The sequence below is a fragment of the Rhodococcus sp. 05-2255-3B1 genome, assembly GCF_002258545.1.
Lineage (GTDB): Bacteria > Actinomycetota > Actinomycetes > Mycobacteriales > Mycobacteriaceae > Rhodococcoides.
Window position 1 is genome coordinate 1 of sequence record NZ_NOZC01000043.1, and the last position, 52348, is coordinate 52348.

At 64.4% G+C, this 52348-nt stretch carries 54 protein-coding genes, 1 rRNA gene and 1 riboswitch; of the genes, 22 read left to right on the forward strand and 33 right to left on the reverse strand.

Annotated elements, in window-relative coordinates:
* The coding region (locus CH249_RS26170; protein ID WP_256988490.1) for a hypothetical protein at positions 1-888 on the forward strand (888 nt) is incomplete at its 5' end.
* Here the strand turns inward: CH249_RS26170 and CH249_RS26175 are convergent.
* The 7 genes from CH249_RS26175 to CH249_RS26205 all read right to left on the reverse strand — a co-directional run bounded on the left by CH249_RS26175 (position 851) and on the right by CH249_RS26205 (position 9903).
* Positions 851-1627: an enoyl-CoA hydratase gene (locus tag CH249_RS26175; RefSeq protein ID WP_094682022.1), complete on the reverse strand. Its 777-nt coding sequence runs from the start codon at positions 1625-1627 to the stop codon at positions 851-853. The two genes, CH249_RS26170 and CH249_RS26175, sit on opposite strands and share 38 nt — an antisense overlap.
* Positions 1624-2532 (reverse strand): 3-hydroxyisobutyrate dehydrogenase, encoded by a 909-nt coding sequence (gene mmsB / locus CH249_RS26180; protein WP_094682023.1) that lies wholly within the window; start codon positions 2530-2532, stop codon positions 1624-1626. Before mmsB ends, CH249_RS26175 begins: the two co-directional genes overlap by 4 nt.
* Complete coding sequence (locus CH249_RS26185) at positions 2529-3587, reverse strand: enoyl-CoA hydratase/isomerase family protein (protein WP_094682024.1); 1059 nt, start codon at positions 3585-3587, stop codon at positions 2529-2531. Before CH249_RS26185 ends, mmsB begins: the two co-directional genes overlap by 4 nt.
* Positions 3584-4723: an isobutyryl-CoA dehydrogenase gene (locus tag CH249_RS26190; protein WP_032393500.1), complete on the reverse strand. Its 1140-nt coding sequence runs from the start codon at positions 4721-4723 to the stop codon at positions 3584-3586. The genes CH249_RS26185 and CH249_RS26190 overlap by 4 nt, the downstream gene beginning before the upstream one ends.
* A gap of 7 nt (positions 4724-4730) precedes the next feature.
* Positions 4731-6239: a CoA-acylating methylmalonate-semialdehyde dehydrogenase gene (locus tag CH249_RS26195; protein ID WP_032393499.1), complete on the reverse strand. Its 1509-nt coding sequence runs from the start codon at positions 6237-6239 to the stop codon at positions 4731-4733.
* 77 nt (positions 6240-6316) lie between these two features.
* Positions 6317-7069: an SWIM zinc finger family protein gene (locus tag CH249_RS26200; protein WP_094632260.1), complete on the reverse strand. Its 753-nt coding sequence runs from the start codon at positions 7067-7069 to the stop codon at positions 6317-6319.
* Entirely contained in the window at positions 7069-9903 is a 2835-nt protein-coding gene (locus CH249_RS26205) for a DEAD/DEAH box helicase (protein WP_094682025.1), read from the reverse strand. The genes CH249_RS26200 and CH249_RS26205 overlap by 1 nt, the downstream gene beginning before the upstream one ends.
* An 81-nt stretch (positions 9904-9984) precedes the next feature.
* Here CH249_RS26205 and CH249_RS26210 point away from each other — a divergent pair, with 81 nt between their 5' ends.
* From CH249_RS26210 to CH249_RS26220, 3 genes are all read left to right on the forward strand, one after another.
* The gene (locus CH249_RS26210; RefSeq protein WP_094682026.1) at positions 9985-10890 is read left to right on the forward strand and encodes an NADP-dependent oxidoreductase; all 906 of its coding nucleotides are present in this window, start codon (positions 9985-9987) and stop codon (positions 10888-10890) included.
* Between the two features lie 96 nt (positions 10891-10986).
* Positions 10987-11709 carry an HNH endonuclease family protein gene (locus CH249_RS26215; protein ID WP_254924453.1) on the forward strand — a complete coding sequence of 241 codons (723 nt, stop codon included), beginning with the start codon at positions 10987-10989 and terminating at the stop codon, positions 11707-11709.
* A gap of 10 nt (positions 11710-11719) precedes the next feature.
* Positions 11720-12547 carry a shikimate 5-dehydrogenase gene (locus CH249_RS26220; protein ID WP_032393494.1) on the forward strand — a complete coding sequence of 276 codons (828 nt, stop codon included), beginning with the start codon at positions 11720-11722 and terminating at the stop codon, positions 12545-12547.
* A gap of 1 nt (position 12548) precedes the next feature.
* Here CH249_RS26220 and nagB read toward each other — a convergent pair whose 3' ends face one another.
* From nagB to CH249_RS26235, 3 genes are read right to left on the reverse strand one after another with little or no spacing between them, the layout of a single operon-like run.
* Positions 12549-13331 carry a glucosamine-6-phosphate deaminase gene (gene nagB, locus CH249_RS26225; protein WP_094682027.1) on the reverse strand — a complete coding sequence of 261 codons (783 nt, stop codon included), beginning with the start codon at positions 13329-13331 and terminating at the stop codon, positions 12549-12551.
* A complete protein-coding gene (locus tag CH249_RS26230) occupies positions 13332-14516 on the reverse strand; it encodes an N-acetylglucosamine-6-phosphate deacetylase (RefSeq protein ID WP_179273050.1) in 1185 nt (394 codons plus the stop codon).
* Complete coding sequence (locus tag CH249_RS26235; protein WP_045194431.1) at positions 14513-15760, reverse strand: PTS transporter subunit EIIC; 1248 nt, start codon at positions 15758-15760, stop codon at positions 14513-14515. Before CH249_RS26235 ends, CH249_RS26230 begins: the two co-directional genes overlap by 4 nt.
* Before the next feature lie 175 nt (positions 15761-15935).
* On the opposite strand from CH249_RS26235, the gene CH249_RS26240 reads away from it, so the two are divergent.
* Together CH249_RS26240 and CH249_RS26245 are read left to right on the forward strand one after the other, a co-directional pair.
* Positions 15936-16166, forward strand: coding sequence for a glucose PTS transporter subunit EIIB (locus tag CH249_RS26240; RefSeq protein ID WP_032393491.1), 231 nt, complete (start codon positions 15936-15938; stop codon positions 16164-16166).
* Positions 16163-16627, forward strand: coding sequence for a PTS glucose transporter subunit IIA (locus CH249_RS26245; protein WP_094632266.1), 465 nt, complete (start codon positions 16163-16165; stop codon positions 16625-16627). The genes CH249_RS26240 and CH249_RS26245 overlap by 4 nt, the downstream gene beginning before the upstream one ends.
* Before the next feature lie 2 nt (positions 16628-16629).
* On the opposite strand, the gene CH249_RS26250 is transcribed toward CH249_RS26245, so the two are convergent.
* Positions 16630-17376, reverse strand: a complete 747-nt coding sequence (locus tag CH249_RS26250; protein ID WP_032393533.1) for a GntR family transcriptional regulator — start codon at positions 17374-17376, stop codon at positions 16630-16632.
* Positions 17377-17555: 179 nt separating this feature from the next.
* Here CH249_RS26250 and CH249_RS26255 point away from each other — a divergent pair, with 179 nt between their 5' ends.
* Both CH249_RS26255 and CH249_RS26260 read left to right on the forward strand, forming a co-directional pair.
* On the forward strand, positions 17556-18773 hold the full coding sequence (locus CH249_RS26255) for a benzoate/H(+) symporter BenE family transporter (RefSeq protein WP_094682028.1): 1218 nt from the start codon (positions 17556-17558) through the stop codon (positions 18771-18773).
* Positions 18774-18783: 10 nt separating this feature from the next.
* Entirely contained in the window at positions 18784-19257 is a 474-nt protein-coding gene (locus tag CH249_RS26260) for a thioesterase family protein (protein WP_045194423.1), read from the forward strand.
* Between the two features lie 4 nt (positions 19258-19261).
* Here CH249_RS26260 and CH249_RS26265 read toward each other — a convergent pair whose 3' ends face one another.
* Entirely contained in the window at positions 19262-20287 is a 1026-nt protein-coding gene (locus CH249_RS26265) for a phosphotransferase family protein (RefSeq protein WP_094647080.1), read from the reverse strand.
* 111 nt (positions 20288-20398) lie between these two features.
* Positions 20399-20725: a hypothetical protein gene (locus CH249_RS26270; protein WP_052049157.1), complete on the reverse strand. Its 327-nt coding sequence runs from the start codon at positions 20723-20725 to the stop codon at positions 20399-20401.
* A 589-nt stretch (positions 20726-21314) separates the two neighbouring features.
* On the opposite strand from CH249_RS26270, the gene CH249_RS26275 reads away from it, so the two are divergent.
* A complete protein-coding gene (locus tag CH249_RS26275) occupies positions 21315-22040 on the forward strand; it encodes a hypothetical protein (protein ID WP_094682029.1) in 726 nt (241 codons plus the stop codon).
* Between the two features lie 43 nt (positions 22041-22083).
* Here CH249_RS26275 and CH249_RS26280 read toward each other — a convergent pair whose 3' ends face one another.
* From CH249_RS26280 to CH249_RS26290, 3 genes are read right to left on the reverse strand one after another with little or no spacing between them, the layout of a single operon-like run.
* Entirely contained in the window at positions 22084-23505 is a 1422-nt protein-coding gene (locus CH249_RS26280) for an NAD(P)(+) transhydrogenase (Re/Si-specific) subunit beta (RefSeq protein ID WP_032393486.1), read from the reverse strand.
* Positions 23505-23828 (reverse strand): NAD(P) transhydrogenase subunit alpha, encoded by a 324-nt coding sequence (locus CH249_RS26285; RefSeq protein ID WP_032393485.1) that lies wholly within the window; start codon positions 23826-23828, stop codon positions 23505-23507. Before CH249_RS26285 ends, CH249_RS26280 begins: the two co-directional genes overlap by 1 nt.
* Positions 23828-24946 carry a Re/Si-specific NAD(P)(+) transhydrogenase subunit alpha gene (locus CH249_RS26290; protein ID WP_045194417.1) on the reverse strand — a complete coding sequence of 373 codons (1119 nt, stop codon included), beginning with the start codon at positions 24944-24946 and terminating at the stop codon, positions 23828-23830. Before CH249_RS26290 ends, CH249_RS26285 begins: the two co-directional genes overlap by 1 nt.
* Before the next feature lie 254 nt (positions 24947-25200).
* On the opposite strand from CH249_RS26290, the gene CH249_RS26295 reads away from it, so the two are divergent.
* Both CH249_RS26295 and CH249_RS26300 read left to right on the forward strand, forming a co-directional pair.
* Positions 25201-25641: an HIT family protein gene (locus CH249_RS26295; RefSeq protein ID WP_032393483.1), complete on the forward strand. Its 441-nt coding sequence runs from the start codon at positions 25201-25203 to the stop codon at positions 25639-25641.
* Positions 25638-26282, forward strand: coding sequence for a Type 1 glutamine amidotransferase-like domain-containing protein (locus CH249_RS26300; RefSeq protein WP_094682030.1), 645 nt, complete (start codon positions 25638-25640; stop codon positions 26280-26282). Before CH249_RS26295 ends, CH249_RS26300 begins: the two co-directional genes overlap by 4 nt.
* Before the next feature lie 7 nt (positions 26283-26289).
* Here CH249_RS26300 and CH249_RS26305 read toward each other — a convergent pair whose 3' ends face one another.
* Entirely contained in the window at positions 26290-26601 is a 312-nt protein-coding gene (locus CH249_RS26305) for a hypothetical protein (protein WP_032393481.1), read from the reverse strand.
* A 191-nt stretch (positions 26602-26792) separates the two neighbouring features.
* Here CH249_RS26305 and CH249_RS26310 point away from each other — a divergent pair, with 191 nt between their 5' ends.
* The 3 genes from CH249_RS26310 to CH249_RS26320 all read left to right on the forward strand — a co-directional run bounded on the left by CH249_RS26310 (position 26793) and on the right by CH249_RS26320 (position 29322).
* Entirely contained in the window at positions 26793-27308 is a 516-nt protein-coding gene (locus CH249_RS26310; protein ID WP_094647078.1) for a DUF3558 domain-containing protein, read from the forward strand.
* A gap of 4 nt (positions 27309-27312) precedes the next feature.
* Entirely contained in the window at positions 27313-27849 is a 537-nt protein-coding gene (locus tag CH249_RS26315) for a DUF3558 domain-containing protein (protein WP_094682031.1), read from the forward strand.
* 90 nt (positions 27850-27939) lie between these two features.
* Positions 27940-29322 (forward strand): FAD-binding oxidoreductase, encoded by a 1383-nt coding sequence (locus tag CH249_RS26320; protein ID WP_032393479.1) that lies wholly within the window; start codon positions 27940-27942, stop codon positions 29320-29322.
* Here CH249_RS26320 and CH249_RS26325 read toward each other — a convergent pair whose 3' ends face one another.
* The 10 genes from CH249_RS26325 to CH249_RS26370 form a co-directional block, all read right to left on the reverse strand.
* Positions 29323-30633 carry an aspartate aminotransferase family protein gene (locus tag CH249_RS26325; RefSeq protein ID WP_094682032.1) on the reverse strand — a complete coding sequence of 437 codons (1311 nt, stop codon included), beginning with the start codon at positions 30631-30633 and terminating at the stop codon, positions 29323-29325.
* Positions 30634-31770, reverse strand: coding sequence for an ABC transporter substrate-binding protein (locus CH249_RS26330; RefSeq protein ID WP_094637960.1), 1137 nt, complete (start codon positions 31768-31770; stop codon positions 30634-30636).
* Positions 31771-31779: 9 nt separating this feature from the next.
* Entirely contained in the window at positions 31780-32523 is a 744-nt protein-coding gene (locus CH249_RS26335) for an ABC transporter permease (protein ID WP_045194405.1), read from the reverse strand.
* Positions 32520-33299 (reverse strand): ABC transporter ATP-binding protein, encoded by a 780-nt coding sequence (locus CH249_RS26340; protein ID WP_094682033.1) that lies wholly within the window; start codon positions 33297-33299, stop codon positions 32520-32522. Before CH249_RS26340 ends, CH249_RS26335 begins: the two co-directional genes overlap by 4 nt.
* Entirely contained in the window at positions 33296-34231 is a 936-nt protein-coding gene (locus tag CH249_RS26345; protein ID WP_094682034.1) for an ABC transporter permease, read from the reverse strand. The genes CH249_RS26340 and CH249_RS26345 overlap by 4 nt, the downstream gene beginning before the upstream one ends.
* Positions 34228-35259, reverse strand: coding sequence for a TIGR03842 family LLM class F420-dependent oxidoreductase (locus CH249_RS26350; protein ID WP_032393473.1), 1032 nt, complete (start codon positions 35257-35259; stop codon positions 34228-34230). The genes CH249_RS26345 and CH249_RS26350 overlap by 4 nt, the downstream gene beginning before the upstream one ends.
* A gap of 3 nt (positions 35260-35262) precedes the next feature.
* Positions 35263-36684, reverse strand: a complete 1422-nt coding sequence (gene hydA, locus CH249_RS26355) for a dihydropyrimidinase (protein WP_094682035.1) — start codon at positions 36682-36684, stop codon at positions 35263-35265.
* The gene (locus CH249_RS26360; protein WP_197914655.1) at positions 36684-37523 is read right to left on the reverse strand and encodes a nitrilase-related carbon-nitrogen hydrolase; all 840 of its coding nucleotides are present in this window, start codon (positions 37521-37523) and stop codon (positions 36684-36686) included. Before CH249_RS26360 ends, hydA begins: the two co-directional genes overlap by 1 nt.
* 101 nt (positions 37524-37624) lie before the next feature.
* Positions 37625-39139, reverse strand: a complete 1515-nt coding sequence (locus CH249_RS26365) for an ATP-dependent DNA ligase (protein ID WP_094682036.1) — start codon at positions 39137-39139, stop codon at positions 37625-37627.
* Between the two features lie 137 nt (positions 39140-39276).
* Positions 39277-40854, reverse strand: a complete 1578-nt coding sequence (locus CH249_RS26370) for a carboxylesterase/lipase family protein (protein WP_094682037.1) — start codon at positions 40852-40854, stop codon at positions 39277-39279.
* Positions 40855-40952: 98 nt separating this feature from the next.
* Here CH249_RS26370 and CH249_RS28585 point away from each other — a divergent pair, with 98 nt between their 5' ends.
* The 6 genes from CH249_RS28585 (at position 40953) to CH249_RS26400 (ending at position 46549) form a co-directional block, all read left to right on the forward strand.
* Positions 40953-41600 carry a hypothetical protein gene (locus tag CH249_RS28585; RefSeq protein WP_045194396.1) on the forward strand — a complete coding sequence of 216 codons (648 nt, stop codon included), beginning with the start codon at positions 40953-40955 and terminating at the stop codon, positions 41598-41600.
* Positions 41601-41718: 118 nt separating this feature from the next.
* Positions 41719-43116 (forward strand): sugar porter family MFS transporter, encoded by a 1398-nt coding sequence (locus CH249_RS26380; RefSeq protein ID WP_094682038.1) that lies wholly within the window; start codon positions 41719-41721, stop codon positions 43114-43116.
* 63 nt (positions 43117-43179) lie between these two features.
* Positions 43180-43279: riboswitch (TPP riboswitch) on the forward strand.
* Positions 43273-43995 (forward strand): TenA family protein, encoded by a 723-nt coding sequence (locus tag CH249_RS26385; RefSeq protein ID WP_094647088.1) that lies wholly within the window; start codon positions 43273-43275, stop codon positions 43993-43995. Its footprint overlaps the riboswitch before it by 7 nt.
* Positions 43992-45005, forward strand: coding sequence for an ABC transporter substrate-binding protein (locus CH249_RS26390; RefSeq protein WP_094647070.1), 1014 nt, complete (start codon positions 43992-43994; stop codon positions 45003-45005). The genes CH249_RS26385 and CH249_RS26390 overlap by 4 nt, the downstream gene beginning before the upstream one ends.
* On the forward strand, positions 44983-45819 hold the full coding sequence (locus CH249_RS26395) for an ABC transporter permease (RefSeq protein WP_094632293.1): 837 nt from the start codon (positions 44983-44985) through the stop codon (positions 45817-45819). The genes CH249_RS26390 and CH249_RS26395 overlap by 23 nt, the downstream gene beginning before the upstream one ends.
* The gene (locus tag CH249_RS26400; protein ID WP_094647069.1) at positions 45812-46549 is read left to right on the forward strand and encodes an ABC transporter ATP-binding protein; all 738 of its coding nucleotides are present in this window, start codon (positions 45812-45814) and stop codon (positions 46547-46549) included. Before CH249_RS26395 ends, CH249_RS26400 begins: the two co-directional genes overlap by 8 nt.
* A 35-nt stretch (positions 46550-46584) precedes the next feature.
* Here CH249_RS26400 and CH249_RS26405 read toward each other — a convergent pair whose 3' ends face one another.
* The gene (locus tag CH249_RS26405) at positions 46585-47862 is read right to left on the reverse strand and encodes an LCP family protein (protein ID WP_094647068.1); all 1278 of its coding nucleotides are present in this window, start codon (positions 47860-47862) and stop codon (positions 46585-46587) included.
* Positions 47863-47882: 20 nt separating this feature from the next.
* Positions 47883-48539, reverse strand: coding sequence for an FMN-dependent NADH-azoreductase (locus tag CH249_RS26410; RefSeq protein ID WP_094682039.1), 657 nt, complete (start codon positions 48537-48539; stop codon positions 47883-47885).
* 74 nt (positions 48540-48613) lie between these two features.
* On the opposite strand from CH249_RS26410, the gene CH249_RS26415 reads away from it, so the two are divergent.
* Positions 48614-48976, forward strand: coding sequence for a helix-turn-helix domain-containing protein (locus CH249_RS26415; RefSeq protein ID WP_032393460.1), 363 nt, complete (start codon positions 48614-48616; stop codon positions 48974-48976).
* A gap of 15 nt (positions 48977-48991) precedes the next feature.
* Here the strand turns inward: CH249_RS26415 and CH249_RS26420 are convergent, their stop codons facing one another.
* Positions 48992-49312 carry a hypothetical protein gene (locus CH249_RS26420; protein ID WP_032393530.1) on the reverse strand — a complete coding sequence of 107 codons (321 nt, stop codon included), beginning with the start codon at positions 49310-49312 and terminating at the stop codon, positions 48992-48994.
* A gap of 230 nt (positions 49313-49542) precedes the next feature.
* Positions 49543-50313, reverse strand: a complete 771-nt coding sequence (locus CH249_RS26425; RefSeq protein WP_045194378.1) for a hypothetical protein — start codon at positions 50311-50313, stop codon at positions 49543-49545.
* Between the two features lie 186 nt (positions 50314-50499).
* On the opposite strand from CH249_RS26425, the gene CH249_RS26430 reads away from it, so the two are divergent.
* The gene (locus tag CH249_RS26430) at positions 50500-50784 is read left to right on the forward strand and encodes a GNAT family N-acetyltransferase (RefSeq protein ID WP_094647067.1); all 285 of its coding nucleotides are present in this window, start codon (positions 50500-50502) and stop codon (positions 50782-50784) included.
* 3 nt (positions 50785-50787) lie between these two features.
* Here the strand turns inward: CH249_RS26430 and CH249_RS27685 are convergent, their stop codons facing one another.
* Together CH249_RS27685 and rrf are read right to left on the reverse strand one after the other, a co-directional pair.
* Positions 50788-51087: a hypothetical protein gene (locus CH249_RS27685; RefSeq protein WP_143544596.1), complete on the reverse strand. Its 300-nt coding sequence runs from the start codon at positions 51085-51087 to the stop codon at positions 50788-50790.
* Positions 51088-52251: 1164 nt separating this feature from the next.
* Positions 52252-52348: ribosomal RNA gene (gene rrf / locus CH249_RS26435) — 5S ribosomal RNA — on the reverse strand; the annotation flags it as partial.

Here is a 52348-nt window from a genome sequence, read left to right on the forward strand (position 1 = left end):
GTGCTGGTGTTGGGGGTCGGGGCGGGTGCGCACGGTGCACGCGCAATTCTGACGTATCTGGACAGTCCCCATCGAACCCCCATCGTGTCGCGGACGGTGCGCCGCACGCCCGGGCAGTCGCTGTCCGCCACGATCGCCACCGGTGTCGACGCCATCCACTCGATCGCAGCGACGATGTCGCTGCCGGTGCAGTTCTCGGCCATCGCCTATCGAGTTGCCACCGATCCAGGCGCAGTCGCCACCCGAGGTACGGCCCGCACCGCGTCGCTCGTGCCGGAAACTGCTGCGCAAGTGCGGTATCTGCGTTTCATCGGGCTGGTGCCCAATCACGGCGTCACCGTGTTGTGCGATATCGGTAGCACCGGCACCACGGTCACCGTCATCGATCTCGCGTCCACTCGCACCCTCATGACGCGGCGCACTGCCACGTTCTGCGGCGACGATCTCGATCACTCGGTTCGCAGGCTGCTCTCGTCCAACGGCGTTCGCGTCGGAATCGACGCCAGCCGGTCCATCAAGGAGCAGTTGAGCGTGGACTCCGTCGTCAGCACCACCGATCCGTCCGGTACTGCGCGGCATGTGCTCACTCGGCGCGACTTCGACGATCTGATCGCAGGACCGGTGCGGTATGCGGGCATGCTGGTGGAGCAGACCATCCAATTGTCCGGTGCCAGACCGCAGTCCATCGTCGTGGTGGGCGGCGGTGCGAACATCACCTCGATTGCGCGTTCTCTCGAGCTGCGTACCGGTCTGACGACGCTGGTGCCGTCGATGCCGGAGCTGGTCTCGGCCCGCGGGGCCGCCCTCCTGTCCCCGACAGGTAGGACGGCACCGAGAGTGGAGCCCGCCGCTACCGGTGCTGGAAGTTCGGCGTCCGCTTCTCGATGAAGGCCGACATACCTTCCTTCTGATCCTCGGTGGCGAAAGTCGAGTGAAACACGCGGCGCTCGAACAGAACACCCTCGCGCAGACTGGACTCGAACGATCGGTTCACCGCTTCCTTCGCCATCTGGGCAACCGGTAGCGACATCTCGGCGATGGTGGTCGCGGTCGCGACGGCGTCGTCGAGCAGATCGGCAACCGGCACGATGCGCGAGACCAGTCCGGCTCGCTCGGCTTCCTCGACCTTCATGTTGCGACCGGTCAAGCACATCTCCATGGCCTTGGCCTTGCCCACCGCTCGCGTCAGGCGCTGCGACCCGCCGATTCCCGGGATGACGCCGAGCTTGATCTCGGGTTGTCCGAATACCGCGGTGTCCGAGGCGATCAGGACATCGCACAGCATCGCGAGTTCACACCCGCCGCCGAGCGCGTAACCGGAGACCGCTGCGATCAACGGCGTCCGAGCCGACGCAAGTCGATCCCACGCCGCGAAGAAGTCGTCGAGGTACACGTCCATGTAGGACTTGGGCTGCATCTCCTTGATGTCGGCTCCGGCCGCGAAGGCTCGCTCGGAGCCGGTGATCAGGATGGCACCGATGCCGGAGTCGGCGTCGAGTTCTTCGACCACCGAAACCACTTCGCGCATCAGCTCGGAGTTGAGCGCGTTCAGCGCCTTGGGACGATTGAGTGTGATGATGCCGACGCGTCCCCGACGCTCGAGCAGAATCGTCTCGTAGTCACTCACTGGCCTGCTCCGTTCGAGCGCTCGCGGATGTCGTTGATGATGCCGGAGAAGTCGACATCGGTGCCGCCCCCGGATGTTTCCTTGAACCGAGAGTACAACTCGGCCGCCCGTAGGCCGAGGACACCCTCGACACCGTTGTCGCGCAGTGCATTGGCAGCCAGACCCAGGTCCTTGTCCATGAGAGCCGCCGCGAAGCCGGGCTTGTACTCGTTGTTGGCAGGGCTCGTCGGGACCGGTCCTGGCACCGGGCAATTCGTCGTCAGTGCCCAACATTGACCCGACGCAGTCGACGCCACGTCGAACAGTGCCTGATTGCTCAGCCCCAGCTTCTCCCCCAGCACGAAGGCCTCACTGATGGCGATCATCGACACTCCGAGAATCATGTTGTTGCAGATCTTTGCGGCCTGGCCGTTGCCTGCTGCACCGCAGTGCACCACCTTGCGACCCATGACGTCGAGAACCTCTGCAGCAGAGGCGAAATCCTCCTCGGAACCGCCGACCATGAAGGTCAGTGTTCCTGCGGCCGCTCCCCCGACTCCGCCGGAAACCGGCGCGTCCAGACTGCGGTGTCCTGCCTCGTGCACCAGCTTGTGGGCGGTGTGCGCATCGGCGACGTCGATGGTCGAGGAATCGATGAACAACGTACCCGGCGCGGCAGCGGGCAGCAGGTCCGCGTACAACCCCAGTACCAGTCTGCCGTTGGGCAGCATCGTGATGACGATCTCGGCATCGGCGACGGCGGCCACGGCCGATTCCATCACGGTGACGCCGTCCTTCGTGGCTTGCTCGAGCGCGGCGGGAACCAGGTCGAAGCCCTGCACCGTGTAGCCGGCCGCAACCAGATTGGCGGCCATCGGTCCACCCATGTGGCCGAGGCCGATGAAGCCGATCGTCTTCTCGCTCATGACTGCTCACCTTCTGTGTGTGCGTTCGACAGGCCCAGCTCCGCGTCCCCGAGGGGCGCGAAGTACCGGTCGACGTCCTCGGGTGTGACGTCTGCCAACGTACGCGGTTGCCATTGCGGGTTGCGGTCCTTCTCGACCACCTGTGCTCGGATTCCCTCGACGAGGTCGTGGCTGCTCAGCGACGCGACCGACACGCGGTATTCCTCGTCGAGTACCGACTCCAGCGTCGGCAGCGTCGCGGCACGACGCAGCGATCTCAGTGTCACAGCCAGCGACACAGGTGATTTGGACGCGATGTCCTGCGCCGACTTCTGCGCCTCGGGCACTGGGCTGGCGGCAAGAGCGTCCACGATGCCCTGAACGTCGTCGCCGGCGTAGCACTCGTCGATCCACCCCTGCTGACCGACAATCGTGGACTCCGGTGCCGGCTCGCTGAACGTCGCGACGGCCTCTCCGACGCTGACCGTCTCGAGTGCCGAGTAGAAGTCCTCGAGCTTGTCGGAGGGGATGTAGTGATCGGCGAAGCCGACCGCGATGGCGTCGGCAGCATTCATCCGCGCCGTGGTGAGCGCGAAGTGAGTGCCGATCTCGCCCGGCGCACGCGAGAGCAGGTACGTGCCACCCACATCGGGAACGAATCCGATTCCCACCTCGGGCATCGCGATCTTCGATCGTTCGGTGACGATGCGAGTGTTGGCATGTGCCGAGAGTCCGACGCCTCCGCCCATGACGATGCCGTCCATGATGGCCACGAACGGCTTGGGGAACCGAGCGATCGCGGCGTTGAGGATGTACTCCTCGCGCCAGAAGTCCTTGCTACCGCTGCCGCCGTCCTTGGCGTCGTGGTAGATGGAGACGATGTCGCCGCCTGCACACAGTCCGCGCTCACCTGCTCCGGTCAGCAGGACGACGTCCACAGCGTCGTCGGTTGCCCACTGCGCCAACGCCGGTGCGATCTCGCGAACCATCGCATGGTCGAGCGCATTGATGGCTTTGGGGCGGTTCAAGGTGATTCGACCTATACCGCGGGAGACCTCGAGGATCACGTCGCTCATGCGGCACCCACGATCGACCGAGCGACGACCACCCGCATGATTTCGTTGGTCCCTTCCAGAATCTGGTGCACCCGAAGGTCACGAACGATCTTCTCGACGCCGTACTCGCTGAGATAGCCGTAGCCGCCGAGCAGTTGCAGCGCTCCGTTGGCGACCTCGAATCCGGTGTCGGTTCCGAAACGCTTTGCCATAGCGCACATTTCGACCTTGTCCGGCGCGTCGTTCTGCAGCGCGTCCGCGGCCCGCCACAGCAACGTGCGGGCGGCTTCGAGTTCGGTCTTGAAATCGGCGAGTCGGAACTGGAGCGCCTGCGCATCGAGCAACCGCGCCCCGAACGCCTTGCGCTCGGCGAGGTAGGCAACGGCCTTGTCGAGAGCGGACTGCGCGCCGCCGATCGAACATGCCGCGATGTTGATGCGCCCTCCGTTGAGTCCGTTCATCGCGATACGGAACCCGTCGCCCTCGTTGCCGAGCAGGTTCTCGGCCGGGATGCGGACTCCTTCGAGAACGACCTGCCGGGTGGGCTGGGCATTCCAGCCCATCTTCTTCTCGTTGGCTCCGAACGAGAGTCCCGCGGAGTCCTTCGGCACGATGAACGCCGAGATGCCGCGCGGCCCTGGTGCACCGGTGCGCGCCATCACGACGTACACCTCGGATGTGCCCGCGCCGGAGATGAATTGCTTGACGCCGTCCAGCACATATTCGTCACCGTCACGCACAGCTTTGGTGCCGAGCATCGCGGCGTCGGATCCCGCGCCCGGCTCGGTGAGGCAGTAGCTCCCCAGCTGATCCATCGCGCACAGGCCCGGGAGCCAACGCTGCCGTTGCTCGTCGTTGCCGTACGTGTCGATCATCCACGCGACCATGTTGTGAATGGAGATGTACGCCGCGATGGACGGGTCACCGGTGGCCAACTGCTCGAAGATCCGCACCGAATCGACTCTGGTCAGACCCGATCCACCCACATCCTCGCGAATGTAGATGCCGCCCATTCCCAGTCCCGCTGCCTTGCGCAGCACGTCCACCGGAAAGTGTTTCTGCTGATCCCATTCGATGGCATTCGGTGCCAGGAACTCGTCGGCGAATTCGCGAGCGGTGTCGTTGATCGCTCGCTCGTCCTCGTTCAAGGTGAACATCGCCGGATCAGTCCATGTTCGGAATGACGAAGTGATTCTGTGCAACTGCTTCTTTGGTGCCCGACGGCCAGCGCTGGGTGACCGTCTTGGTCTTGGTGTAGAAGCGAATCGAATCGGGCCCGTGCTGGTTCAGATCACCGAATCCCGAACGCTTCCAACCACCGAAGGTGTGGTAGGCGATCGGCACCGGAATCGGTACGTTGACGCCGACCATGCCCACCTGGACACGGGAGCAGAAGTCGCGAGCAGTATCGCCGTCACGGGTGAAGATCGAGACCCCGTTGCCGTATTCGTGCTCGGTGGGCAAGCGCAGAGCATCCTCGTAGTCCTTGGCGCGGACGACGATAAGGACGGGTCCGAAGATCTCCTCCTTGTAGATCCGCATGTCGGTGGTCACCTTGTCGAACAGCGTTGCGCCGGCGAAGAATCCGTTCTCATGGCCTTCGAGGCTGAAACCGCGTCCGTCGACGACGAGCTCGGCACCCTCGTCCACACCGATCTGGGTGTAGTCGTTGACCCTCTTCAGCGCATCGCTGCCCACGAGCGGCCCGAAGTCCGCGCTCTCGTCGTCGCTGCGGCCGATCTTCAGCTTCGCCACTCGCTCGGTCAGTTTGGCGACCAACGCGTCGGCAGTCTCCTCCCCGACCGGTACCGCGACGGAGATCGCCATGCAACGCTCACCTGCCGAACCGTAGGCGGCACCGAGCAGTGCGTCGGCGACCTCGTCGAGATCGGCGTCGGGCATCACCAGGGCGTGGTTCTTGGCTCCACCGAAGCACTGCGCTCGCTTGCCGTGTTGGGCTGCCGTCTCGTAGATGTACTGCGCGATGGGGGTCGAACCGACGAAGCCGATCGCCTTGACGCGGTCGTCGGTGAGGAGCACGTCGACGGCATCCTTGCCGCCGTTGACGACGTTGAACACACCCGGCGGAAGTCCTGCCTCGAGGAAGAGTTCGGCGAGCTTGAGCGGAACGGACGGGTCACGCTCGGAGGGCTTGAGAATGAACGCGTTTCCGCAGGCGATGGCCGGGCCGGCCTTCCACAGGGGAATCATCGCGGGAAAATTGAACGGGGTGATTCCGGCTACGACGCCGAGTGGCTGACGCATCGAGTAGACGTCGATTCCGCCGCCCGCACCCTCGGTGTACTCACCCTTGAGCAGGTGTGGGACACCGACGGCGAACTCGACGACCTCGACGCCGCGCTGAATGTCGCCCTTGGCGTCGGCGATGGTCTTACCGTGCTCGGAGGAGAGCAGACGAGCGAGCTCTTCGGTGTCGCGCGTGACCAGCGCGAGGAATTTCATCAACACTCGGGCGCGACGCTGCGGGTTCCAGGTTGCCCATTCACGCTGCGCCTGTTCGGCGTCGGCTATCGCGGCCTCGACCTCGGATACGTCGGCCAGGGGAACCCGGGCCTGAACCTCGCCGGTGTTGGGATCGAAGACATCCCCGAATTTTCCGGAGGTGCCTGCGACATGCTTGCCGCCGATGAAGTGCGTGAGTTCGCGAGCCATGGAATTTGTCCGTCCTCGAGCGTGGAAGTGAAGTACGCCCATCCTATAGTCGGATGTCCACGTAAGTCCAGGAGTGGTCACATCCGGTCGTAGAACTGCCTCAGATCGGCGACGGCACGACTGACCTCGGCCTCGGTGGAGCCGTCGGCGCGGAAGATTCGGCGCAGGATCAACGGATCGAGATCGTCGACCGCCGGAGCGAACGACACCTGGGGAAGTTCCGAGAACGATGCGCGATCGGCGAACCAGTCGTCGGGGTCGAACTCGTCGTCCCCGTCACCGACACCCTCGATCAGTTGATCGAGATCGACGCCACGCAGCGTCAGGATGGTGGCGGCGGACGCGTCGATGTGCTCGGCAGCGATGTACATCAGAGCCGCCGCATGTTTGCAGGGCCAGCCGTCGTCGGGGCAGGTGCAGTCGAAATCGAGCTGCCCCTTGTCGTGCGGCAGCAATACCGACGCCAGTGCCTGCGGAATGGCATTGGAGGCCAGCTCGGCCAGCATGCCGGGGTTCGATCGCACCCTGCCGACGAGCGCGGCAACCTCACCCTGCGTGAGCGGGTCGACGGTGACCGAGGCCGAGAACGGCTCGAGCTGACTGCCCTGCACCTCGCCGTATATCTGCCCGCGCTCGACACCGAGAGTGAGCACCTGCCCTTGGCGCGCATACGTTCTGCCACGCGCTATCCGACCCGGATCCGCGAGGTCTTCCATGGCCGACACGAAATGCCTGCCCCACCACGTCTGCCCGAATGCACCGCGTTTGTTCCTGGACTCGATGCCGCCCTTGGCTTTTCGCCGTTTCCCGTATTGCGAGAAGTCGACCATCACTCCCCCACCGCGTCCTCGCTGAGGCGGAACAGTTCCTGCAGCTCCGCGGTGTCCATCTCGGTCACCCAGTTCTCGCCGGTGCCCACCGCCAGATTCGCCAGATCCTGCTTGGAGACGAGCATCGAATCGATCCGTTCCTCGACGGTGCCCACGCACAGCAGTTTTCGCACCTCGACGTTCTTGCGCTGCCCGATGCGAAAGGCCCGGTCCGTCGCCTGGTTCTCCACCGCCGGGTTCCACCAACGATCAAGATGAACGACATGATTGGCGGCTGTGAGGTTCAAGCCGGTACCGCCGGCCTTGAGCGAGAGCATCATGATCGGCGGACCGTTCCCGCTCTGGAACTTCTCCACCATCTCGTCGCGCTTGGACTTGCTCACGCCGCCGTGCAGGAACGGCAGGTCGGTCCCGAATCGTTCGGCGAAGTACGGTGCCATGAGCTCACCGAACTCCCGGAACTGGGTGAACAGCAACGCTTTCTCGTTGTCGCCCAGAATCGAGTCGAGCATGTCCTCCACCAGACCGATCTTGCCCGAGCGATGCTGCCCCCTCTTGAGCACCGGTGAGCCGTCGGACAGGAAGTGGGCGGGATGGTTGCACACCTGCTTGAGACGAGTGAGCGCGGACAGCACCGCACCTTTGCGCTTCATGCCCTTCGCGTCGGCGATCTGCGCCATCATCTCGTCGACGACCGCCTTGTACAGCGCGGCCTGCTCGGCTGTCAGGTTGGCGCGCACGGTCATCTCGTTCTTCTCGGGCAGATCCGAGATGACCGTCGGATCGGTCTTGACACGACGCAGAATGAACGGCGAGGTGATGGCGCGCAGACGCGAGACCGCGCTCTCGTCGTTCTCGCGCTCGATCGGAACCGAGAATCGCTTCCGAAAGTCCGACGGCCTACCGAGCATGCCCGGATTGGCGAAGTCGAGAATGGACCTCAGCTCGTCCAGACGATTCTCGACCGGTGTTCCGGTGAGTGCCAACTTGTGATCCGCAGGGATCGCGAGCGCCGCCTTGGCCTGAACGGTGCCCGAGTTCTTGATGTGCTGCGCCTCGTCGAGGACCACCCGACGCCACGTCTGCTCGGACAGCTGCGCGCGATCCTTCGCCATCAGCGCGTAGGTGGTGACGATCAGATCGTGCTCTGCGATCGCCCGGTCCAGCTCGTCGCCCTTGGACCGAGCCGGGCCGTGGTGCACCAGAACTCGCAGTGCCGGGGTGAATTTCGCCGCCTCACGTTGCCAGTTGCCGACCACCGACATCGGTGCCACCAGCAGCGTCGGCGTCGAACTCTTCTCGTGCGCGAGCAGTGTCAACACCTGCAACGTCTTGCCGAGCCCCATGTCGTCGGCGAGTACAGCCCCGAGACCGAGCCGACTCATGAACGCGAGCCAATCGAGCCCACGCTGCTGATACGGCCGCAGGGTTGCGTTCACACCGGCCGGTACGGGGATCGTCTCGGGCACCGCACCGGGCTCGAGCAACGTCGCTGCCCATCCGGTGGCTCTGATGTCCTGGACCGGAGCCGGCGGCGGGTCGGCCAGCGTCATCTCGCGCATCAGCGTGCTCAGGGCAGTCCCGTCGCCGTGATGCTCGGCGACGTACTTGGCGGCTCGTGCGAGCTGACCGCCGTCGGCCAGTACCCACTGCCCGCGGAGTCGAACGAGATCGCCCTTCGAGACGGCGAGTCTGTTCATCTCCGCCTCGGTGAGCACCATGTCGCCGAGTTGGAGTTGCCAGTCGTACGACACCAGTTCGTCCATGCCGACCGCCCGATCGGCGGCCGCTTTCGTCACCGCAGGCGAATCGACGCGCAGCCTCATCGACGGATCCAACCTCGTCCAGGCCCGAGGAAGCAGAACCGTCGTTCCGGTGGCCTGCAGCGCCGTCGCACCGTGTTCGACGAGGTCGATGACCACCGACGTCGGAAGCAACAGATCGAGGGTGCCTTCTTGAGACGGCAGATCACGCAGTCTCGGGTACGCCGCCACGGCCTCACCGAGCTTGCGCACGGCGATCGAGAGCAGGGTTGCATCGACCTTACGGCTCATCGGGACCGGCCGCGGCGCTTCACCATCCGCTCGCAGACACACCTGCAGCGTCCAGAACGACTCCGCTGATTCCTCGGAGGAACTGTCGACGACGCCATCGTCGTCATCGGGTTCGAGCAGGCGTAGCACCAGGGACGGCTCGTCGACGGTGAGGCTTGCGCGCCAGTTGTCGAGCAACGTCGACATCTGTTGGGTGCCATCCAAGTACGGGTGGTCGCGAATCAGAGCGGACAACAGCGGATGCTCCGAGTCGGGCCTACCCAGAACCGATCTGACGATCGGATCGGTGAGCTCCTCCACCATGTCGTCGAGGATCTTCTTGGGCCGCTCTCCCGCACGCTGCACCGACGGCATCGCGACGGCGAGTTCGCTCAGCCAGGCCCGTTGACGTTCACCCCCGACCAGACGCCACCGTGGCCACCACTGCCCGTCCATCAACTTCAGAGCAGGAACCACACGACCGCCGCGAACCCAGCGTTCGATTCCGCGGGCGACGTGCGCCAGGTACCGGAGATCGCCGGAAATCGAAGCGTGCTCGGACGGCGTCCGCAACAGCAGATCGGCACCGTCGTGCGGGGCGAGCGCAATGGCCGGAACCTGCACCGGGGCCTGCGCGGTGGCACTGCGCCCGGGTGCCGGAAACGACACCGCAGCACGGTGCCGGAACGGTCGGGTGAGGACGTGCGCGTGTGTCGGCGGCAGATCGGGTTCGTCGCCGATGGAGATCTCGTCGTCCCACAGCATCAGCCCGGCACCGGGAGACCAGAGACCGTGCAGCATCGGTCCATCCAACCAGCAAGCACCGACACACCTCGGGTGAGGCACTCCCGAGCACGTCGCTCGGTGAGGCACAGTGGATGCATGATCGCGTACGGCTTCAGCGAATACGGCGGACCCGACACCGAGTACCTTCTCGACCTACCCGTCCCCGAGCCGGGACCGGGGCAGATTCTCGTGGCGGTCCACGCCGCCGGGGTCAATCCTGCGGATTGGAAGGTGCGGGCGGGCAATCGCAAAGACACCGTGCAGATCACCTTGCCCGCGGTTCTGGGTCGGGAAGTATCGGGCACCGTCGTGACGGCCGGCGCGGGTGTGGCCGATTTCTCGGTGGGTGACCATGTGTTCGGGGCCACCGCCTCGGGACACGGAGGGTACGCGCAGTACACGGTGCTCAACGCATCGAGCACTGCCCACAAGCCGGAGACCGTCTCGTGGGCAGCGGCGGCCACCCTGCCGGTGGCTGCCGGGACCGCGTACGACGCGCTGCGCCGACTGGCCGTCGGTGCGGGCGATTCCATCCTGGTGCTCGGTGCGGGTGGCGGCGTGGGTTCGGCCGTTCTGCAACTCGCGCGAGCCGACGGTATCGACGTTCTCGCAGTTGCGAGTACTGGCAAACAGGAGTGGATCGAGAGCCTCGGAGCCGAATTCGTCGCCTCCGGCGGAGACTTCGTCGATTCGATCTCGCGAAAGGTGAACGGCATCGTCGATCTCGTCGGAGGCGAGACCTTGCGCGCCGCGGCGACCGCACTGACGGCGGGGGTATCGATCGTCAGCGTCGCAGACCCGATGCTCGCGGCGCAGTGGGACGGATCCGGAGTCGATCGCGACCGCACCACCGCAGCATTCGCGCGGCTGGCGGACCTGACCGCGTCGGGCGTCATTCGTCCACGTATCGACCATGCCTTCCCCCTCGAGCGTGCGGGCGAGGCTCTCGCCCTCGTGGAGAACGGACACGTGCTCGGCAAGGTCGTCGTCGAAGTTCGCTGACACCGAGACGGGTGCGGGGATCACTGTCGGTACCTTCCGGCACACTGCTGTCGCGAGGACCGATGACCGAGTACGGAGATCGACGATGGGGCGTGCGTGAGAAAACTGTGGGTCGCGGTACTGCTTGTGCTCGCTGCGGCAGTGATGGCCGTGTTCGGCTCGTGCGAGCGGTCCGTCATCCCCGGCTTCACACCCGCCCAACCCGCTCCCGGCAGTCCCACGCGTACTCAGATCGAGCAGTTGCTCGCCCAGGTTCGCGTGGTCGCGGCCAGGCCCGATGCCCTCGGCTACGAGCGCGGGTGCAAGAGCGGCGAAGGGTGTGTGTTCGGCCCGGCGTGGACCGACGACTACGACGGGCCGGGTGGTCACGACGGCTGCGGTACCCGCGACAACGTCCTGGCGCTGTCGATGACCGAGGTCGAGTTCCGCGCAGGCACCCGCGACTGCGTCGTGCTGTCGGGTTCGCTCGCAGATCCGTACTCCGGTGAGCCGATCCAGTTCACCAAGTCGGACGCCGGAAAGATTCAGATCGATCACGTCTACCCGCTGTCCGCTGCATGGGACATGGGCGCGAACACGTGGTTGCCCGACAAGCGCGTTCGGTTCGCCAACGACGTGGCGTTCAATCTGCTCGCGGTCAACGGAGCGGACAATCAGAGCAAGAGTGACAAGACACCCTCGCAATGGCTGCCACCGAACGCGGCCTACCACTGCTTCTATGCGGGTAAGTATCTGTCGGTCGCTGCGCAGTACGAGTTACCGATCACCCAGGCCGATCAGGGTGTTCTCGCTTCGGTCGCCTCGACGTGCGCGGCGTAACGTCTGAGCGATGGCAACAGCACACCCGCGCAGCGTCCTCGACCGTGAGACGCAGCTCTGCATGTCCTTGTCCGGCCGACCGAGCAACATCGGAACTCGCTTCCACAACTATCTCTACGACGAGTTGGGCCTGAACTTCGTCTACAAGGCGTTCACCACCACCGATCTCGCCGCCGCAGTGGGGGGCGTTCGCGCCCTGGGCATCCGAGGCTGCGCCGTCTCCATGCCGTTCAAGGAAGACGTGATCGAACTGGTCGACGTGATGCACGAGTCGGCAAGCGCCATCGAATCCGTCAACACGATCGTCAACGAGAACGGCGTCCTCCACGCCTACAACACCGACTACCAGGCCGTCGCGAATCTGCTCGCCGCGAGTGGCTTCTCGACCGACTACTCGGTGGCCGTCACCGGCAGCGGCGGGATGGCCAAGGCCGTCGTTGCCGCACTTCGGGATTCGGGCTACACCCGGGGCACCGTCGTCGCCCGCAACGCGAACACCGGCCCTGCCCTCGCCGAGACCTACGGCTACGACTGGTCGGCCGAAGCGGTGGGCGCAGACCTGCTCGTGAACGTGACCCCGGTGGGTATGGCCGGAGGGCCGGATGCCGATTCGGCACCGTTCACCGAGCAGCAGATCGATGCAGCGAATGCCGTGTTCGACGTCGTCGCCATGCCGTCGGAAACGCCGCTGATCGTTGCCGCTCGGGCGGCGAACAAGCCCGTGATCACCGGCGCTCAGGTCATCGCGCTCCAGGCTGCAGAACAGTTCGTTCTCTACACCGGAGTTCGGCCGTCGGACGAACAGATCGCGCGCGCATCGGAGTTCTCGCGCAGCTGACTCACAGGTGCTGCCACCGGGGCTTGTTGGCATAGGCGTACCGGTAGTACTCCGCGAGTGCGAGCGACGACGCCGCGGCCTCGTCCAGCAGCACCGTTGCGTGCGGGTGCCATTGGATCGCCGACGCCGGGCAGTGCGCCGACAACGGTCCTTCCACGGCCGCCGCCACCGCGTCCGCTTTCGACTGCCCTGTTGCGATCAACAGCAGGTGACGCGCCTCGTCGATGGTGCCCAGCCCCTGGGTCAGTACGTGATGCGGCACGTCCTCGGGCGAATCGAAGAATCGGGCGTTGTCGACGCGAGTCTGTTCGGTCAGCGTCTTCACCCGCGTTCGAGATCTCAGCGACGATCCGGGCTCGTTGAAACCGATGTGCCCGTCTGTGCCGATTCCGAGTATCTGAACATCGATGCCGCCTGCGGCGGTGATCGCCGCGTCGTACCGCTGCGCCTCCACAGCTATGTCGTCCGCTTCGCCGTCGGGCGAGAAGACCGCGGTGTCGTCCAGATCGACGTGGTCGACGAAGTTCTCGCGAATGAACGAGAAATAGGACTGCTCTGCTGTTTTCGCCAGTCCGATGTACTCGTCGAGCAGGAAGGCGCGGCATCGCGCGAACGACAGGCCGTCGTCCCGATGCCGTCGCGCCAATTCGCGATATGTGCCCACCGGGGTGGACCCGGTTGCCAGTCCCAGTACAGGAGTGGAGCCGACTCGTGCGACTCGTTCGACGACGTCGGCGGCTGTTCGGTCCACCGCGTCGGCCCCGTCGAGGATCACGACCTCCATCTAGCTGTCCTCTCCGATTGCAGTTCCGCCTCTGATCACCCGCAGTGGTTCGAAGGCCGGGTCGACCACCAATACGTCGGCTCGCATGCCTGGTTCGAGGTGACCGACGTCGGAGTCGAGGCCGATCGACGCGGCAGGAGTCGACGACGCGGCCAGTACCGCCTCGACCAATGGCACGCCGGCGTTCAGCACGGCGCGGCGTAGCAGGTCCAGGACGGTTGCGGTCCCGCCCGCGATCGGAGCGGTCTCGCTGTCGGTGTCGCGGGACAACCGCGCTACCGAGTGTCGGACGGTCACATCCAGTGGTCCGAGTCGATAGCGACCGTCCGACATTCCGGCCGCGGCCATCGCGTCGGAGGCCAGCGCGATGTGTGCACCACCGACGAGATCGAACACCGCGCGGACGGTCTCGTCGGCGAGATGCACTCCGTCGCCTATCAATTCGAGCACCATCGCGTTGCGCGCCGCAGCGGCCAGACACTCGCTCACCGGGCCCGGCGCCCGATGATGCCAGGTAGGCATTCCGTTGAACAGGTGTGTGGCCGTGATCGGACCGTCCCCCAGCGACTCGATTCCGCGTCGGGTGGTGAGCGCATCGGCGTCCGTGTGGCCGATGCTGGGCAGTATCCCGTTCTCTCGCAACATCTCTGCGACGGCGGTGAAGCCGTCGATCTCGGGTGCAAGGGTCATCGACCGCACCGCGCCCCGGCCCGCGCTCAAAATGTCGCGGAGAAGTCCGGGATCGCCGCTGCGCAGCGACGCGGGGTCTTGCGCGCCGCAGCGGTCGACCGACAGGAACGGCCCCTCGAGATGGACTCCGGCGACATCACCGGTCTCGTACAGATCGGCCAAAAGCGATGTCTGCATGATCAGCCGTTCCGGCGGTGCCGACACCAGTGATGCGAGCATCGTCGTGGTCCCGCGTGAGCGATGATGCCGTACCGCCGTCATGAGATCGACGGCAGGTGAATCCGGGAAAGATGCCCCCGCCCCGCCGTGGCAGTGCAGATCGACCAAACCAGGGAGGATCGTCGAATCCGTCTGCGGTACAGCCTGACCGGGCCATGCCGATGCCGGTCCGACCCACGAGATCCGGTCTCCCGTCCACGCGACCACGCCGTCCTCGATCACCTGGTCGCGCGTGACGACCCGCCCGCGGTGAGTGGTCGTGGTGGATGCGGTCATGCCCGATCGGGTTCGAGCACTGCGTCGTCCTCACGTCCAGGGGTGCGCAGGTTCCATTTCTTGATGACGAAGCTGAACAAGAAGTAGTAGATCACCGCGTACACCAGGCCGATCGGGATGAGCAGCCACGCTTTGGTTGCGATTCCGTAGTTGAGCAGATAGTCGATGCCGCCGGCGGAGAAGAAGAAACCGTCGTGGATCCCGAGGGCATTGCACAGGGCCATCGACGTTCCGGTCAACACCGCGTGGATGATGTAGAGCGGCCAGGCGACGAACATGAACGAGTATTCGAGCGGCTCGGTGATACCGGTGACGAACGCAGTCAGGCCCGTGGACAACATGATTCCGCCGACGAGCTTCTTCTGTGACGGCTTCGCGTTGCGATAGATCGCGAATGCCGCAGCGGGAAGAGCGAACATCATGATCGGGAAGAATCCGGTCATGAACACTCCCGCGGACGGGTCACCGGCGAAGAACCGATTCAGATCGCCGCGGACCAGTTGACCACCTGCATCCTGGTAGTCACCCACCAGAAACCAGACGACGGAGTTCAGAATGTGGTGCAGCCCAGTGGGAATGAGCATGCGATTGGCGAAGCCGTAGATGCCGCTGCCCACCACACTGTGGTCGGCGACGGTGTTGCCCACCCACTGGAGTGCACTGTAGAAGAGCGGATAGACGAACGACATGATCACGGCGACAACGAGACCGGTGATTGCCGTCATGATCGGTACCAGACGACGGCCACTGAAGAAGCCGAGATAGTCCGGCAGCTTCTGGCGATAGAAACGCTGCCAGAGAATCGCCGAGAGCAATCCGATGACGATGCCTGCCAGGACGCCGTAGTCGATCACGGCGGGGTCACCGTTGGCGTCGACCTCTCCGTCGAGCACGACCGGCGACATGGCCGTGAAGACTCCGTTCATCACCATGTAGCCGACCACAGCTGCGAGCGCGGTCGAACCGTCGGACTTCTTGGCCCAGCCGATGGCGATACCGACTGCGAAGATGAGGGGAAGCCAGGTGAAAACTGCCTGACCTGCAGCGGAGATGACCGCGGCGGTGGTCTCCAGTGCGCTGAATCGACCCAGCAGGTCGTCCTGCCCGAGTCTCAGGAGAATTCCGGCGGCGGGCAGAACAGCGATCGGGAGCATGAGGCTGCGACCGAAGCGCTGCAGCCCGGCCAATGATCGAGATTCCTTCTTCGGCTCGGTGTCGACCGAGTCAGTCTTCTTCGGGGTCATGGCGACCTTCTCTTCGAGGGCTGGTCCTTCGGGGGCTTTTCGCTGTTGTGACCGGGTGCCATCAGGGGTACTGTCCGGTCATTACCAGTTGTAGTTTGGCCAGGTGGCAAGCACATGTCAACCCGGACATGTGATCCACCCGACAGATGTACGCCCACAGAAAGCGAGAACCCACATGTCCAAAGCGGACGCGATCGTCGAAGGCCTCGGCGGTGCCGACAACATCGTCGAGATCGAAGCGTGCATCACCCGGCTGCGCACCGAGGTCAAGGATGGGTCGTTGGTGAACGAGGCAGCACTCAAAGCAGCAGGTGCCCACGGCGTCTTCCACAAGGGAACCGCAGTTCAGGTCATCGTCGGCCCCGAAGCGGACACGCTCGCAGAAGACATCGGCGACATCCTGTGAGCGACGCCGGTGCGATCCTCAGCCCTGTTGCCGGCCAGGTGATTTCGCTTGCAGACGTGCCGGACCCGGTGTTCTCGGCGCAGATGGTCGGCTCCGGTGTCGCACTGCGCCCGGCCCCGAACGACGGGTCGGTCGAGGTTCGTTCACCGGTCGCGGGCACGATCCTCAAACTCCATCCACACGCATTCGTCGTCTTCACCGAGAACAAGGCAGGCGTATTGGTGCACATCGGTATCGACACCGTGAAGATGAAGGGCGAAGGCTTCGAACTCTTCGCAGCAGAGGGTGATCGAGTCGAGGCCGGCGATCTCGTCGTCACCTACGATCCGGCGGCGATCGCGGCGGCAGGCTACTCGGATGTCGTTCCCGTGGTTCTGATGGACTCGAAGCCGGATTCGGTGACGAGTGCCAGCATCGACAACACCGTGGCGGTGGGCGACCTGTTGTTCGAGCTGCCCTGATCTCACCGACGCTGCGAGGTGCGTCGCCCGCCTTCGACTTCCATCGACAGTTGATACCGATCGCAGCGGTACCAACTCTCGGTGTGTTCGAGCGGCTCGTCGCCGCTGAAGGAGACGCGGTCGAAGTACAGCACGGGGGCACCGCGCTTGGTGCCGAGCAGGGTGGCGGTATCACTGTCGGCCGCAGTGGCTTTGACGGTCTGCTCGGCCCGGTCGATGGTCAACCCGTAGTGAATCTGAACGGCCTCGTACACGGACTTGCTCAGGTCGTGCTCGATCAGACCGGGCAGCAAGGAAGCCCGGTACCACGCGTCGTCGACGCTGACCGGTTCGGCATCGGCCAACCGAAGACGCTTGACGTGGTAGGTCTGTTCCTCGTCGGCCAGTCCGAGAGCGCGAGTCGTTGCCGCCGAGGGGCTTTCGAGCCGCGCGAACAGCACAACCGTCGTCGGCGTCAATCCTTGCGCCCGCATCTCCTCCGAGAACGACGCCAGGTGCAAACGAGACTGCACGGTGCGACTGGCCACGAACGTGCCCTTGCCACGGACCCGCACCAGGTGTCCGTCGTTGACGAGTTGACCGATGGCCTCGCGAACGGTGATGCGGCTGACGCCGTAGTCCTCCATCAGCTTTCGCTCGCTGGGCATGAGATCGCCGGGTTGCAACTCCTTCGTGCAACGGTGCAACAGAATTGCGCGAAGCTGTTCGTGCTTGGGGACCTGACTGTCCCTCAGATGTACGGGCATCACCACTGCGCAGGCCTTTCCGTCACTCGCCGAACCAGCGGTACGGACTGGTCCGGTCCAACCAAGAGACTACGTCACATCGGCGGTGCCCCGACAGCATTCGACCACCGACCCCTGGTGGCGACTCGGCTCGACGGGAAACGACGCGACAGGCGACGGCCCACAGTGCATCATCGTCAGTCGTGACCACCGCCGACGCTGCCGACAGACCGACGCCACTCTCCACCCCCGTCAGCGCTGGAATCGTGGCCTCACTGGTCGGCTTCACCAGCTCGTTCGCCGTTGTACTGACGGGCCTGCGGGCGGTAGGTGCCAGCCCGACCGAGGCGGCATCCGGTTTGCTGGCACTGTGCGTCACCCAGGCCGTGGGAATGATGTGGCTCGCGCGCAGATACAGACAGCCCATCACTCTGGCGTGGTCGACACCGGGCGCGGCGCTGCTCGCCGGAACCGGCATGGTGGTCGGAGGGTGGCCCGCGGCGGTGGGTGCGTTCGTCACCGTCGGAGTCCTGATCGTCCTGACGGGCCTGTGGCCGAGACTCGGCGCACTCGTGTCGACAATTCCGGTGCCACTCGCGCAGGCGATGCTGGCCGGAGTTCTCCTTCCTCTCTGCGCAGCACCGGTGGTCGCCTTCGCCGACTCCCCCGCCCAGGTGGCTCCGGTGGTCCTGGTCTGGCTCGTGGTCCTGCGGTTCAGTGCACGTTGGGCAGTTCCGGCAGCATTCGCCGCGGCGGCGGTGGTGATCGCGGCCGGTCTGGTCGGCGGCGGCATTCCGATCGCGCCGAACGATCTGGTCCCCCGAATCGACTGGACGGTTCCGCACTGGAGCTGGCAGGCCACAATAGGTATCGCGGTGCCGCTGTACATCGTCACGATGGCGTCCCAGAACATCCCCGGCGTCACGGTCATGGCGTCGTTCGGGTTCCGCATTCCCTGGCGTGCGTCGATGACCGTCACCGGAACCGGAACCGTCCTGGGCGCATTCGCCGGCGGTCACACGATCAACCTCGCCGCGATCAGCGCTGCGCTGTCGGCGAATCCCAGTGCCCATCCTGACCCGAAGCGGCGATGGATCGCCGCCTTCTCGGCCGGATCGTCCTACCTGGTGCTGGCGCTTCTCTCCACCGCCCTGGCCACCCTGGTCGCTGCCGCTCCCGCAGGTGTGGTGGAAACAGTTGCCGGGCTTGCCCTGTTGGGGACCCTCGCGGCGTCGTTGTTCGGCGCGCTGGAACATGCAGCGGACAGAGAAGCAACGGTTCTGACATTCCTCGTCGCTGCGTCCGGCCTGACATTCGCAGGAATCGGCTCCGCGTTCTGGGCCTTGGTCGTCGGTCTGATGGTCCGAGCGATCCTGCGTCGGCAGTCCCCGGCGACGCCAGCTACCGACGCCACTGGTTAGGGTCACGTTCATGACCGATCGAGTGAGCCCCGCGTCGGACTTGTCACACGCATCGGATTTTCCGGCACTGTGGCCGGTGACGACGAGATGGGACGACAACGACCACTACGGCCACGTCAACAACGTCACCTACTACGCCTATTTCGACACCGCCGTCAACGGTTGGCTGATGGAGACGACCGGTCTCGATATCAGGACACTGCCTGCGATCGGTGTCGTTGCCGAAACCTCGTGCCGATACCTGTCCGAATTGAGCTTTCCGGATCGCCTTCAGGTGGGCCTGGCAGTCGAGAAGCTGGGCACCCGCAGCATCGTGTACTCGCTCGGGTTGTTCCGCGAAGCCGACGACGATGCGTTGGAGCTGGCGGCCAGGGGTCGATTCGTACACGTGTACGTCGATGGGGTCACCCGTAGGCCGGTGGCGATTCCGCCCGAAATCGAGACTGCAGCTCGCACTTTGGTGATCGGGACGGCGTCGGCCTGACCGACTACAGCCCGATCTCGTCGGCCGTACGCAGAGCCCTGCTGACGATGTCGTCGATGAGCGTCGTGGTCGGCCCGCCTGCCACCGCCCGGTTTCGCGAGTCTGCTTCCATCCGGCGCATGACACCTTCGGCGATGATCGAGAGCTTCCACAGCGCCAGTACCTGCCAGAATCCGACATCGGAGACGTCGCGGCCGGTGTGCCCCGCATACGACTCGACGAGTTCGGCCCGAGTAGGAAAGCCCGGCAGAGTCGACGCCATGAAGGGACCGGCGACCCCGTCGTCGGCTTGCGGCCAATAGGCCAGAAGTCCTCCGAGGTCCGCCAAGGGGTCTCCGAGTGTGCACAGCTCCCAGTCGACAACCGCGGCGACACGGCCGTCGTCGCGGGCCGTGATGACGTTGCTGAGGTGGAAGTCTCCGTGCACCAGAGTCACCTCGTGCTGCGATGGAATGCCGGCTGCCAATCGCGTTGCCAGCGAATCGATACCGGGTACGTCGCGAGTGCGCGAGGATTGCCATTGCTTGGTCCACCGGGCGAGCTGGCGAGCGGCGTACGGCTTGTGACTGGCCAGATCGGCCAGACCCGAGGAGTCCAGATCCACGCGATGGATGTCGGACAGCGCGACCGTGAGGCCGAGCCCAACTCGGCGCCTGTGATCGGGGTCGAGTCCTTCGGCTACCGCCACCGAGTCGACGACGATCCCGTCGACGAAACTCATCAGCACGAGTGGGACCTCGGACACCGACGAATCCTCGGTCATCGCAATCATTTTCGGAACCGGAACCGCCGTGTTCTGCAGGCCCGACAGAATTCGATGCTCACGCACCACATCGTGTGCGGACGCCAACAGTTTCCCCAGTGGTGGACGCCGAAGCACCCAGCTACTGCCGCCGGCATCACGAACTGCGTAGGTGAGATTGGACTGACCATTACCGATCCGATGGAAGGTGAGAGGCGAGGTTGCGCCGATTCCCAATCCTGCGATCCAGGTCGATACCGCGTCTTCGTCCAGTCCCACCGCACCCATACAGAACCCTCACTTCGCCGCGCGACACCGTTGTCGACTGCCGTCATCGGAATTCGACCGATAGTAGCGAAGCTGAACCCGCTCGGGTGCCGAGGCACCGAGCGGGGCCAATCAACTTGCGCGCTCGAACGCGGAGATCAGCGCTGGAGTCGCGATCGCCGGAGCCGGAGCGGCTACCTCGTTGCGCTTGACGGCAATTTCGTCCACTTCACCGACCAACAGGGCAACCATCGTCTCCGGCTCGGAGGCCCAGACGGAGGAGATGTTCCGCACTTCGGCAGGTGCGAACAGTCCGCTGGTTGCCAGAGCGTCGATCCATTCGGCGACGGCGTCGGCCGTGGGATCGGGCACGGTCGATCGGTCGAGCGAGTCCGCTTGGAACTCGTTGCAAAAGAACGCGCGGACCATAGCGAGCTGTCCCTGAGACATTGCGGTCATGTTCTTCTCCCTCGAGTTGTCGGCGTCCGTAGGTGTCGAATACCCGATTCCAACGGGTTGTGACGGGTACCACGGTCCGTTTCCAGATCGTTATCGATTTGGCTGTAACGGTCGATTGCGGGTTTCCGATGCGGCTGAAACTACGCCCTTTTGGTCGGTCTCGCCCAGGGTGAACTGGACTCTGTGACTATCGTCACACACTTGGACCCATCCAATCAACGTCTTGCAACGAAGTCATAGTTTGGTTTACGAAATGCTGTGACAGGAAACAAGTTATCCACAAAACGCCAGTTCGGAGGGCATTCGCACCATTCGGACCGACGTCCGACTGCAGCAACTCGAACTCAGCATGCCTCCGCTACACGAGCTGCAAGAAGGCACGCAGTTCTGTATCGGGCCAGTTTTCGATCTCTTTCCCCGACTTGTGGCCGATTTGCCGACATGCAGAATTTGACGAAGTGAGCATCCTGCCGCTCACTTTTCGAAACCCCTCAGGCCGCTGCGTGATCGAAACGTTATTACGAAAACAATCAGCTCGTTCCCAACTTCCTCACATCCGATGTTCAGCTGAGTCGGGCACCGTGGCCGCATGCCAACACCGAGCCTCGGTTCCGGACCGATCCAAGCGTCCCGTCACGCCGAAACCGACGCCGAGACGCCAGCGGTGTCGTCCAGTGCCCCCACCCGTCCGCGGCGGCGCGCCGTGGTCGCTCGCTCGGCCGTGTCCGCTGCCTCTGCCGTCCTGTTGCTGATGATCCTGATGTTGGCACCGCAGGTCGCACCCTCGACGTCCGTCGAATCGACCCCTGCCACGGCACTGGCCACTCACGTACTCGATGCGATCGATGTGACCGCGGTGTTGATCGCCGTCGCCGCGCTCGCCGTCGTGGCGCTGATACGAAAGCTGCCGTTCGGGATCGGGGTGGTGATCGCCTGCACCATCGGTGCCGTCGTCAGCAGTGCGCTCGCTCGCGAGGTCCTGGGAGCGTCGATGCCGTCGGCAGATCTTCCGAACGGTCAACTCGTCGCGGTGGCCTCTCTACTCGGAGCAGCGTCCATGGTGGCGTCCGCAGCATGGCGGCCCGTGGTCCTCGGCCTGGGCACCGTCGCAACGCTCGCGGTCGCGGCGGCTGCTCTTTTCGTCGGTTCCGCGTCCGTGACCGGGATCGTGAGCGCAGCGTCGATCGTGTTCGTGTGGTGGCCGGCGTGCTCGATCGTCATGCTCTACTCGCCCGTCGCAGCTGCCCGCGAAGCTCGCAACCCGCTCGACACGGCCGCTCTGGCCGTTCAACGCAAAATGGGGCGCTCCCGTTGACGAACAACCGGAAGCGCCCCATCTGACTGCTGACTGCTCGTGACTAGAGGGCCTTGAGCTCCTCGGTCACCTCGGACACCGACTTCTTCGCGTCACCGAACAGCATCGAGGTGCCCTCGGCGAAGAACAACGGGTTCTCGATGCCGGCGAACCCGGACGACATCGACCGCTTCAGAACGATGACCGACTTCGACTGATCGACGTTCAGGATCGGCATCCCGTGAATCGGGCTCGACGGATCGTTGCGCGCCGCCGGGTTGGTCACGTCGTTCGCACCGATGACCAACGTGACGTCGGTACGGGAGAATTCGTCGTTGATGTCGTCCATTTCCTTCATCGCGTCGTACGCGACATCGGCCTCGGCGAGCAGCACGTTCATGTGCCCGGGCATGCGACCGGCCACGGGGTGAATGGCGTACTTGACCTCGACGCCCTTCGACTCCAGTAGCTTGGCCATGTCCTTGACCGCATGCTGCGCCTGCGCAACCGCGAGTCCGTATCCGGGTACGACGATGACCTGGTTGGCGTAGGCCATCTGGATCGCCGCATCCGCCGCGGACGTGGCCTTCGCGGTTCCGCCGCCTGCACCCGCAGGCCCGGCAGCCGCGTCGCCGCCACCGAATCCGCCGGCGACGATCGCCGGGATGGAACGGTTCATGGCCTTGGCCATGAGGTTGGTCAGAATCGTGCCGGACGCGCCGACGATCATGCCTGCGACGATCATCGCTGTGTTGTTGAGCGCCAGACCTGCCGCCGCAGCGGACAGACCGGTCAGAGCGTTGAGCAACGAAATGACGACCGGCATGTCCGCGCCGCCGATGGGCAGCACGACCGTCAGACCCAAGATTCCGGCGAGTACGAGAACCGCCACGATCCACCACTGCGACACCCCGCCGCCCGGAGTGGCGTTGATTCCGATGACCACCGCAGCCGCCACGGCACCGATCAGCAGCAGAGCGTTGAGCGGCTGCTGCAACTTGCCGATGGTGATGGGCGAACCGGGCAGGGTCTCCTGCAGCTTGAGGAACGCGATCAGCGATCCCCAGAACGAGATCGACCCGATGATCGCCGCGAACAGCGACCCGATGACGATGTGGACCGTCGGCGATTCGCCGTGCTTGAAGTTCGAGAATCCCGATGTGTCGAGGAACTCGGCCCAGGCGATCAGTGCAACCGTTCCACCGCCGACGCCGTTGAACAGAGCCACCAACTGCGGCATTGCCGTCATCTTGACCCGACGCGCGGGAGGGATACCGAGAGCGACGCCGACGACCAGGCCGACGACGATGAGAATCCAGTTGCCGGTGTCTCGGATGGAGATGAGGGTCGCCACCACTGCGATGAACATGCCGACGGCGGCGATCTGATTGCCGCGGACAGCGGTCTTCGGGCCCGTCAGACCCATCAGACCGTAGATGAACATCGCGAACGCGACGATGTAGAGGATGTTGACGAGATTGTCCATCAGGAGTCAGCGCCCTTCTCGGCCTTGGCAGGGACAGGCTTGGACTTGAACATGCCGAGCATGCGGTCGGTGACGACGAATCCACCGATCACGTTGACCGTTCCGAAGACCAGCGCCACGAACAGGATCACCTGCAATCCGATGGACGGATCGTCCACCTTGCCCAGGACGACCAACGCGCCGAGCACGACGATGCCGTGGATGGCATTGGTGCCCGACATCAACGGGGTGTGCAAGGTGTTGGGCACCTTGGAGATCACCGCGAAGCCGACGAACCCGGACAACACCAGGATCGCTATGTTCGCGAGCAGCGGGGTGTACATCAGTTCTCCTTCTCACGTGTCACGCAGGCACCGGCGAGAACCTCGTCCGAGAAGTCGGGGGCGAGCTTGCCGTCGACCAGCATGAGTTCGAGCAATGCCGAGATGTTCTTCGAGTACAGCTCGCTGGCGTGCTCGGGCATCGAGGCAGGCAGGTTCAACGGCGAGCAGATGGTCACGTCGTGCTTGACGACGGTCTCTCCGGGCTCGGTGAGCTCACAGTTGCCGCCGGTCTCACCGGCGAGGTCGACCACGACGCTGCCGGGCTTCATGCCCTCGACGGCTGCGGCCGTGACCAGTCGCGGGGCGGGGCGTCCGGGCACCAACGCGGTGGTGATGACCACGTCGAATCCCTTGATGGCCTCCTCGAGAGCCTTCTGCTGTTGCACCCGCTCGTCCTCGGTCAGCTCACGCGCGTACCCGCCCTCACCTGCGGCGTCGATCCCGAGATCGAGCCACTGCGCCCCGACGGAGCGAACCTGGTCCGCCACCTCCGGGCGCACGTCGTACCCGGTGGGCCGGCCGCCGAGACGCTTCGCGGTGGCAAGCGCCTGCAGACCTGCCACGCCCACACCCAGCACCAGCACGGTGGCAGGCTTGACGGTGCCCGCGGCAGTGGTGAGCATCGGGAAAAATCGGGTGGACTCGGACGCGGCCAGCAGGACGGCCTTGTATCCGGCGACATTGGCCTGAGACGACAGTGCGTCCATCACCTGCGCCCGCGAGATCCGCGGGATCGCTTCGACGGCGAAGGCCTGCACTCCGGCCGCCTTCAACGCCCCGATGCTGTTCTCCGCGTTGCGCGGTGCCAGAAATCCGATGAGCGTCGAACCCGACGACAGCTTGGCGATCTCGGCGTCGGACGGCGGCGCGACCTTCACCACGACGTCCGCCGACCATGGATCACCGATGGTCGCTCCGGCGGCGACGTACAGCTCGTCGGGAATCAGAGCGCCCAGACCGGCACCCGATTCGACGACGATCTCGACGCCCTTACCCGTCAGGGAGGCAACGATCTTGGGCACCAGGGCGACGCGACGTTCGCCCTCCCCCGATTCCCGAACCACACCGACCACGGTCGTGGATCCCGAACCCTTCTCAGTGCTCTGCGATGTATCCAAATCTCCGTCTTCCTGCGTTGAATGGTGTCCACTGATCGGCCAACGGCCCCGAGCTTGCGACGAGTGGACGAACCCATGCGACAAAGGCACAAGGTCCCTGATAGTAGCCAGAGGAAACAGACCACGGGTAACTCGGAACACAGTCCGATTCGTTCTGAATCGAGTCCGTTCGGCATTCCGCAGTTACAGGGCGGGCAATTGTGATGCACGCCACACAGGTCTATCGGTGATGATCGGACCCTACAGTGACAACCGTGGAATCTTGCATCTTCTGTGCCATCGTCGCCGGCGACGCCCCCGCACACCGCGTGTTCGAGAACGACCACGCGATGGCCTTTCTCGACATCCGGCCGGTCAGTCGCGGACACCTGCTCGTCGTCCCGCGCGAGCACGCCACCGATCTGAACTCGACCCATCCGGACGCGGCCGCCGACGTATTTCGCGTCGGTCACACGCTGGCGCGCGCGGTGCGCCACTCGGATCTGCGCGCCGACGGAGCCAACCTCGTGATCAACGACGGCAAGGCCGCGTTTCAGACGGTTTTCCACCTGCACTTGCACGTGGTGCCTCGCTGGCATCGGGACCGGCTGCGGTTCGCTACCGGGTTCGTGACGCGCCGCCTGCGTGAGCCCGAGCATGTCGCGGACGCCGTTCGCGTCGGGCTGGCCCGGCTGAACGGCGAATCGACGGCGTGAGACTGTTCCTGTCGTCGTATCGATTCGGGGGCCACTCGGCTGCTTTCGTCGAGCTGACCGGGCCGCCGTCCGATCTCGCGGTGATCGCGAACGCGTCGGACGCGTGGCCCGCCGCCGCTCGCGAGTCCTCGCTTCGCAGTGAGTTCGGTCCGCTGCGCGCTCTCGGGTATCGGCCGGCGGAGCTGGATCTGCGCGAGTACGTGGGTCGGCCCGCGGCATTCGAGCGCGAGCTCGAAGGATTCGGTGCGGTGTGGGTGCGCGGGGGCAACACCTTCGTCCTGCGCGCTCAGCTCGCCCGCTCGGGTGCGGACGAGGTTCTGGCCGACCGAGTTCGGCGAGGATCGATCGCGTACGGCGGATACAGTGCGGGTGCCTGTGTGGCCGCACCGTCGTTGATCGGAGTCGAGGACGCGGACGACCCGGGCGAGGTTCGGCACGCCACCGGTGTCGATCCGGTGTGGACCGGGTTGGGTCTGGTGGATTTCTCCATTGTCCCGCACCTGAATTCCGTTCTCGACGAGCAGAATTCGGGGCATGTGACGGTGCAGCGCCTTCGCCGGGCCGGCATGGACTGTCACGGGTTGACCGACGACCAGGCCATCGTCGTCGACGCGTCGGGGACGCGTGTGCTCGGTAGTTGACCGTCGGTCAGCCCAGGCGGGCAAGTGGAGCGAGTCGATCCAGCGAGGACCACGCCAGCGAGCACCGCCTTGCGGTCATTTCGTCCGCGTCGAGCACCAGCATGTCGAACAACTGCCGAGGGGCCTGATGCCACGAGTGGGCAATCTGCGCGATGGTGGCTCGATCGAACAATCCGGACTGGGTCAACGCCTGAACCCATTCGTCGACCTCGCCTCGGTGAATGCGCTCGATGGTGTCGTATTCGATTCCGCCCCCGAGGAATTCGTACGAGAACATCGCGGCCACGTAGTTCCAGGAGTCACTTCCGGGATCGATCATGGTGCAGCCTCCTTGTCGACTCGCACCACATGGGGTGCGAGATTCGCTGCGCTGGACGCTAGCGTGGCGAACTACAAATTTGCGTGTCGACGACGCATCGATCTGGTAACGCCTGAGGCTGGTGTTACTGATGTGACTCGCTTCCGGAAAAGGCTCACCCACCTCGAACAGGGTGGGTAAAGTCCGCATTCGTGGGCACCCGAGCCGTTGCAGCGTCGATCGCAGCGATCGCGTGCGGGCTGGTGGGATGCTCGAACACGCCGGGAACCGAGGCCGATCCGAATTCGCCCGAGACGGCCGAACAGCCCGTCACCGAAGAACTCTTCGTCGGCGAATGCGGGTCGATGGACAACACGGAAGTGCAGAGACTCACGGCCGTATCCGACCTGACGGTGGTGTCCGAGAACGCCGTTCGGTGTCGATGGGAATCCGCGACCGGCGCGTACGCGATGTTCACCTGGTATCGCGGCAGCCCCATCGACCGAGAGAGATCCGTGGCCGAAGCCGTCGGCCGCACCATCGAGCGCATCGATGTGGACGGTCACCCGGGATTCACCGCCGCGGCGTCGGGAGCGTCGTGCGAGGCCGGGGTCGAGAACGGGGACGGCTTCGTGCACTGGTCCGTCAACTACGTGATCGACGGGCCCCGCGATTCCTGCGACGTCGTCGAGGATCTGGCACGAACCACGATGTCGAAGGCGAAGTAGCCCCATGAGGACGTTCCCCTCCACCGAGTCCAACCGTCGCATCCTCGCCGCTGTCCTCGTCACTGCGGCCGTCGGTACGGGATGCACCACCACCGTGGCCGGTACGGCGGTACCTGCTCGATCGGCCGACAGCGGAGAGTTCGACAAGCTGCTCGAGGAGTGCATCGCCGTCCCGGATCCCACCATCGCCGACACAGTGGGTGCCGACCTCGTCGATCAGTACTTCTACGGTGCAGTGTGCATGTGGACGGGCATCGGTGCCGCCGGGCTCATCGACGTGACCTTCGCCTGGTTCGAGGACGATGCGCTCTCTCGCGAGCGAGAGCTGGCCGAGCGGCTCGGCTACGCGACCGAGAACGTCCCTGTTGCCGGCACCACGGCGTTCCTGTCACGACGACCGGCCGACCCGTCGTCGTGCGGAATCAGCGCGGCGTATTCGGGCGTCATCACCTGGTGGGTGCAGTACCGAGGCACCAGTCCGACCGACCCGTGCGCCGCCGCCACGGAACTTGCAGAACTGACACTGCAACGCAACCAGTGACCGAGCGTCGACCGACCCCGACTCCGCCCCACGCTCCGCCGTGACAGACTCGAGTGTCGACGGTCACATTTCTGACGTGAGGAGACCGAGATGTCCGTGACGACCGATGCAGATGCCCGCCTGAGTGCGCTCGAATCCCTTCTTTCACCCGGCTCGGTGGTCACCGACCCGGACATCACCGAGGGCTATCGACGCGACTGGGCGAAGGATCCCGACGCGGGCACCCCGCTGGCCGTCGTGCGCGCACAGTCCACCGAGGACGTTCGTGCCGTGATGCGGTGGGCCACCGAGCACGCCGTGGCGGTCGTCCCACGCGGCGCGGGATCGGGTCTGTCCGGTGGAGCCACCGCCGTGGACGGCGGAATCGTGCTCACCACCGAGTTGATGCGAGAGATCACCGTCGATCCGGTGACCCGCATCGCCGTCGTACAACCCGGACTGCTCAACGCGGAGGTCAAAAAGGCCGTCGCCGAACACGGCCTCTGGTACCCACCGGATCCGTCCTCGTTCGAGATGTGTTCCATCGGAGGCAATGCGGCCACCAACGCGGGCGGACTGTGCTGTGTGAAGTACGGCGTCACCACCGATTACGTTCTCGGTCTCGAGGTCGTCCTGGCCGACGGTACCGCCGTCCGGCTCGGCGGGCCACGACTGAAAGACGTTGCGGGTCTGTCCCTTGCGAAGCTGTTCGTCGGCTCCGAGGGAACGCTGGGCATCATCACCGAGATCACTCTTCGATTGATTCCGGCGCAACCTCCCGCCAGTACGGTGGTCGCCTCGTTCGCGTCGGTGCACGACGCAACCGCCGCAATTCTGGCCATCACCCGGACACTGCGCCCGTCGATGCTCGAGTTCATGGACCGAGCTTCCATCGGTGCCGTCGAAGATGCCATGAACATGGGGCTCGATCGCGAGGCGGCGGCGATGCTCATTGCTCGGTCCGACTCCCCCGGTGCCGACCGAGGCCGCGAGATCGAGATCATGGCGGCCGCGTGCACCGAGGCCGGTGCCTCGGATGTGTTCACCACCGACGACCCCGACGAGGGCGAGGCCTTCGCTGCCGCGCGGCGGTTCGCCATTCCCGCTGTCGAGCGACTCGGCAGCCTGCTCCTCGAGGACGTCGGGGTTCCGCTGCCCGCACTTCCGGCCCTCGTCGACGGAATCGCCGAGCTGTCCACGAAATACGACGTGCTGGTGGCGGTCATCGCCCACGCCGGTGACGGCAACACTCACCCGCTGATCGTTTTCGACCCCGAGGACGCCGACATGACACGTCGCGCCAACATCGCATTCGGCGCGATCATGGATCTGGCAATCTCGTTGGGCGGCACCATCACCGGCGAACACGGTGTCGGTCGCCTCAAGAAGGCGTGGCTGCCCGATCAGGTCGGTGAGGACGTCATGGAACTGACCCGCCGAATCAAGACCGCTCTCGATCCGGCGGGCATCCTCAACCCCGGTGCCGTGCTGTGATCACCCGTCGACGGTGAATCCGTCCGCCACCGTCAGCACCTCGTCGAGGACTTCCAGTCCTTGACGAATCTCGTCCTCGGACGTCGTCAGCGGAGGGGCGATCTGGAGGCGATTGCCTGCGACGAACGGCCACAGTCCACGTGACTTCGCCGCGGCGGTCACCGTGCCCATCGCCGCCGCGTCCTTGCCCGACGCGGCGAAGGCAACCAGTGGCTCTCGGGTCGTTCCGTCCTTGACCAGCTCGACGGCCCAGAAGAATCCCTTACCGCGTACCTCGCCCACACTCGGATGCGATTCGGCCAGCTTGGACAGGCCCGCACCGAGTACGTCCTCGCCGACGTGACGCACGTGAGGAAGGATCTTGTCGCGCTCGAACACTCCGATGGAAGCCACGCCCGCGGCGCACCCGAGCACGTGACCGGAGTAGGTCAAGCCGCCCGGGTACGGCTTGTGGTCGAACTGCGAGGCGATCTTCTCCGAGATCACGACCCCGCCGAGGGGCACGTATCCGGAGTTGACGCCTTTGGCGAACGTGATGAGATCCGGTGTCACATCCCAGGCCTGGCAGGCGAACCATTCGCCGATGCGCCCGAACCCGACCATGACCTCGTCGGCGATGTAGACGATCCCGTACTTGTCGCACAGCGCTCGAACGCCGGCCAGATAGCCGGGCGGCGGGATCAGCACACCGTTGGTGCCGATGACCGATTCGAGGATCAGTCCGGCGATGTTCTGCGCACCTTCGAGCACGATGACCTGCTCGAGGTGTGCCAGCGCTGCGGCCGTCTCGTCCTCGGGAGTCGTTGTGCCCCAGGGTGAGCGGTACGGGTACGGCCCGAAGAAACGTACGACGTCGACGTTGGTCGGCTCGGTGCCCCATCGGCGCGGCTCGCCCGTGAGACCGATCGCAACTCCGGTTCCACCGTGGTACGAGCGATACGCGGCAAGCATCTTCGTACGCCCGGTGTGCTGTCGCGCCAACCGCACCGCATGCTCGACGGCTTCCGCCCCACCGGTCGTGAAGAACACTCGGTTCAGATCACCCGGCGCACGTTCGGCGATCAACGTGGCGAGTTCACTGCGCTTGTTGTTGGCCACGGTCGGGGAGATGGTCGTCAGAACCTGAGCCTGTTCGACGATGGCGGCGACCACGTCGGGGTGTTGATGACCGAGATTGACGTTGACCAACTGCGACGAGAAGTCGAGGTATCGGTTGCCCTTGTCGTCCCAGAACCACGACCCCTCCGCTCCCTCGACGGTGATCGGATTCAGTTCGGCCTGCGCCGCCCAGGAGTAGAACACGTGATCCATCTACTTGCCGCCTTCCTCCAGTGTGACCTCCATCGGAGCGTACGACTCTCCGGTGACGTCCACTCCGTCGGCCTTCAACAAATCGAGCGCCTGCGTGACGTACTCGTTGGTGTACGCCTCGGCATCGGGATCGGCGGTCAGCACCGTCGATCCTTCGGCATTCTCGGTGCTCTTGGCGATGTCGACGGTCTGCTGCCAGGCCGCCTCGTCGATCATGCCGATGCCATCCGCGGACGGCCAGATCAGTTTGTTGACCTCGTTGACCTGCCAGAGCTGGTGACTCGCGCCGAGTGTGGAGCCTGCAGCGACGGTGATGTCGCGGCACGTTTCGACGTTGTCGCGGCAGAAGATCCAGCCCTTCAACGATGCCGCCAGGAATTTGACGGTCTGCTCCTGGTAGGCCTCGTCCGAGAGCTTGTCGGTGTTGGCCCAGATCGCGTCCTGCAGCATCGCGACGCCGTCGTCGTTCCAGTTCAGCGTGGTGAAATCGTCTGCGGTGTAGAGAGCTCCGGTTGCCGGGTTCACGGTCTCGAGCAACTGAGCGTACTCGTTGTACGACATCGCCTGGGCTGCAGCGATATCACCGGACAACAGGCCGTTCATGTCGAACTGCTGCTGTACCAGCGTCACGTCCGCCGGGCTCACTCCCGCTTTCGTCATTCCGGCGAACAATTCGAACTCGTTTCCGTAGCCCCAGTTTCCGACGGTCTTGCCTCGGAGGTCCGCGGGTGAGGCGATGTTCTGATCCTCGAACGAGACCTGCAGGGTGCCCGACTTCTGATAGATCTGAGCCACGTCGGTGATGCCGGCTCCGGCCTCGCGGGATGCGAGCGCCTTCGGTACCCACGCGATGGCGTAGTCGGCCTGCCCCTGGGCAAGCACGGTTTGCGGGACGATATCCGTTCCACCGTCCAGGATTTCGACGTCCAACCCCTGTTCCGCATAGAAACCCTGATCGACGGCGGCGAGGTAGCCGGCGAACTGGCCCTGCTTGAACCACTGCAATTGCAGCTTGATCGTGGTGTCTCCGTCGGCACCGGTGTCGGTGTCTGTCGTGGTGGTACTGCACGCCGAGGCGACCACTGCAAGCGCCATCACGGCGGCGAGAAGAGATCGGGGGGTTCGGGTGATCTTCACGTTCATCTCCTAGGTACGACGCCGGGACACGAGCTTCTCGAGCAGCAGAACAACCAGAAAGAAGAGCAAACCGACTGCGATGGCACCCATCACGTAGGCCCATGCCCGGGGGTAGGCCGTGTTCGCCGCGGCGGAGGTGATCCGCGACCCCAAACCGTTCTGCAGTCCACCGAAGTACTCGCAGATGATGGCAGCAATGACAGCATTGGGAGCGGCAACCCGCAACCCGGTGAAGATGTGTGGAACGGCGGACGGGAGGCGGACGATTCGGGTGAACTGCCAACCACCGACGGCATACGACGTCATGAGGTCGTGGTGCACGGCCGAGACCTGACGCAGTCCCTTCGCCGCACTGACGAAGACCGGGAAGAACACGACGATGGTGACCACGAGGCGGCGCGGTAGATCGGTGGTCGAGGAGAACATCGAGTTGAACACCGGCGCGAGAGCGACGATGGGAACGGCTGCGGCACCTGCTGCCAACGGGGTGAGCAGTTCGTCGACGATCCGCAGGCGAACTGCTGCCATTGCTGCCAGGAGACCGAGGACCGAGCCTGCGATCAACCCCACCAGAGCGTTGGTTCCCGTTGCCAGACTTGCCGATCCGATGTTTCCGAGGTTTCGCACGAATTGCTCGGCGATGGCGCTCGGCGACGGCAGCAGGAACGACGGAACCCCCGCGACGACCGTGAGCAACTGCCACAGTGCGAGCGCCGCCGCCCCGAACACCACCGGTGGCAGCCAGAGCTTCATCGCAGATCCGCACTTCGAACCGAACGGCCGTGCAGTGCATCCCGAACCGCGGTGATGGACGAGAAGAACTCCGCCGATTCGCGCGGATCGTCGTTCGTGTCGAATCTGTCGATCGTGAGTGTGTCGACGATCCGCCCCGGCCGAGCGGACATCACCACCACCCGATCGGACAGGTAGACCGCTTCGGGAATCGAGTGGGTCACGAACACCACTGCTGCGCTCGACTCCTCGGCGATGCGCAGTAGGTCGTTCTGCATCTTCTCGCGGGTCATCTCGTCCAGGGCACCGAACGGTTCGTCCATCAGCAGCAGTCCCGGCGTTCGGGCCAGCGCCCGCGCGATCGCCACTCGTTGCTGCATCCCACCGGACAGCTGGCTGGGAAACTTGTCGGCGAAATCGGTGAGTCCGACGAGGTCCAGTAGTTCGCGAACCCGTTCTGCGCGTTCCTTCTTGAGAACCTTGTGGAGTTCGAGCGGCAATGCGACGTTGGATTGCACTGTGCGCCACTCGAGCAGCCCGGCCTGCTGAAAGGCGATGCCGTACTTCTGATCGACGCGGGCTCGGCGAGCAGTCAGACCGAACACCGAGGCAGTACCGGACGTGGGTTGCTCGAGATCGGCAACGATACGGAGCAACGTCGACTTACCGCACCCCGAGGGCCCGATCAGCGAGACGAATTCGCCGGGGGCGATCGCGAGCGATACGTCCTCCAACGCAGTCACTCCCCCGTCGAACTTCTTTCCGACGCCCTCGACGAGTACCGCATGCTCGGTCATGACCGATCCTTTCGACCCGGCGAGCGACCGGCGTACCGACCCAGTGCGATGTCGAGCAGTGACACCAACCCGGTCACCACCAGTCCGAGCACCGCTGCGCCGAGAACGGCTGCGTAAAGGCGGGATGCGTCTCCTGTTGCCTGCTGCGAGAACACGATGATCTGCCTGCCGATACCGCCGGTCGTTCCGGTGGAGATCTCGGCGACCACGGCACCGATCACGGCAGCGGCCGCGGCCAGACGCAGCGCCGGAATCAGATGAGGCACCGAGGCGGGTAGGCGTAGTCGAACGAGTGTGGTCCACCATCCGGACGCGTAACTGTGCATCAGGTCCAACGCTGCCCGATCGGGTGCACGCAGGCCGCGCAGCATCCCCACCGCCACCGGGAAGAACGCAAGATACGACGCGATGACGGTGATGCTCATCCACGGCTGCCAGGCGTAACCGCCGATTGCGATCTTTCCGCCCCACCCTGCGACGAGCGGTGCCAACGCGATCAGCGGAACCGTCTGCGAGACGATCACATACGGCAGTACGGAGCGCTCGACCCACACGAATCGTTGCATCGCCACCGCCAGCACCAGCCCGACCACCGTCCCCAGCGCGAACCCGAGTACCGCGAGCCCGAAGGTGAACAGGCCACTGGACACGATCGCCGCACCGACACTGCGAGCCCCCGTGACGTTCACCTCCGGCTCGGTCAGCGCTGCCAACACCGACCACACGTGCGGTAGCGCTCCGTCGTCGGTGCGGGGCAGCACCCGCACGCCGGCGATACTCACCCCGTTGTCGGGGACGAGCACTTTCACCGACTCCCAGAACACCAGCAGCACGCCGACGGCCCCCACTGCCATCAACGGACGCCGCGCTCCTCGATGCGCACCGGCGGGAGCAGGTGTCACCACCGAGGCCTGATCGAGAACACCCGTCACGACGTCGCCGTCACGCTCGGGCGGATCTGCGGAATTATGCTCTCCCCGTACGCTTCCAGCGTCGCTGCCTTGGCATCGTGTTGCAGGTACACCGAGAACTGATCGACACCGAGAGCCTCGAGATCTTTCAGCTTCGCGATGTGATCGGCCGGGGAGCCGAGCAGACAGAACCTGTCGATCACCTCGTCCGGAACGAACTCTGCGTGCGAATTGCCTGCGCGGCCGTGCTCGTTGTAGTCGTACCCTTCACGCGCCGCGATGTAGTCGGTGAGTGCCTGTGGCACACCGCTGCCGTCGCCGCCGTACCGCGAGACGATATCGGCGACGTGATTGCCCACCATCCCGCCGAACCAACGACACTGATCTCGGGCGTGTTCGAGCCCTGCGTCGGTACCGTCGGTGACGTAGGCGGGAGCGGCGACGCAGATCGAGATCGAATCCGGATCGCGACCCGCCTGCTCGGCCGCAGCGCGGACCCGGCCGATCGTCCACGCTGCGATATCGGGATCAGCCAGCTGCAGAATGAACCCGTCTGCCACCTGTCCGGTGAGCTCGAGGGCTTTGGGGCCGTACGCCGCGACCCACACCTCGAGTCGGGACCGCTCCGCCCACGGAAACTGCACTGTCGTCTCCCCGATCCGGGCACTTCGCCCATTGGCCAAGCTACGGATCACCTCGATCGATTCCCGCAGCGTGGCAAGGGTTGTCGGCTTCCCGCCGAGGGCGCGGACGGCCGAATCACCGCGGCCGATGCCGCAGACGGTCCGATTGCCGAACATGTCGTTGAGCGTCGCGAACGTCGATGCCGTCACCGTCCAGTCGCGGGTGGCGGGATTGGTGACCATCGGACCGACGGTCACCCGCCTCGTCGCGGCCAGAATCTGGCTGTAGATGACGTACGGTTCCTGCCACAGCAGATGCGAATCGAACGTCCACACGTGCGAGAAGCCATGTGTCTCCGCCTGTCTGGCCAGGTCGACCACACGGGACGCCGGCGGATTGCACTGGAGCACTACCCCGATGTCCATGGCTCAGATCAGATTCTGCGACAGGTCGCGCCGGACGAATCGGCCGTGTCCCGCAGTGCCGGAATAGGATCCACCGTCGACGATGATCCGGCCACGCGAGATCACGGTGTCGACATGGCCGTCGATCTCGAAACCCTCGTACGCCGAATAGTCCATGTTCATGTGGTGGGTCTTGTCGACGCCGATGCTGGTGTGTCCGTTCGGGTCGTAGATCACGATGTCCGCGTCGGCACCGGGGGTGATGACGCCTTTCCTCGGATACATCCCGAACATCCTGGCCGGGGTGGTACAGCAGACGTCGACCCACTTCTCGAGCGTGATCTTGCCGCTCTTGACACCCTGGAACATCAGATCGATGCGGTGTTCCACCGAGCCGATCCCGTTGGGAATCTTCGAGAAATCACCGATACCCATCTCCTTCTGATCCTTCATGCAGAAGGGGCAGTGATCGGTACTGACGGTCGACACGTCTCCGGTGCGCAGGTATCGCCACAACTCGTCCTGATGCCCCTCCGCTCGCGACCGCAACGGCGTCGAGCAGACCCACTTGGCACCCTCGAAGCCCGGAGCGCCGAGCTGTTCCTCTAGCGACAGATACAGGTACTGCGGACATGTCTCGGCAAAGACGTTCTGTCCGTTGCCTCGGGCCTGCACGATCTGTTCCAGGGCCTGCTTGGCAGAGACGTGTACGACGTAGAGCGGTGCACCGGTGACGTCGGCCAACATTATCGCTCGATGCGTCGCCTCCTCCTCGAGCTGCCACGGCCGTGACGTGCCGTGGAAGTACGGGGCCGTGTCTCCACGGGCGATCGACTGAGCAACGAGAACATCGATCGCGATGCCGTTCTCCGCATGCATCATCAGCAGTGCACCCGTTTCGGCGGCGGACTGCATGGCGCGCAGGATCTTGCCGTCGTCGGAGTAGAACACACCCGGGTAGGCCATGAAGAGTTTGAAACTGGTGACGCCCTCGGATACCAACTCGCTCATGGCTTTCAAGGAATCGTCGGTCACGTCGCCGATGATCTGATGGAATCCGTAGTCGACGGCACACTGCCCCGCGGCCTTCTCGTGCCATTGCGCCAGAGTGTCCTGGACGCGCTGACCGGGAGTCTGAATCGCGAAGTCCACGATCGTCGTCGTGCCACCCCACGCCGCTGCGCGCGTTCCGGTTTCGAAGGTGTCGGAGGCGAACGTACCGCCGAAGGGCATCTCCATGTGAGTGTGCCCGTCGACCCCACCCGGGATCACGTATTTTCCGGTCGCGTCGACGACCACGTCCGCCGAGGTCTTCAGGTCCGCGGCCAGGGAGACCGATCCGGGTGCCAGTACCGCGACGATGCTCTCGCCGTCGATGAGCACATCCAATTCCTGTGCGCCGGTGGTGGATACCACGGTCCCGCCGTGCACGAAGGTGGTGGCCATCAGGGTTGCACCAACGGGCCGTATGCGTCGGGTCTACGGTCACGATAGAAGGCCCACCGGTCGCGGACCACCTTGATCAAATCCATGTCCAGGTCACGCACGATTATTTCGGATTCGGAATCCGACGCCACCTCGCCGACGAATTTGCCTTCGGGGTCCACGAAGTAACTGGTTCCGTAGAAGTCGTCGTCACCGTATTCGGATTCGATTCCGACTCGATTGATCGCGCCGACGTAGTACTCGTTCGCGACGGCGGATGCGGGCTGTTCGAGCTTCCACAGGTAGTTCGACAGGCCCCGCGAGGTGGCCGAGGGATTGAAGACGATCTCGGCACCGGCGAGGCCCAACGCCCGCCAACCCTCGGGAAAGTGCCTGTCGTAGCAGATGTACACACCGATTCGGCCGACCGCGGTGTCGAACACCGGCCACCCCAGGTTTCCCGGGCGAAAGTAGAACTTCTCCCAGAATCCGTTCACGTGGGGAATGTGGTGTTTTCGATACTTGCCGAGATAGGTGCCGTCCGCATCGACGACGGCAGCGGTGTTGTACAGAAGTCCGGGTTGTTCCTGCTCGTAGACGGGCAGAATCATCACGATGCCGAGTTCCTTCGCCAATGCGGCGAAACGGTCGACGGTCGGCCCGGGTACCGATTCTGCGTACTCGTAGAATTTCGCATCCTGCAATTGACAGAAGTACGGACCGTAGAAAAGTTCTTGGAAACAAACGACTTTCGCGCCCTGCTCGGCGGCGGACCGAGCAAACCCCTCGTGCGCCGCGATCATCGATTCTTTGTCACCGGTCCACTTGCTTTGGACCAGAGCAGCTCGAACTGTGGACATCATTGGCACTCCATCTCTCGCTGGCTTGCACCCTCAAGATATTTTGCGCCGTGTTACGGGATCGTTCGTGCGGTTTCGTACGTATTAATCGTCCGAACTGTTCACGAGTGCGGAAGCAGTGCACGCACGGCGTCGATGGAGTCCGCGGTGGCAAGGTTCTTGTCGGGTCGATACCGGAGTACTCGCGCGAATCGCAGTGCAACACCGCCCGGATAGCGTGGGCTGACCTGCACGCCGTCGAGTTCGATTTCGACGATCAGCTCGGGTCGCAGGTACACGGTGTGCTCGTCACGCTCGCGCTCGTGTTTCGGGAATTCGTCGGTCTGCCATTGCAACAGAACGTCGGTCAGGCCTTTGAAGGTCTTACCGACCATGATCGGGTCACCGCCGTCGGGATCGCGAGCTCCGAGGTGCAGATTGGACAGGTAACCGGTGCGACGCCCGTATCCCCACTCGGCTCCTAGCACGACGAGGTCGAGGGTGTGCTCGGGTTTGACCTTCTGCCAGCTCTTTCCGCGGCGGCCTGCGGCGTACGGAGCACCGAGCGCTTTGAGCATGATCCCTTCGTGCCCGGCGTCGAGTGCCGCGTCGAAATGGACTGCTGCCGCGTCCGCGTCGGGCCTGACGACACTGGGAATTCGGTGTCCCGGTGCCACCCGGTCCAGTGCAGCCAGACGCTGCTCCAACGGGGCATCGAGCAGGTCGACACCGTCGAGGTGCAGGCAGTCGAAGAAGTAGGGCTGCAGCAGTAGCTCGTGTGCACTCTCGGCACCGAACCGACTCATCGTTTCCTGGAACGGTCGCGGGCGGCCGCTGTCTTCGAGCGCGAGGGTCTCACCGTCCAGGACCACGGAGTCGCACGGCAGCGCGAGAACCAGATCCACCAGCTCGGGCACACTCGCAGTGATGTCGCGCAGAGTGCGCGTGTAGATGCTCACGTCGGTTCCGGAGCGGTGCACCTGAATTCGCGCGCCGTCGAGCTTGTATTCGACGGTGACATCGCCGGAGAGCTGTTCCCATGCGCCCCGCAGAGACTCCGCGGGCGAGGCCAGCATCGGCCGGACCGGGCGACCCACCTCGAGCCGAAATGCGTCCAGCGCTTCGACGCCACCGGTGATGGCAGCGATCGCAGTGGCAGGCAACCTCCCCGAAAGCATGAATGCGCGACGCACCGAGGCCTGCGGCAGATTCGTCGCGGCGGCGACAGCGTCGACCATGATTCCTTCGAGCGCGCCCTGACGCAGCTCACCGATGACGAGCCGGATCAGAAACCGACGCTCCTCGGCTGTGCTTCGGGAGAACAGGTCCGTCAGCAGCGCCACCCGGCGAGCAGCAGAACCGGCCCCCGACGTCGCCGCGACCGACGATATCGCCTCGTCCACCTCGGCAACCGTCAGTGTCGAATCCGCGGCAGCCGCGACGTCGAGATCGGCCAGCGTGCGCCAGCCGACACCTATCCGACCCTGCGGCAACTCCCCCGAGAGCCACGAGACAGCAGGCTCGATGTCACCGGCTGCCGCTTCGGCCAGGAGCGCGCTCAGCTGCTCGATCTTGACCTTGCGCGAGCGCGTCGCTGCCACGGCACGGGAGGTTTCGACGATCCTGGACATCAACACACACCGAACATAACCGCCCCCACCGACAGCGTGCTGACATCCAATTGTTACCGCTGTGACTCGAGCGACCCGTGTTGTTGCTGTTACGTTCGATTCATGTCAGCAACGTCCGTGCGACACAACGCACGGGCGACGTGTCAGCTGAATCCCAGAACGCGGTCGCCCCACGCAGCGCGCATGTCGCCGTCGGGGTCGTCGACGAGAGTGTCGGATGCATCGATCACCAGCGTCCAGCGCGTCTTCTCGGTGTACGGAGCCCAATGCTTGGACGCATCCAACGCAGCGGGGACGCCGTACCGCGCGAAAGCGAGCCAGCGTCTCTGCATCCGCGCAGACACCGCCATTGCCGGCTTACGGCCACCGAGCCAGAAGGTGGGGTCTCGGTTGAGCGTTCCGAAATTGCCGAAGACGTACGGCAGTTCGGTCGCGTGGCCGGCTCCCACTCGTGCGGCCTTGAGCATCGGTGTCGCATGATCGAATCGGTACATCCATGTCGGCGAGTGCCTGCTGTGCCCGTCGGCGATCCACACGCTCGGCATGAGGAATCCCGCGTCGCGCGATATGGCTTGTGCCCCGGCCGGTTTGTCTCGGTCCGGGTACGCCGCCATGATCTCGGCCACTCGATAGGCAGGCAGATCCGCGTGGTCGTGAGCGATGGCGCGGAACATCTCGGAGACGGTGTCGGAGGTGATCGGCATCAACGGAGACTTCATGAATCGAAAGATCGAGGGCTCGTCGTGGTTGGTGCCGATGATCAACGGGATCTTGTGCGAGAGACCCTTCTGGAAGGCCGCCACGGGATAGCGCGGAACGATATCTCCGTCGACGACCGGCGAAAGACCAAGTGTCCCAGGCACTGTCGTCGGGATCTCGTAGCAGAGTGTGTCACCGGCGGTGACCAGCCTCGTGAAATGCATGTCCAAGAGTTCACCGATGTCCGCCGGCTCGACGCCTACCAACTCCAGGAACCTCGAGGCCACCGCGGCTCCGCGTTCGGGGCCGTACACCGAGGTCGCAGGCGCGCTCTGCACGATCGCTCTCTGGAACAGACCCTCGGCCTTCGGCGAGGTCATCAACGTGGTGACCGACGCTCCCCCGGAGGATTCGCCGAACACCGTCACCTGATCGGGATCGCCGCCGAACGCCGAGATGCACTCGCGGACCCACTGCAGTGCGGCAATCTGATCTCGCAGTCCCAGATTGGTCTCGAAGGTGTGCTCGTCGGTGGAGAACGACGACAGGTCGAGGAACCCGAACGCACCGAGACGAAAGTTGATGGTCACCACCACCACATCGCCGTTCTCGCTGAGATTCCTCCCGTCGTACACCCGCTGTGCCGACGATCCGAGCGAGTAGGCGCCGCCGTGGATCCAGACCAGCACCGGCCGCAGTTCTACCTCGGGACGGGGAGCCCAGACGTTGAGCGTGAGACAGTCCTCGGAAATCGACAGCGACGGATCGATCGGCACCGGACTGTCGCGGCCCTGCGGAGCCATCGCACCGAACTCGAGGCCGTCGAGCACTCCCGCCCAGGGCTGCAACGGTCGCGGCGCGCGGAACCGGAGCTTGCCCACCGGAGGCGTCGCGTAGGGAATACCCCGCCAGGCCACGATCGGCGACGTATCGGCATCGACCGGATAGCCGAGAACCTCGCCGTAGGGCGTGCTCACGAGCACGGTCGAATCGGACGCAGCGGAGTCGGACGCGGTGACCATGGAACCTCCCGTTCGGTCGTTGCCCAACGTACCAACATCAACCGTCCCCTCGGCGACGTTACTCACAGCGTCGACGCCCGCGAGCGAAGGAACCGGCGATGAAGAGAATCGGATGTGTCGCAGTGGCAGTCGTCGGAGCATGCATGCTCGGAGGGTGCGGTGCGAGCGGTGAAGGCGACGGTCCGATGGCAACCGTGATCACCGACCGCCCCACCCCGGTCGCCACGGCTCCCTCCGTGCCCTCTGCCACGTCGGCATCACCGTCCACCACATCGATCGCCACGCCGACGTCCACCACGGTGGCGCCGACGAGTCCTGCTGCAGCCCAGGCAAAGCCGCAGGACTACGCAGGCAAGGCACCCGGTTGGTACTACTTCTCGAGCCCCAGCGGAAAATTCGAGTGCGGTATCGCCGTCCTCGAATCCTCGATCGCCGGATGCCACGGATCACTCCCCGATTCGGCACCCGAGGTTCCCGGCAGCGGAGCGTCGGGGACGGCGGTGAAACCGAATGCCGTACAGCTGATCGCCGGGTCCCCGGCGAAGTTCGAGAGCCTCGGCGATCCCAAGTTCCACCGTTTCGACGGGCCTGCGACGGCCTTGCCGTACGGCGAAGTTCTCACCGTGCCCGGAAGTGGTTCCACCAACGGCCTGCAGTGCAGCGTCGACGAGAAGACCGGGGTCACGTGCTCCGATCAGGTCGGCCACGGTTTCACCGTCTCGAACGAGGATTTCGACCTTCGCTGACGGTCTCGTTCGCGCGGCAAATTACCAGGCGTAATGTCCGGGGACGGTACGACAATCCCTGCCGTACGGTCTCCCCAGCGGCCGACGCCCGTGCGCGCGGCCGGAAGGTGCATCACACATGAATCAGACCTCGGACCGCCACACAGCGAAGGTCATCGGCGTCAGCATCGCCGCTGCTGTGGGCGGGTTCCTGTTCGGCTTCGACAGCTCGGTCATCAACGGCGCTGTCGACTCGATCGAAGATCATTTCCTCCTCGGCTCGTTCACCACCGGCTTCGTGGTGGCGATCGCCCTCATCGGGTGCGCAGTGGGCGCCTGGTTCGCCGGCAGCCTCGCAGATCGTTGGGGACGCAAGAAGGTCATGCTGCTGGGCTCGGCCCTGTTCGTCGTTTCCTCGATCGGCTCGGGATTGGCGTTCAGCGTCCCCGACCTGATGCTCTGGCGAGTGCTCGGCGGACTCGGAATCGGCATCGCTTCGGTGATCGCACCGGCGTACATCGCCGAGATCGCTCCCGCCAAATGGCGCGGTTCCTTGGCCTCGCTTCAGCAATTGGCCATCACCATCGGCATTTTCGCTGCTCTGCTGTCCGACGCTCTTCTCGCCGGTGCCGCCGACGGCGCGTCCAACGACCTGTGGTTCGGCATCGAGGCATGGCGCTGGATGTTCCTGGTCGGCGTGATTCCCGCTCTCGTGTACGGGTTGCTGGCAACCCTGATCCCGGAGTCTCCGCGTTACCTCGTCGGTCAGCATCTCGACGAGGAAGCGGCCCGCGTACTCGCCGAGATCACCGGTGAGCTGCACCCGGACGAGCGCGTCCACGAGATCAGGCTGACGCTGCGCAAGGAGTCACGCTCGTCGTTCGCCGATATTCGCGGGCCGAAGTTCGGCCTGCAACCCATCGTCTGGGTGGGCATCACGATGGCCGTGCTGCAACAGCTGGTCGGCATCAATGCGATCTTCTACTACTCGACGACGCTGTGGCGTTCGGTCGGCTTCTCCGAGGATCAATCGTTCACCACCTCCGTGATCACCGCTGTGATCAACGTGGTCATGACGTTCGTGGCGATCCTGTTCGTGGACCGAATCGGTAGGCGCAAACTGCTGATGGGGGGTTCGATCGGCATGTTCGTCGGGCTCGTCATGGCGTCGGTGGCATTCTCGCAGGCGACCGGCAGCGGCGAGGACGTCACGTTGCCCGCTCCGTGGGGTGCGATCGCGTTGGTCGGGGCCAATCTGTTCGTCATCTTCTTCGCCTCCACATGGGGACCGATCATGTGGGTCATGCTCGGTGAGATGTTCCCCAACCGCATGCGTGCCATGGCGCTCGGCATCGGCACGGCAGCTAACTGGATGGCCAACTTCGCTGTCACGCTTGCCTTCCCGCCGCTGACGTCGTCCGTGGGGCTGTGGGCGATCTACGCAGGATTCGCTCTGTTCGCCGCGCTCTCGTTCTTCTTCGTCAAGGCCAAGATCAGGGAGACCAAGGGCATGGAACTCGAGGACATGCTGGGCTGACGCCGGACCGCAGATGCAGGGGCGGCACCAGCGCCACCGGGTGAGCGGTGTTACTGTCGCTTTCGTTCTGACACGGGGTGTGTCCGCCGATGCGGATGCTGAGATCAAACCCGCCGAACCTGATGCAGGTAATGCTGACGAAGGGATGTCAAGGCGATGACGCCTGTTGTATCTGCGGACCCGGTCCGCTTCACCGATCTACTGTGGGATGCGTCCGAGAACATCCGACGCGCGATCGACGACCTCGAGTTTCTCCGGCTTCTCGGAGCCGGAACACTTCCGCTCGATGCGTTCCGTCGGTATCTCGAGCAGGATTCGCTCTATCTCGGTGGGTACGTCAAGTCGCTGTCACTACTGGCTGCACACGCGCCGAACCCGGTTGCCGGAGCATTCTGGGCGAGCGCCGCCGCCAGCGCGATGGACGAGGCCGCCTCGCACGAAGAGATGCTGACCGGTGGAGCGCTGCCCGCGTCGACCCGGACACCCGAGCCTTCACCGGCATGCCTCGGTTACACCTCCTACCTCACCGCGATTGCGGCAACCGAACCGTATCCTGTTGCAGCAGCGGCTGTTCTGCCGTGCTTCTGGATTTACGCCGACGTGGGCCGCTCACTCGCCGGTGCCGCGAGAGCGGTTCTCGATCGCGATCCCGACCACCCGTACGCGCGGTGGGTGGCCGCGTACGACGCACCCGAATTCCATGCGATCGTCGACGCCGCAAGGACATTCGTGGACGACGCGGCGGCTGCCGCGACTCCGGTACAGCGAGAGCAGATGATCGACGCCTTCGTCGTGGCATCGCGGTACGAATTGATGTTCTGGGACAGCGCTTTGCATCCCACTCCGTGGCCGCTGGCCGAGAGTGCGGTGCACGCATGAGAACCGCTCGGATCCTCGCCGCGTTGGCGGCGGCCGTCGTTGCCACGACCGGACTGGTGGGCTGCTCGCAGTCGACGGACTCCGACACCATTCGATTCGCGTTGGACTGGACGCCGAACACCAACCACACCGGCCTCTACGTGGCGCTGCAGGAAGGCTACTTCGCCGACGCCGGTCTGGACGTGGAGATTCTGCCGTACAACAACACCGCGGCGGACACTCTCGTCGATGCCGGAAACGCCGAATTCGGTATCAGTACACAGAGTTCGGGTGTGTTCGCCACTTCGGCGGGCGCGCAGATCGTCTCGGTCCTCGCGCCGCTCCAACATTGGGCGACCGGCATCGGTGTCCGCGCAGATCGAGACGACATACCGAGCCCGAAGGCACTCGACGGCAAGGTCTACGCCGGCTTCGGCGAATCCGGTGAGCAAGCCGGACTCCAGCAGGTCATCAAGAACGACGGTGGCACAGGCGAATACGAGACCGTCGTCCTGGGAACCTCGGCGTACGAGGCGGTGTATTCGGGGACCGCGGACTTCACCGTCTCCTATTTCGCGTGGGAAGGCATCGAAGCCGAGCACAGCGGAACCCCGATGAAGTACTTCGACTACACCGACTACGGCTTTCCCGACGCCTACGCCATCACGATCAGCGGCAACGAGCCCTGGCTCGCAGCCCACCCGGACCAGGCCGAGAAGTTCGTCCAGGCTCTTCAGCGCGGCTACCAACTCGCCGCCGACGATCCGGACAAGGCCGCACAGGATCTGATCGACGCCAATCCGGGAACGTTCACCGACGAATCGCTGGTCTTCGAGAGCCAGGAGATGCTCGCGGCGAAGTACATGAAGGACTCGTCCGGCGAAGTAGGACGACAGAGTATCGACAAGTGGACGGCGTACTCCAAGTTCCTGTACGACAGTGGCGTGTTGGCCGATCAGAACGGCGCGCCTCTGACCGCGGAGCCGGACTGGTCGACCTACTTCACCAATGACTACCTCGGCGATCGATGAGACGGTGGCCGCTGATCGAGTTTCCTTCTCGCTCAGCGGTATCCGAGCCTCGCTGCGTTGGGCGTGGCCGGCGCTGACCGTCGTCGTTCTGATCATCGCCGCCTGGCAGATCTACGTCGAGATCAGTGGCATCCGCCCGCAGGTGCTGCCGTCCCCCGGCCGCGTGGTGGTCCAGGGTTGGGCGCAACGCGATGCGATCGCCGAGAACGCAGCGGCAACCCTGCAGGTGACCCTCGTCGGGTTCGCGGTCTCCCTGTCCCTGGCCTGGTTGCTGGCCATCGCGGTGGACTTCTCGCCGTGGCTGCGTCGCGCGTTCGTTCCCCTCTTCGTCGTATCGCAGACGCTTCCGATCATCGCGATCGCGCCACTGTTGATCATCTGGTTCGGCTTCGGGCTGCTTCCGAAGATCCTGGTGATCGCTTTGGCGACGTTCTTCCCGATGGCCATCGGACTCATCGAGGGTTTCGCGGCGGCCGATCGAGACGCGCGATCGCTGCTGGCCAGCATGGGTGCCTCGCGCTGGCAACAGTTTCGATACGTGCGGCTACCGTCGGCGCTACCCCGGTTCTTCACCTCCCTGCGCATCGGAATCACCTACGCCGTGGTCGGCGCGATCTTTGCCGAATATGCCGGGGCCAGTGCCGGACTCGGCATCTACATGAGCCAACAGAAGAACTCGTTTCGTACCGATCTGGTTCTCGCCGCGGTTGCCGTGACGGCCGTGATCAGCGTGGTCCTGTTCGTCTCCACCTTCCTGGTGGAGCGGTTCGTCGCGCCTTGGGCGCGCCACGGGTCGGTTGGTCTTCATGTCTGACCCCGACACCTGCATCGACGTTCACGATCTCACCAAGTCATTCGGCGACAAGCCCGTACTCGACGGCGTGTCGTTCAGTGCTGGCCCCGGCGAGTTCCTGTCGATCATCGGCCCGAGCGGTTCCGGTAAGAGCACGGTGTTCAACATGCTGGCCGGACTCGACAAGCCCGACTCCGGCACGGTTCGAGTACCGCCGTGCGCCTACATGCCGCAGAAGGATCTCCTGTTTCCATGGCGTTCGGTGCTGGACAACACCACCCTCGGGCTCGAAGTGCAGGGCGTTGCCAAGAAGGAGGCGCGAGCGCGGGCACGCGAGCTGTTCCCGGTGTTCGGCTTGGACGGGTACGAGTCGGCCAGACCGTCCGAGCTCTCCGGCGGCATGCGCCAGCGGGCGGCGCTGCTGCGCACGGTGGTGCAGGGACGATCGGTACTACTGCTCGACGAACCCTTCGGGGCACTGGACTCGTTGACTCGAAGCGATATGCAGGCCTGGTTGCAGCAGGTCTGGTCGGAGTTTCGGTGGACGGTCCTGATGATCACGCACGACATCCGCGAAGCGGTCTATCTCTCCGATCGCGTGATCGTTCTCTCCCCCAGACCGGCACACGTTCGACGGCAGATCGAGGTGGCTCTGCCACGTCCACGCGGGCTCGAGATCGTCACGACGCCGCAGTTCGCGGCGGTCGAGAAGCAGTTGATGGACGTTCTGCTCAGCGCGCCGACGCCCTGACCGATACCCGCTGGCGAGTTCGGTCGACGCAGGGCTCAGTCGACGCAGGGAATGCCGCCGTCGCTGTGCACACCCTCGTCGGGGGCTGCCGCCGGACCCAGGGACGGATCCTGTGCGGCGACCTCGATCGGGGGCGGCGGCGTTGCGGGATCAGCTGCCGCGGTGGTCGGCGGTGCCTGCACAGGTACGTCGCCGATCAGCCGGGCTGCCTCGGCCCGGACGGCGTCGACGTCGACGAGATTGACGTCCTGCCCGTCGATCGTGTCGTAGCCGGTGATCGGGAGCGTGTAGAAATCGATGTCTCCCTGCATAACTGCACCGGCTTCGCCTGCAAGCTTCACCGGATCCAAGGACGCGTCGATCACGACGTCGTTCTTGGTACCCGCGACGAGCGCCCGGAGTTCGCCGATGTTCGCCATGACACCGGAGGTGCTGAGCTTGGCCATCACTCCTGCCACGAAGGCCTGCTGCCGTTTGGTTCGATCGAGATCGCCGTTGTCGAGGCCGTGGCGTTGCCGGACGAAGGACAGCGCCTGCGAAGCGCTCAGTTCCTGCGCGCCCGCGGCGAAGTCCGCCCCCGAATAGTTGTCGTGTACCGGATTGTTCAGGCACACCTGAATCGGCCCGACGGCTGTCGCGACGTCGTAGAAGCCCAGCAGGTTCACCTCGGCGAAATGATCGATCGGCACGTCGAGCAGGTCACGAACCGCGGTCAACGTCGATCGCCGACCCGCGTCGCGTGCTCGACGCTCACGTTCGGCCGAATCGGTGACGCCCTCGTCGAGCAACTGTGTATCGGCGTCGGCTTTGGCAAGTCCGTACGCCTCCTTGATCTTTCGCTTGCCGTATCCGGGAACGTCGACGTAGTCGTCGCGAGGTATCGACAGCGCAGTCGCCCTCCCTCCGTCGGCCGGAAGGTGCACCAGCAGCAGTGTGTTGGTGTTGTAACCGCCGACGTCGCTGTCGCCCGCATGCAGCGCATCGGTGACGAACTCGGCAGGCAGGTCGTTGCCGTCCATGTCCTTGCGGCTGTCGAGACCGATCAACAGAATGTTGGTGTCCTCGCCGTTGCCGCCCGGATCATTGTTCGCGATGCCGTCGAGCGCGTCCGAGGTGGTCAGCCCCGTGGTGGCTTCGCGGTACACCGCGAAGCCGATTCCACTCACCGCGATCGAGGCAACTGCCGCAGTGGCGACGACAATTCGGCCGATTCGGAGCGCGAGACCGCGGTTGCGCGACGGCGTCCTGATGCGATGGCGCCCTGATCCACGTTCACCGCGGGTGGTGTCGTTACCTGGGCCGTTCGAGAGCACCTCGCCAGGCTACTCGGCGCTCACCTGGTGGTTGCTCCACCCAATCGCAACGCAAGATCGTCGACGGCGGAGAACGCCGCCTCGAGATTGGCTCGTGCCTGCGGAATCTGCGGTGCGAGCGCCGGCACCCGCTCGGCGAGCGTCAAGTCGACCGGGACGAAGTGGACGTCCATCCCCAGCGCAACTCCGAGCACCTGTCGCAGTTGCGCGGTGGTGTGGTCGGAGGATGCGTTGTCGGTACCGGGGGTGTAGTCGTTTCCCCGACTGGTCACCACGACCACGGGCTTGCCGACGAGAGGTGCCGTGTCACTGTCGAACGGAACAGTGACACCCGGAACGTGTACGTAGTCGATCCATGCCTTCAGGGTCGACGGGATCGACCAGTTGTACATCGGCGCGCCGATCAGCACCGCGTCGGCCGAGATCAGTTCCTCGATCAGTTCGACCTGCAACGCCTCGGCGGACGGCCCCACGATTTCGTCGGCGGTTCGCAGGCGAGGTGCCCAGTGCAGCGCCGAGGTGGGTAGGTGGGGCAACGGACTCGAATGCAGGTCTCGATGGATCACCGAGTGGTCGGTGCCGATGCCATGCCAGGCGTCCGAGAAGCGGGCCGTCACCCGACGGCTTATCGAACGATCCGGGTCGGCGGACGAATCGAGGTGCAACAACTGTGGCACTGGAACACTCCTCACATGCTGGGTGCTCCGAGCCTATGCGTACCGACGCCTGCGCCCACTCCTATCCTGGACGAATGGACTTCCGATTCGTCATGCCTGCTCTCGAGTCGCGATCGGCCAACTCGTTGGCGGCAGTCGTTCACGAGCGAACCGGAGCGGACGTCGACCTCAGAATCGGCGGTTCGGAGGTTCGACTCGACGACGCATCACGCAGTGCGGTCTTGGAACTTCTGACCCAACTCTCGACCGGCCGGGCGGTGGCCATCGGAACCGTGGACGAGTTGCTGACCACTTCGCAAGCTGCCGAGGTCCTCGGTGTCTCCGACACCTATGTCAGACGGTTGGCCGACGCGGGCGACCTATCGATCGAAATGCGCGGCACGCACCGACGATTCAGGCTCGAAGACCTTCTGCGGCAGCGTGATCGATTCCGGTGAGGGTACGCGTTGCGGTCACCCTGCCTCGCGTTCGATGTGCTGGGACTGGACGGTCATGAGATCGCGAAACGCCTGCCCGGCAGCCAGCCAGAGTTGTTCGGAGTCGATGTAGTCCACCCCTCTGATTTCGACATCGCCCAGGTACGCGCCGACGTCGACCGACAACATTCCGATGACCGAAGAGACGTCGGCATCGAGATAGGTGGATTGGGTGTTCTGCAGCTCGCGGAACTGAGCGGAGAAGAACTCGGCCGGGATTCTCCGATCGACGAACTGGGCGATGAGGAACAGAAAACGGGACGCATGGGCCGTGCCCGTCCGGAAGGAATGTTCCATGGTGAAAACCTCTCCCCACGGTCGACAGCACCCCTCGCACTGTCGACCGTTGAGCTCGCTGGTACCCGAATTTCGATGCGCGGACGAACTCTCGAACATCGATTCGACCCAGGGGCTAAAGCAGGGAGCTCGTCCTACCAGCGCTAGGTTAATCGGACCTTTGTCCCGTTTTTGCCGGATAGGCCAATTTGGTGAGCAATCACAACAGAGCAGTCGTGCGCTGTGGTTTCCTACTGAAACGATCCCAACGGAGCTCGATCCGGAGTGTCCAGCTGCCAGAACTGCCAACCGTCGCGCTCCTCGACGTCCCCACTGATGTGCGTGGCTACTGCACTGGCGGCGACGGAGGGATTGTCGAACCGTCGACCCTCCATCGGCCCTGCGGTGATCTCGAGCCGTTGCGTCTCGGGGTCGTAGCGGCCGCTCAGCCGATAGCCCTCGCAGTCGGCAACGACGCGTACTCGGTTGTCCACAACTTCCTCTTCGACGGCTGCCTTGGCCGACTTACGAGGCGTCTTCACCCGTGGAGTACGAACCCACGTCTGTTCGGGTCCGAGATCGACCGTTGTGTCCAAGGTTGCACTCAGACCGAGCAGGTCCCAACGCTCACTGCCGTGCAGCACTCTGTCCACCGCGATTGCATGATGCCCAGTCCTGGTACGGAGGGGCGAATCCTGGACCCACAGGTCGACTTCTCCGCGAATGTCGGTGGCCATCTCCTCGGACGAGACCATGTAGAAGCGCGGCTCTTCGTTCGCGAGATCGACGAACACCCAGTACGAGGATCCAGTGTCGTCACTCTCGAGCGATTCGTCCTGCCTGCGGGCTTTCCAGTCACCCGTCACCTTGGATCGCACTCGGACTATGCACGAGGAACTGCCGTCCATGGACCAGACCTGCACGGGGTTACGCCGCGACGTCGTCAGCCGCTCTGCGCGACCACCGCGCTGAGCGACGGTTCGAATGAATGCCTTGATTCCCCGGTCGGATGTGTCTTCCACGGATTGCCACCTTCAGCCTCGAGAGCGCCCCGTGCTTATGAAGAGCGGTGTTGCGACGGGTGGCGCTCGCACGACTCGGTTTCCCTCACCCTACTGCGTCGATGCGTGCTCGAGTAACCGCAGAACTCTCCACGGGACGAGTGCCGGTTACGGTGGTGACACCGAACTCGGCGAGGAGATACCACCATGACTGTCGAGATCACCCATGACAGTGCCGACCATCGATTCGAGATCCATGTCGATTCCGAGTTGGCGGGCTACTCGGAATACCTGGAATCGGACGGTTCCAGAACGTTTCATCACACTGTGACGCTTCCGCAGTTTCGCGGCCGAGGACTTGCCGCTGCGCTCACCGAATTCGCTCTCGACGACACCAGCACGCAGGGACTCCGCGTTGTCCCTACGTGCTGGTTCGTTCGCGACTTCATAGCAGCCGCGGGTGATCGCTACTCACATCTGGTGGAGACCTGACTGTCACCGGCTGAGCGACATCACCCCGATGCCGATCTCGGAGTCCGATTCGCAGTCGTTCGAGGCCACGGCCCCCATGGCCTCACTCTCGCGTGAATCCGATTCTGCGACAACTGCTTCGGCAGCTCTTTCTTCCGCCACCCGACGCCGTTCGTAATTCTGCACACCACGCGCGACGCGTTGTCGGTGTTCGTTAAGGATCTGTTCGTAGTGGTACATCTGTTCTCCTACAACAAAAGTGGACGCCGGACACAGGGCATTGTTGTGCGGCGAAGTATTGGTCAAATTGCGAAATTGGGTCAACCGATTAGCACCGGTTGGGCCGAAGGTCTACTCAGAGAGCATGATCGGCGACCATGGCAAACCGCGTGCAGACAACTCGACGGCGTGCGTAATTCATTTCTGCTGCCATTGTCCACCTCCACGGTCTCTGCGATGTGCCTGTGTCACGATCATGCACGGCGGCCGCCCCGAACTCCACCGATTAAATTCGACGCTCGAGGCGCAGGCGTTGTGGTCCACGAATCAGGTTGGTATAGCGGCTATTTGCCAACCAGTAGGCATTGCGGACGACATTGGCCAACGCAACGAACCGACACACCGTGTACTGCCCGATGAAACTCCCGTCTACTGCCACCGGAGTCGAGGTCGAGAGTCCCAGCTCGCAAACGCGCGCGCGTTCGCGCTCCCGTCGGCAGTCTGCACTCGCGTCACGCACCGGCACCGGAGTTCAGCCCTGGGTGTCCGCAAATGCGCGCGTCTTTGTCGGGTGCGCGGGAAATGGCGGGTGTCCGGGCTGCGATTGTGTGCGCGGTTGGCGACTGCGCGCGCGTTGTTCGCGGGGATGTGGGCTGATGCCGGCTGCGCTGGTGGTCGGTGGTGGTCGGGTCGAGATCGGGTAGGCGCTCGCTGCTGTGCGGTGCTCGCCATTCCGCAAATGCGCGCGCGTTCGTCGGGTGCCCGGGAAGTGGTGGGTGTCCGGGCCGCGATTGTGCGCGCGGCTGACGACTGCGTGCGCGTTTGCCCCTCCCCCTGTGGGTGTGGGCTGCTCGGGTCGGGTGGAGGCTGATGCCCGCGTCGGTGGTGGTCGCCGTTCCGCGAATGCGCGCGCGTTCGTCAGGTGCGCGGGAAATGGTGGGTGTCCGGGGTGCGATTGTGCGCGCGGATGGCGAATGCGCGCGCGTTTGCCTCCTCATAACGGAGTCCGCATTCGCCTCGCGCGTCGGCATCCGGCCTGCGATCCTCGTGTCCCGCACGTGCGCGCGCGTTCGTCAGGTGCGCGGGGATTGGTGGGTGGTTGGGGTGCGATCGTGTGCGCGGTTGGCGACTGCGTGCGTTTGCCCCTGTGGGTGTGGGCTGCTCGGGGATTGTGTGCGTGACGACGCGGTGTGGTGTCGGTTGTGGTTGTGGTTTCGAAATGCAGAACACCCCCGGACCGGGTGGTCTGGGGGTGTTCTGGGAAATTGTGTTCGGCGGTGTCCTACTCTCCCACACCCTGTCGAGTGCAGTACCATCGGCGCTGGAGGGCTTAGCTTCCGGGTTCGGAATGGGACCGGGCGTTTCC

What these genes read in the sequence shown, in the direction of transcription:
- mmsB (WP_094682023.1), bottom strand. Translation starts at nt 2,532, where the DNA reads ATGAGCGAGAAGACGATCGGCTTCATCGGCCTCGGCCACATGGGTGGA.
- CH249_RS26185 (WP_094682024.1), bottom strand. Translation starts at nt 3,587, where the DNA reads ATGAGCGACGTGATCCTCGAGGTCTCCCGCGGTATAGGTCGAATCACC.
- CH249_RS26190 (WP_032393500.1), bottom strand. Translation starts at nt 4,723, where the DNA reads ATGTTCACCTTGAACGAGGACGAGCGAGCGATCAACGACACCGCTCGC.
- CH249_RS26195 (WP_032393499.1), bottom strand. Translation starts at nt 6,239, where the DNA reads ATGGCTCGCGAACTCACGCACTTCATCGGCGGCAAGCATGTCGCAGGC.
- CH249_RS26200 (WP_094632260.1), bottom strand. Translation starts at nt 7,069, where the DNA reads ATGGTCGACTTCTCGCAATACGGGAAACGGCGAAAAGCCAAGGGCGGC.
- CH249_RS26205 (WP_094682025.1), bottom strand. Translation starts at nt 9,903, where the DNA reads ATGCTGCACGGTCTCTGGTCTCCCGGTGCCGGGCTGATGCTGTGGGAC.
- CH249_RS26210 (WP_094682026.1), top strand. Translation starts at nt 9,985, where the DNA reads ATGATCGCGTACGGCTTCAGCGAATACGGCGGACCCGACACCGAGTAC.
- CH249_RS26220 (WP_032393494.1), top strand. Translation starts at nt 11,720, where the DNA reads ATGGCAACAGCACACCCGCGCAGCGTCCTCGACCGTGAGACGCAGCTC.
- nagB (WP_094682027.1), bottom strand. Translation starts at nt 13,331, where the DNA reads ATGGAGGTCGTGATCCTCGACGGGGCCGACGCGGTGGACCGAACAGCC.
- CH249_RS26230 (WP_179273050.1), bottom strand. Translation starts at nt 14,516, where the DNA reads ATGACCGCATCCACCACGACCACTCACCGCGGGCGGGTCGTCACGCGC.
- CH249_RS26235 (WP_045194431.1), bottom strand. Translation starts at nt 15,760, where the DNA reads ATGACCCCGAAGAAGACTGACTCGGTCGACACCGAGCCGAAGAAGGAA.
- CH249_RS26240 (WP_032393491.1), top strand. Translation starts at nt 15,936, where the DNA reads ATGTCCAAAGCGGACGCGATCGTCGAAGGCCTCGGCGGTGCCGACAAC.
- CH249_RS26260 (WP_045194423.1), top strand. Translation starts at nt 18,784, where the DNA reads ATGACCGATCGAGTGAGCCCCGCGTCGGACTTGTCACACGCATCGGAT.
- CH249_RS26265 (WP_094647080.1), bottom strand. Translation starts at nt 20,287, where the DNA reads ATGGGTGCGGTGGGACTGGACGAAGACGCGGTATCGACCTGGATCGCA.
- CH249_RS26270 (WP_052049157.1), bottom strand. Translation starts at nt 20,725, where the DNA reads ATGACCGCAATGTCTCAGGGACAGCTCGCTATGGTCCGCGCGTTCTTT.
- CH249_RS26275 (WP_094682029.1), top strand. Translation starts at nt 21,315, where the DNA reads ATGCCAACACCGAGCCTCGGTTCCGGACCGATCCAAGCGTCCCGTCAC.
- CH249_RS26280 (WP_032393486.1), bottom strand. Translation starts at nt 23,505, where the DNA reads ATGGACAATCTCGTCAACATCCTCTACATCGTCGCGTTCGCGATGTTC.
- CH249_RS26285 (WP_032393485.1), bottom strand. Translation starts at nt 23,828, where the DNA reads ATGTACACCCCGCTGCTCGCGAACATAGCGATCCTGGTGTTGTCCGGG.
- CH249_RS26305 (WP_032393481.1), bottom strand. Translation starts at nt 26,601, where the DNA reads ATGATCGATCCCGGAAGTGACTCCTGGAACTACGTGGCCGCGATGTTC.
- CH249_RS26315 (WP_094682031.1), top strand. Translation starts at nt 27,313, where the DNA reads ATGAGGACGTTCCCCTCCACCGAGTCCAACCGTCGCATCCTCGCCGCT.
- CH249_RS26320 (WP_032393479.1), top strand. Translation starts at nt 27,940, where the DNA reads ATGTCCGTGACGACCGATGCAGATGCCCGCCTGAGTGCGCTCGAATCC.
- CH249_RS26325 (WP_094682032.1), bottom strand. Translation starts at nt 30,633, where the DNA reads ATGGATCACGTGTTCTACTCCTGGGCGGCGCAGGCCGAACTGAATCCG.
- CH249_RS26335 (WP_045194405.1), bottom strand. Translation starts at nt 32,523, where the DNA reads ATGAAGCTCTGGCTGCCACCGGTGGTGTTCGGGGCGGCGGCGCTCGCA.
- CH249_RS26340 (WP_094682033.1), bottom strand. Translation starts at nt 33,299, where the DNA reads ATGACCGAGCATGCGGTACTCGTCGAGGGCGTCGGAAAGAAGTTCGAC.
- CH249_RS26350 (WP_032393473.1), bottom strand. Translation starts at nt 35,259, where the DNA reads ATGGACATCGGGGTAGTGCTCCAGTGCAATCCGCCGGCGTCCCGTGTG.
- hydA (WP_094682035.1), bottom strand. Translation starts at nt 36,684, where the DNA reads ATGGCCACCACCTTCGTGCACGGCGGGACCGTGGTATCCACCACCGGC.
- CH249_RS26360 (WP_197914655.1), bottom strand. Translation starts at nt 37,523, where the DNA reads ATGTCCACAGTTCGAGCTGCTCTGGTCCAAAGCAAGTGGACCGGTGAC.
- CH249_RS26370 (WP_094682037.1), bottom strand. Translation starts at nt 40,854, where the DNA reads ATGGTCACCGCGTCCGACTCCGCTGCGTCCGATTCGACCGTGCTCGTG.
- CH249_RS28585 (WP_045194396.1), top strand. Translation starts at nt 40,953, where the DNA reads ATGAAGAGAATCGGATGTGTCGCAGTGGCAGTCGTCGGAGCATGCATG.
- CH249_RS26380 (WP_094682038.1), top strand. Translation starts at nt 41,719, where the DNA reads ATGAATCAGACCTCGGACCGCCACACAGCGAAGGTCATCGGCGTCAGC.
- CH249_RS26385 (WP_094647088.1), top strand. Translation starts at nt 43,273, where the DNA reads ATGACGCCTGTTGTATCTGCGGACCCGGTCCGCTTCACCGATCTACTG.
- CH249_RS26390 (WP_094647070.1), top strand. Translation starts at nt 43,992, where the DNA reads ATGAGAACCGCTCGGATCCTCGCCGCGTTGGCGGCGGCCGTCGTTGCC.
- CH249_RS26395 (WP_094632293.1), top strand. Translation starts at nt 44,983, where the DNA reads ATGACTACCTCGGCGATCGATGAGACGGTGGCCGCTGATCGAGTTTCC.
- CH249_RS26400 (WP_094647069.1), top strand. Translation starts at nt 45,812, where the DNA reads ATGTCTGACCCCGACACCTGCATCGACGTTCACGATCTCACCAAGTCA.
- CH249_RS26415 (WP_032393460.1), top strand. Translation starts at nt 48,614, where the DNA reads ATGGACTTCCGATTCGTCATGCCTGCTCTCGAGTCGCGATCGGCCAAC.
- CH249_RS26420 (WP_032393530.1), bottom strand. Translation starts at nt 49,312, where the DNA reads ATGGAACATTCCTTCCGGACGGGCACGGCCCATGCGTCCCGTTTTCTG.
- CH249_RS26430 (WP_094647067.1), top strand. Translation starts at nt 50,500, where the DNA reads ATGACTGTCGAGATCACCCATGACAGTGCCGACCATCGATTCGAGATC.